This window comes from Streptomyces sp. NPDC018833 (genome assembly GCF_044390825.1).
Taxonomy (GTDB): Bacteria; Actinomycetota; Actinomycetes; order Streptomycetales; family Streptomycetaceae; genus Streptomyces.
Map to the genome: position 1 here is coordinate 228,913 of NZ_JBIRZM010000005.1, position 55,526 is coordinate 284,438.

A 55,526-nucleotide genomic window follows, 5' to 3' on the forward strand; every position below is an offset into this window, starting at 1 on the left:
TGCCGGCTGCTCGGGGTGCCGCGCGAGGACGAGGCGCGCTTCCACACCTGGGCGGACACCATCGCCGCGAGCCTGGATCCCGACCCCGACGCGGATCCCGCCGAACGGGGCAAGGTCTCGCACGACGCCCGTATGCAACTGGGCATGTACCTGGCCGGCCTGATCGAGGAGCGCCGCAAGAAGCCCGGGGACGACATGCTTTCCGAGCTGGCGACGGCCAAGGGCCCGGACGGCACGATGACCACGATGGAACTGCTCAGCACCGCGGCGCTGCTGCTGATCGCGGGGCACGAGACCACCGTCAACCTCGTCACCAACGGAATGCTGACGCTGCTGCGCAACCCCGACGTCCTTGAGCGGCTGCGTGCGGATCCGCGGCTGGCCGTGCCCATCGTCGAGGAGCTGCTGCGCTTCGAGCCGCCGGTGCAACTGGTGCCGCAGCGCACCACCCTCGCCGACATCGAGGTCCGCGGAGTCACCATCCCCAAGGGCGCCTCCCTCTGGCTGGTTCTGGCGTCCGGCAACCGCGACCCCCAGCGCTTCGACGACCCGGACCGCTTCGACCCGGACCGCCGGGACGTCCAGCACCTCGGCCTGGGCAGCGGCATCCACAGTTGCTTCGGCGCACCGCTCGCCCGGTTGGAGGCCCAGCTCGCCCTGTCGGAACTGGCCCGCAGGCTGGAGAACCCACGTCTGCTGGAGGACCCGCCCCCGTACCGGCAGAACGCCGTGCTGCGCGGGCCGCGGCATCTGCCCATCGCCTGCGACGGGATCCGCCCCTGATCGTGGGACGGCGTGGAGAAATGGAGTTCTCCGCGATTCACATGTCTCATGAGACGTTGCCGGTCCTTGGAAACTCCGAGCGGTGGGGGCTCGTCAAGGATCTCGATGGCGTCGCGTACCCGCAGTGGAATGAGACAGGTTGCACTCGGAAGTGCCTGTCGAGCGGTTCACTCCAAAGTGACGTAGGTCGGAGATTGCGGCGGCGCCGACGATCAGGCTCATTCCCGCCGCGTACGCCGTGAACAAGACGACGCCTTCGAGAGCAGAGCCGCTGCGGAAGGCGGAGACCACGATGGCGAGGAAGGGGGCGATGGTGCACCCGAGCGAGGCGACGGCGTAGGCGGAGCCGAACAGGGCCATCGCCGGCACGGATCGCGTCACGGTGGGGGCGCAGCGGAGTTTGGGGAGCATCGCGGGCAGGTCTCGGCCGGCCAGCAGCCAGGCACCCGCGATGGCCAGGAGGAGGCCGAAGACGATGGTGAACCAGGGCAGGTGTTGCTGGACCTGGCCAGCGACGAGTGTGATGGCCAGGCCGAACAGAGCGAACACGGCGGCGAATCCGACGGTCATCGCGGCGGTCGCGGCCAGCGCGCGGATGACGGCGGCGGTGGGGTGGGTGTGGCATCACCGAGTACGAGCAGGGAGAGGTAGGCGGGCAACAGGGCGAACCCGCACGGGTTGACCGCGGCGAGCATGCCCGCGGTCACGGCGAGGGCGAGAGGCAGGTCGGGCACGGCGGTTCAGCCGACAAGCGGGCTGAGCTTGTCGGCCAGCCCCCTTCCGGCGGACAGGTTGCCGGTGAAGACGGTCTTGCCGTCCTTGTCGAGGATGACGTGCGTGCTCTGCTGGGTGATTTCGAACTTCTTCCAGATGTCGCCGACCTCGTCGGACAGATTCGGGAATTCTCCGACCTTCATGGCCTGCTGCTTGTCGAGGCCGGCCACCCCGACGACGTTGGCCTTGCCCTGGAACTGGGCCGCGACCTTGGCGGATTCAGGGCCCTGGGCCTTGCACTTGGGGCACCAGGGTGCCCAGAACCACAGCACGGTGGGCTTGCCCGCCAGTGTCGCCGCGTCGAAGGGTCGTCCCTCGATGGTCGTGCCGGTGAACCGCAGCGCCTCGGGGACCGCCGGAGTCCCGGGTACGGCCGCGGCCGACGCGGTGGAGCCGGCGGCTGTGGGGCTCGCCGCTCCGGCGCCGCTCGAGGGGGCGTCGTCCTGGGCGCCGCAGCCGGCCAGGGTGAGCACGGTGGCGGCCACGAGGCCGGAAAGGAACAGGCGGGCACGCATGAAGAACAGCTACTGATCGTCGGGGTCGGCTCTGGACTGTAGGCCGGGCGGCGGGCTGTGTGAGCGGGATGGGTGCTTACGGTTCGGTGACGTCAGCCCGCGTGGTCGGTGAGCCGTTCGGTGTCGAGGACGGTGATGCGGCCCCGGGCCAGACGGATCAGGTGCTGGTCGGCGAAGTCGCGCAGGACCTTGGTGGTGGTCTCGCGGGACGTGCCGGCCAGGGCGGCGATCTGCTGGTGGGTCAGCGCGATCTGCGGGGTGCGGGCCCCGAGGACCCGGGGCCTGCTCTCGGCGGCGAGGGTCAGCAGGGTGGTGGCGATGCGCTGGGGAACGGACTTGAACACGCTGTCCGACAAGCGCTGTTCGAGGTCGGTCAGGCGGCGGCCGAGGATTTCGGTGATGCGGGCGGAGATCCGGGCGTCGGCCAGCAGGAAGCGATGGACGTCGGCGCGGCTCATCACGCAGACGGTGACGTCGTCGAGGGCTTCGGCGAAGTTGTCGTACATGCACTGCCCGAGCAGCACCATCTCGCCGAAGATGGTGCCGGGGCTGATGATGGCGCAGGTCAGGGCGCGACCGTCGGCGGACACCCGGAAGATGCGAATGCGGCCTTCTTGAGGATGAACAGCACCTCTGAGGGCTGGGCGGGGGAATACAGGAGCTCTCCGGCGCTGTAGGTCTTCATCGGGGCCGCGGCGGCGATTGCGTCCATCTCCGCTTCGCTGAGGTCGCGGAAGATGTCGACCTCGCTGATGCACCAGGTCTTCTCGGCGTCGTCGCCGGTGTGGCTCATGTGGTGTGGTTCCTCGCGTCGTCCCGGTGCCCAGGGCGGGGGCGCGGCTCCCCATGGCGGGTTGGCGAGCGCGCCCGCGCTGCCGGCCAGGGTGCGCAGGCCCGCGGCCGCCAGTATCTCTGCGTACTCGTCAAGGGGCCGGGCGTCGGCGATACAGGCGATGCGGGCGCCGAGGCCGGTGAGTTCGAGCGGCAGGCGGCCCGGGTCGACGGTGACGTCGGTGATGCCGAGCCGCCCGCCGGGCTTCAGGACGCGGGCGAACTCGTCGGCGGCTCGGGCCTTGTCGGGGAACGTGCACAGCGCGCACTCGCACACGACCGCGTCGAAGACGCCGCCCGGGTGGGGAAGCTGCTCGGCGTCGCCTATCGTAAAGCGCGTCCTGTCGGCGAGTCCGGCGGCCTGGGCGGCGCCTCGGGCGAGAGCGGTGTTGCCGGCGGCGTAGTCCACCCCGTCTACGTCAGCACCGTAGAGGTCGGCGATCAGAAGTGCGGTGGTACCGCGGCCGGAGGCGACGTCGAGGACGCGCGCGCCCGGGGTGAGGGTTAGGCCATCGGCGAGGTGGCGGGTCAGCGCGGTGCCGCCGGGGTGGTAGGAGCCACCGAGCAGCAGGGCGACGATGTCGGAGGAGTACGCGGCGGCGCAGCACGCCTTCACCTCATCCCCGGTGGGTGGTTGTGTCATGACGGGGACTCCGCTTCTCCGGTGGCGGTACGGGCGCCGGATCTCCCGGTGCGTGCGTTCGTCGAAGCCGTCGAACTGCAGGTAGACGTTCACCGAGCGGCCCGGTGCCTGATTGCGCTTGCCCAGCTCGGCGACGAAGTTCTTGTCGGTGGCCAGGCGGATGCCGTTGGTGTTCAGGGGGACGTTCCTGATCGGGCGCGTCAGGGCGAGGTCGATGAAGTCTTGTGGATGGTGGGCTCGCCGCCGGAGAACATCACCACCTCCGCCTCGCCCTCGGACTCAACGAAGACGTCCAGCATCCGCTCGCACTGCTCGCGCGTGATCGAGTAACCGTCCGCCTGGTGGCCGGAGTCGGCGAAGCAGATCGGGCAGTCCAGACTGCAGCCCGTGTTGACCTCGATGATGCCGAGACAGGCGTGCTGCTTGTGCTCCGGACACAGCCCGCAGTCCGACGGGCAGCCGTCCTTCACCTCGGTCTGGAAGGTGAGCGGGATCGTGCCGGGCTTGTTGAAGCGGGCCGATGACAGGTACTCCTCCGCGTCCCCGTACACCAGCGCCTCGAACTCGCCGTGGTCGCGGCAGCGCTTGCGCAGGTAGACCTTGTCCTCACGGATGTTGACCTGCGCGTCGACGGGCGTCTTGCACATCGGACAGACGGACTTGGTGAACTCCACGAACACCTCGTCGCGGTCCTGCTTGCGCCGTGGCGCTGGTGCCTGGGTCATCAGATTCCTTTTCCATTGGGGTCGTCTCAACGGGTCAGCGAGCGACGCCGGCCCCGGTCTCTTCCTCGTGGGACGGTCGGGCAGCAGTCCTGCTCCCCAGCCCCACGGCGACGGAGGACCCAGCACCGCAGGACGTAACCGGCCCCAAAGAGGATCACCACCGCTCCGACCGTGATCAGCCACGGGTTACGCAGAGCTCCGCCGACGGCACCGAGGGCCCCGCCGGCCACCAGGAGCGGGCCTGCCAGCACACCACCATGAATGGTCCGGTGCCCACGGCGGCCCAGATGCCGCCCGGGCCGGTGCGCTCACGGGTCCGGCGTATATGGATCACCTCCTCCGTTGGGCGCGGGACGGCGGTCCCGGCATCGCACCGTATGGACGACGGCGACGGCAGCGGCGAACACCATCACTGTGCCGACGGTGATCAGCGGGGGACTGCCGCGCGCGGCGCCGACTGCGACGGTCGCGCCGCCGGCCACGAGCAGCGGGCCCGCGCACGCCAGCACGATCAGCAGCCCGGTACCGACGGCGGCCAGCAGGCCGCGCCGACCGGAGGGTTCACGGGAGGCGGGCTTCGGGACCGGCCTTCTCCCTCGACGGCGGGAACGGGGCCGGATCGCGGTCGGCCACGGTCCGCTCGGCCGACGCGGTGGGCGCCTTGCGGGCCGCACGCAGCAGCAGCCACGCGTAGCACAGCATCAAGGCGTCCTGGGCCAGGACGAACCAGCTCAGCCGCTGGGTGAGATAGACGCCGAAGCAGCCGCAGTTGGCCACGGTGAGGCCGCGTGCGTACGCCTGTACGGCCAGCAGCGACCATGCCACCGACAGCGGGCCAGTCGGCCGCAGACCTCGAGCTGGCTCGGCGCGCGGACTCTCAGGAGGGTTGCCCTCACGAAGTTGCTGCATGTGAAGGTCTCGCACGTGCCGGCAGTGGGTTTGTAGTGCTTGCCCATCAAGGCGAGTGCTTGGGCTTCGGCCCGCTCGGCGCTCACCTTGTCGCCAAGTAGCGCTGCGAGGTGAACTTGGATCAGAGAGTGCTGCCACCGGTTCATGTCGGCCACGTTCTGTTTGAGCCGCCTCCAGCAGTCTGCGCTGTAGCCGATCTGATCCGGGGATGGCGGCGCGCGATCCCCACGACGTGGAGACGATGCCGGTGGGCGCCCTCCGCGGGCAGAGCCTCAGGATCCTTCTTAAGCACGAGGTGGTGCGGGATAGCCGACAGAGCACCTGCTCTTGAGTGGCGCAGAACCTGCAGGCGACCATCCGGGGACACTTGCTGAGACCACCCTGCGGCGAGGGAGTGCCAAGGGCACCGGCCACGGTGGCAGTCGCAGGTCGGCTGACTCGACGAACTCCTTGGACGAGGAAGAGTGAGCGAGAAGAACTCAGTGCTGGACGAACGACGCCGATGTCGTCCAGGAGTTCCCCGAACGTCGCTTTGTCGTCGTCCCCCTCGCAGTCCAGGGCGGCGAGCAGCCCTGCTCATTGCGTCGGCTCGGTACGGCAGTGCGAGAGCAGGATGGGGAGTGCGGTGGTGAGTTCCGAGCAAAGGAGTACCTCTTCCGCGGGCAGTTGCACGCAAGTGCTGCAGCATGCGGTGGCGGGAGGCAAGAACTGCCCGGTGCACGTCGCGGCGAGACCACAGTCCGTCGGATTCTGGCGCGAGCCAGGACTGCAGGATCGATCCGGTGCGCTGTTTCCAGTGGGTGACCGCTTCGGTCACGGCGTTATCCCAAGGGTGCTGCGTGGTGCTTCATCTTGTGTCAGGCCGGAGGAGTAACTGCCCACGGGCCGGCTATGGCGCTGCGCCATTCAGGGCGGGGACACGGCCGACCGGGCGTGTGCGCTCGCGGGTTTGTCCGGGCAAGGCGAAGCATGTGCCGGGTGCCCTGCGGACTCGGCGGACATGGATCGCGACTACGGGGGTACCCCGCCCGCCTGTCCCGTTTCTCATCGAGGAGAAGCCGTCGTGACCTTCAATCCGCTCGAGCAGCGGGGTATCCCGCTGGACCGGCAATTGCGCAGTTGGCGTGAGCTGAACGTGCAGCCGATCGATCCGGACCGCTGTGACCCGTACACCCGCTGCCGGATCATCACGATGAACGGGATCGAGGTGGAGGCGATCCTCTTCAGCCACCAGCTCGCGCGCAACACGGTCGACCCCGAGGTGAAGCGGCAGCTGGCGCGTGTGCGGTACATCGAGGCACAGCAGCAGAAGGTGGTGAACTGGCTGCTGCCCGGGGTGTCGTCGGTGCTGGAGACGACGATCGCCTACGAGCAGGTGGCGGTGGACCTGACGGCGTGGATCGCGCGGATGGAGCCGGATCCGTACCTGAAGCAGGCGTACCAGTTCGGTGTGCTGGAGGACTTCGACCATCTGTACCGGTACGCGAACCTGTACGAGATGATCGAGCACCGCAAGGCGGAGTCGGTCGTGGACGGACTGACCGAGGTCATGCCGGGCCGCCCGACGAAGTTCCACCACCGTGACCCGGTGGACAATGTGCGTGATCCGTACGACAGGAACGCCACCGATCCGCTGTCGAAGCTGCATGCGCTGACCGTCCTGTCGGCGGAGCAGCAGACGATGAACTTCTACATGAACACCGGCCCCACCTACATGGAGCCGATCGCCCGCCAGTTGTACCAGGAGGTCGGGCTGATCGAGGAGGAGCACGTCACCCACTACGAGTCCCTGGTGGACCCGGGGGAGACGTGGTGGGAGCAGCTCGTCAACCACGAGTACAACGAGTGCTACTTGTACCACTCGTTCATGGATCAGGAGAGTGACCCGAAGGTCAGGGCGATCTGGGAGCTGCACCTGAACATGGAGCTCGAGCACCTGCACCGTGCGTGTGACCTGATGCGCCGCCACGACGGACGCGACCCGGAATCGGTGCTCGCTCCAGAGCTGCCGGACGTGCTCACCTTCGAGCCGAACAAGGAGTACGTGCGGGAACTGCTGGACACCCAGATGGACCTCACCACGCTGGGTGCCGGCTATGTACGCGAGGCGCACGAGAGGTTCGAGCAGATGCAGGAGCAGATCCACGGCGGTGAGCAGCCACCCAGCGAGCGGGTCATGGCCGAGCACGATCAGATGTTCGGCCGCGAGTACCGCATCGAGTCCGAGGGCGAGCACCCCGACCACGCCATGCGCGAGAAGTGAGGCACCGGCACATGTCCGAGATGCAGACCCCTCAGGCCCGCGACGACCACGCCCCGGACAACGACGTCGTCGCGCTGCTGGTACGCCAGCACGGCGACATCCGCAACCTCTTCGACGAGGTGGAGGCCGCAACGGGCGAAGCACGCCGCGACGCCTTCCGCCGCCTGGTGCGCCTGCTCGTCGTCCACGAGACCGCGGAGGAGGAGGTCGTCCATCCCTTCGCGCGCCGCATCCCGGGTGGTGAACAAGTCGTCGACGACCGTCTGCTCGAGGAGAGGGCGGCCAAGGAAACCCTGGCGGCGCTCGACGACCTCGACACCGACGACCCGAAGTTCATTCCCCAGCTGATGCAACTGCGCACGGACGTCCAGGAACACGCACGGGCCGAAGAACGCTACGAGTTCACCCACATCCGCCGCAGCACCGACGTCACCCAGCTCACCGCCATGGCCAGGGCGGTCAAGGCGGCCGAGGCCATGGCCCCCACCCGGCCGCACCCGGGGGTGGAGTCCGGAATGGCCAACATCGCGCTGGGACCGGTTGCCGCGCTGATGGACCGTACGAAGGACGCGGTCCGCAATGCCATGGGCAAGGGCTGAATCGAGCGGCAGCCTGGGGTGCTCGGACCGGGCTGCCGGCTTCAGCGCACCGCAGGAAGGGAGTACATGGTGATCGACGACGCTCTGGTCCGCGAACTGCTGGAGGCGACCGAGAACGACGCTGCCCTGATCCTCTTGGAAGGGAGGGCGCAGGTGGTCGGCCGGGCCGACCTTGACAGCGACGCCTTCCGCGGCGCAGCGGTGCTTCTCTCGCGTGCGGAGCTGGTGGAGCGGCTGGGCACCCGTCACCTGCCCAGGAGGACGTGACGCGGCTGGCGGCGTCGCTACGGGACACCGTCGGCAAGCTCGGCGCCTGAGCGGCTGCGTTCCACGGGCGCCGTACGCCGGTGCATGCGCACAGCGCCCGCAGCACAGTCATACGACAGGCGAGTCCGGCTGCCGGACTGCTCCAGACGGTGCCGCTTCCGCGGCGCGACGGCACCGTGCCTGGGCCCGTCCGGTGCTGGTGTATCACGGGATGGCCGGCACGGTGGCAAGGGCGGTCCCGACAAGATCGCCGCCGCCGTCACTCGGAACGCGTCTGTGAAACGTGTCGGCCACCCAGACCCCGTGAACCGATGGGACGGCTGTCGTGGCAACGACGGTGGTGCGGAATGGCGCGATCAGCCTGAATCGCGAAAGGACCTCTTCGCGTCGTCCGCAGGCCCGGGCCGGTTCCTCTCGGTCCTGGACAACCTGGAGCGCCATCCGCGGAACGACCGGGTGATCGACATCGTCCGGCGTGGGATACACACGCTTCCGCTGGGGCGCGGCCGGGACTTCATGCACGGCCGGTGGCTTGGACATCCCCTGCATCCCCTCATGGTGCAGGGGCCGATCGGAAGCTGGCTTTCCGCGGCAGTGCTCGACCTGCTTCCTGGGGAGGCGGGGGGCACGGGCGTTGGTCGGGGTGGGTCTTGCCGCCGCGGCCCCGGCGGCCGTGGCGGGCTGGGTAGACTGGGCCGAGCGCCTGGGGCAGGCCTGCCGCGCGCGCCGCCTGATGCCCCGAACCGGCGGAGTACCTTGAAACGTCCAGCCAAGACCGACGTCAGGCTCGTGATGTACGCCGCCAAGGGCGGCAACGGCGTACCGGGCCCCTAGCGGGGACTAGGCATCAAACCTCTGCCGTGCACTGCGCTGGCCTTCCCCAGCGACCAATGAGCCGGTGGGCCGCCGGCAGATGGCCGGCCGAGGGATGCCGACACGGACTTGGTGGACTCCCGGTGAGTAGTGGGCGATCGGTTCTGCGCGGGGGTCGGCCAGACCCGCTGCCGGGGTGAGCGTCTGGCCGAGTTCCTCGATCGCCGCCGTGTGCAGAGGCCACGGCTCATGCCACACCGGAGTCTCCAGCAGCATTCCCCACTGGCGCGTGTACACGCGCCAGTGGGATGTGAGACACACTTCCAGCGCGGATGGGACGAGCGGGGTGCCGGGGCGGATCCGCAGGCGATACGCCGGCTCGCCGCCGCGTCGGCACCCGGCGTATGCCAGCACCCCACCATGCTCCGTCACGCTCAGGTCTCCCAGGTGGTACGGGGCTCCCGTAGCGGCCCTGGTGATCAGGCTCATGGCGGCGCTTGCCGCCTCGACGGACAGGAACCACAGTCCGTCCCGGCCGCCCGGGCCGCGCACGTAGGTGCGCAGATTGGTCTCGGGAAATGTGCTCAGCCGATTTGTCATCTGCAGGGCCGGCAGGACTGCGGGTCTCACGTCGGCCATGACGAACGGCGTGAGGCTCACCCAAGCCCGCCCTTGGTACTCCTCAGCCACCAGGCCGCTCGGGAGGAGTCTTTGGACCGCGGCAGGGTCGAAGGGCCAGTGCACGAAGGCCTGCCTGGACCAGCCCATTCGCAGGACGGGCGCGCCCACCGTCTCGTCCGGCTCCAACGACGCCATGGCTCCCGTGTACCCGCTCGCCGACGGCCGACTCCGATGATCGGCCTCTTCCCCTCGGCTCGCTGATCCTCGGCCTCAGCATGGCAGCGTCGGCTTCTCCTCCACCACACTCAAGTACTGCTCGCGTCAGCGGCGCGGTCACCGGCGAAGGCATCTCTTCGTCGCAGCACCACCTCGGCCACCGGATCGGCCGCCCGGTGCCCGCGGCCTCGGCGCCGGCGTGTGGGGAACACAGCTGGCTAACGGTCATCGCTGCTCCCTCCGTCAGGCGTGATACGTGGATGGAGGGCATGGACGGGCACCCGCCTCGGCATGATGAAGCGCGCACTGTGGCAGGGAAGGGACGGCAAACCTCCAACCGCCGACGGCTATGAACCTTGATGCTCTTCGCGCTGGCTGTTGATCCCGAGCTCCCCCGGACGTCCTCCGGTCGCAGCCTGCGGCGGCTCAGTGGTGGACGCGGTATGAGGACCCACACTTCATCAGCGCCCGGGCACACGCCCCAGGACGCACAGCTGATCGTTCTGCACGGATGACGCCACGCAGCCGACTCCCCCGTCGAGGCCAAAGAGGCCCATCGCAACGAGCTCGCGTAAGGCCCGCGGGGATGAAGCCGGTCTGCCCCTCCTCCGCGAGCTCCTTCAGGTGCTGCTGGTAGCGCTCGGGGGAGACGACCTTGACGTTGAAGAGCATCCTGGAGTGGTCGACGCCGCAGAGCTCGGCGCACTTGCCCCTGAAGGTGCTCTCCCTGTTGGGAGTCGCCTCGAAGGCGTTGACGTTGTGGCCGGGAAAGACATCCTGAACAGGAAGGGAAGCACCCAGAAGGAGTGGATGACGTCGCGGGAGGAGAGGATGAACCGGACCTTCTCTCCCTTGGGTAGCCATAGGGTCGGGAGCCTTCCCGAGATCTCCGCCCGCGACTCTCGAAGCCGTGATGCTGGTCGGTCGCCAGCCCTGAACACGGGCAGAAGTAGACGTTCGTGGTCGCCAAACCTACTGGCGTTCATGCCGAGAGGGTTCCCAGCGTGCCCTCAGATGCACCGAAGAGGTGAAGCATCTGCTCCGTTCGGGACGATCGCGGTGGTCCCACCGACACCCTGGACGCTGACGCCTCCGGCCCCGCCCCATGGTCCGTGGGCCTGCGTATGCACGCCGCGTGCTCAGTCGATGTGTCCTTCGCCTAGGGCTGATTACTTAGCGCGCTGCTGCCGGTCCGCCGGTGTGCCCTGCTGCAGTAGTCGATGCACGAGTGACATCACCTCATGCGTGTCGTCAGCGGCCTCCATGGCGGGCATGATGTGCTCCATCAGCAGCGCGACGACGTCCCCGGCGCTGACCAGCTTCGGTGACAGATGACCCGCCAGGCCGTGCCGGGCGTCTCCTGCTCTGGCGCGCCGATGACCGCACGGCGTATCTGCGCGCCCCACGTTCGGCGTCCTCGCGCATGACGCTTCCTTGGCCGGCGGTGTCGCATCGCGGCGTCGGCGGTGTCAGAGTTTGCGGGTGTCGCGGGGTTCGACGTAGGGCTCTTCCTCGAGTGGGTGGCCGGTGTCAATGGCGCGTTGGCGTTCGAGTTCGGCGTTGAACTCGAGGCCGAGCAGGATGGCGATGTTGGAGATCCACAGCCAGATCAGGAAGACGATGACTGCCGCCAGGCTGCCGTAGGTCCTGTCGTAGCTGGAGAAGTTCGCCACGTACAGCGCGAACAGGGCGGAGGCGATGAGCCAGATGATCACGGCGAGGATGCTGCCGGGGCTGACCCAGCGGAAGCCGCGCTTGACGTTGGGGGAGGCCCAGTACAGCAGGGCGACGATCAGCATGAACAGCAGGATCATCACGGGCCATTTGGCGATGTTCCACACCGTGACGGCGGTGTCGCCCATCCCGAGGACCTGCCCGGTCTTCTGGGCGAGCGTGCCGGTGAAGACCACTCCGATGGCGATCAGCGCCAGCAGCACCACCACGACGAGGGTGATGACGAGCCGGGTGGGCAGGGTCTTCCACACCGGCCGTCCCTCGCCGATGTCGTAGACGGCGTTGGAGGCCCGCATGAACGCCGCGATGTAGCCCGAGGCCGACCACAGCGCGATCACGATACCGATGATCAGCGCGATGCCGGCCTTGCCCTGGCTGCTCTGCAGCTGGGTCAGCATGCTGGTGAAGATGTCGCGGGCGGCGCCGGGAGCCAGGCTGCCGAAATTGTCGATGAGGGGCTTGATGCTCGCAGAGCCCAGCAGGCCCAGGATCGAGATCAGGGCCAGCAGGGCGGGGAAGATCGCCAACACCCCGTAGTAGGTCAGGGCGGCCGCCCAGTCGGTCAGGTTGTCCTCCTTGAACTCCCTCATGGTGCGCTTGAGCACTCCACCCCACGACCGCTTGGGCAGCTGGCCGGGCTTCTTGGCCGGCTGCCGCTTCTGCCTGCCGTGGCGGGCGGCACCGGTGTTGTCTTCTGGTTCGCGGGCCATGGTCACCCTCCTCCTTCGGTGTCCGCCGCGCAGGCCGGGGAAGGAGGAGCCCGGTCTGCGCAGCAGTCTCTTCCGGCCTTGTCATGCAAGGGGTCAGGCGGGTCCCGAACTCTGCCCGCGTGCTTCACCGGCCACCTGTTGTCCGGACTGGCGGGCCTGATCGGTCACCTGCGCCGCCTGGTCGCCGGCTTCCTCCTTGGTGGTACGGGCGGCGTCCGCGGCGGTGTCCTTGACCTGCCCGGCTGCCTGCTTGGCGGTCTCGGTGGCGTCCTCCTTCAGCTGCTGGGCCGACTCCAGCGCCGCCTGCTTGACCGGCTCGACAGCGTCACTTTCGGACAGCTGGGTGGCTGCCTGCTGCTCGGCCTCGGAGACCGGCAGCAGTGAAGCGGTCAGCAGCCCGGCACCGAAGGCGATCAGCCCGGCGGCGAGCGGATTGCCCTGCGTCTGCCGCATGGCTTGCTCCGGTGCCCTGCCGACCGCCTCACCAGCGCGTCCGGCCGCATCACCGACCTGTCCGGCGGCCTGTCCTGCCGCCTGGCGCACGGTATCCGTGGCCTCGCCCGTGCTCTCCTTCACCGACGCGGTGGCCTGCTGGGCTGCGCCCCGGGACGTCCCCGCGGAATCGGTCACGGTTCCCATGACGCGCTCACGCATCCCCGACACCGCACCGCGCACCCGCTGCTTGCGGCGGCGCACCATCCGTCCGGGGCTGGCACGGTCGGCCAGCCGGTCGACGTCCTGCGACAGCCGTTCCCGGGTGGTGTCGATCTGGGCCCTCATTTGGTCGGGTGACGTGCCCATTGCGCATCCTCTTTCAGCGTCTCTACGGTCTGTTCGGGCTTCGGGGAGACCTCCCGCATCCGCGTGCGGCCCATCGCGTACAGGACGGCCGCGATCGCCGCCCACACGGCAGTGATGATCAAGGCCGCCCAGGCGGCGTCCATCACATTGGAGAGGCCGAAGACCGCTGCGAGCGACAGGAACAGCGCCACCATGTATCCGGCGAACCCCGCCCCGCCGTACATTCCGGCGGCCTTGCCGGCCTTGGTCGCCTCCTCGCGGATCTCCGTCTTGGCCAGCTCCACCTCCTGGCGGAACAGCGTCTGCACGTCCGAGGTCACTGCTGACAACAGCTCCCCGACCGAGCGGTCCCGGCCTGGGCCGTCCGCTCCACCCGCAGGAGGCTGAGGCGAGATCGATGACATCTCACACTCCCGGGTGAGCGGGCAGGCCCGGTGCGGTGCCGGGGGGCAGCGAGCTGCTCTCCTCCGGCAGCGGCCGCACGGCACCGCTGGACAGCGGGCTGCTCTCCTCCCGCAGCGGCTGCGGGGGCTGGGGGGACTGGGCGGCCTTGGTGCCGGCCTTGGCCAGGCGGCCGACCACCAGACCGGCCAGCACTGCCCCGCCCAGGAACGCCCCCGGCCGCCGGCGCCCGAAGTCCTGCAGATCGCCTATCAGGCCCTGCACGCCGTTTTTGTCCAGGTAGTCCGCCGCGCGATGGCCTCCGTCGGCGGCCTGGGCCGCCAGGCTGCGGGCCGGGGAGTCACCCGAGGCGTTCTCCGCCATCCCGGCAAGATCATCGGCCCACTGCCGCACGGTTGTGGCCAGACGCTCCATCTGCCCTTGGCCCTCGTCCACCGCGCGCTGCCGCAGATCACGTATCGCGCTGCCTGCCTGCTGGCGTGCCTCACCGGCCACCACTTTGGCCTGCTCGGCCGCAGTGCCGGCGACCTCACCGACCGCCTGCCCGGTCCGATCGGCCGCGGCCGACGCCTGCTCCTTCGCCGCCTGCCCCGTCTGCTGAACACGACCGGCATCGCTCATAAGTCACTCCTCCTTCGGTGCCCGAAAACGGCCGACGGAGTCGGCTCGTCCGGATTCACGTCAGGAGGGCGAGTACCCCACGTGTCCATGCAAAACAGTCAAATCGTGACCAAAGCGGGCAGCTGCAGCACGCCCGCGACATGTCAAAGGACAGGCAGTCGGCGTAGCAGGAGGTGAGGGGTGTGGTGGACGAGGCAGGCGCCGGCGAGGCCGATGGCGGCTCCGGCGGCGACGTCGGTGGGGTAGTGCGCGCCGGCGTGGATCCGTTCGGTGGCCACCATCGCTGCGGCACGGCGCACAGGGCGCCCATCCATGGCCAGGTGTCGGCCACGGCGGCGGTGAACCCGACGGCGGCGGCGGTGTGGCCGGAGGGGAAGGCGGAAATGAACAGCGAGCAGGCCGGAACTGCGGCCCGATATGCACGTCGTCATCGCCTAACCCTCCAAGATCACATCATTTCGATTGCACCCCCAATGACCTGTCGCAGTGAAGCTTGAGCATGCTCACCGAAGTTTAAGTGGGGAGGCTGGCTGTCAACGTTGAGCTCTCTGCTGGCTGCAGGAACGTGAAGTGGCCACAGGAGTCCGTTTTGGCCCCACTTGTCGATCTTGAGTGATGGCTTAGTAGTCGGCCGCTCCGCCGGACTTGCCCGCGCGCTCGCTCTGTAGATGCGCCGCGAGCAGCGGCGGCCGACGCTGAGGGTATGAGGGCGACGTGGTCCGGCGTGATCCGGTTCGGGCTGGTCGCCCTGCCCGTCGGGCTGTACGCGGCGACCGAGGAGCACTCGCCGGGCTGCGCGAGCGTGAGCTGAGCCGGCTCGCCGGCCTGCAGCGCGGTGCACGCCTGCAGGAGTGACTGGGGTTGCGGGTGACTATCGTCAGCCACAATCCCAGCCACATGGCTCTTTCTGTTGATCAGACACGTCTGAGCTGCCAGTTCACCCGGTCGGCCTTCGGGTCGGCGGAGGAGAGGTTGAAAGCCTTGATGGCGCTGTGGTCTCAGGCTAGTTGGGAGAATTGGGTGTCGACCCATTGACCGTGCCGGTACCAGTCGAAGCGCATCTGCACGCACCTGCCGTCGAAGGCCGCGTCGGCGACCCAGCCTCGGACATGAGCCGGGTTCCAGCAGGAACGCCCCGCCGCAGACCCCCACCAGTGGCTGTAGCTCCAGCTTCCATCGCAATAGGAAGCCGACGGGCTAAGCTGCGCCCCGACGCAGATCGACGGCTACGCCTCGCTGCGCGACTACGCCGTGATCGGCGACGGCAGGACCACGGCCCTGGTGGGTCGCGACGGGTCCGTCGACTGGCTGGGGCTTCCCGACCTGGACTCGCCGACCGTGTTCGCGGCGGCGGTCGACGCCGCGCGCGGCGGACAGTTCCAACTGGAGCCGGAGGTTTCGTACCGGATGGCCCGCCGGTATCTGCCCGGCACGAACGTGCTGGAGACGACGTTCACCACGGACGCCGGGACAGCGCGGGTCACCGACGCACTCACTCTGCACGATGATGCGGCACTGGGACCGATGCGTGAGCTGCAGCGGAGGATCGACGGCCTGGCCGGAACGGTGCCGATGCACTGGAGCGTGCGACCGCGGTTCGGATACGGCACCGGGCCCCACGGCTGCTCCAGCGCGCCGGCATTCCGGTGGCATCGGCGGGCTGGGACGCACTGGCCGTCTGCACCTGGAACGCAGGCGAGCCCGCATGCGCAGACGGATCCATCAGCGGCCGTCTCGAACTACGGTCAAACGCCCGGGCCTTGATCGCGATGCCGTTCGCCCACCCGGAGCCGCTGGTCTTCCCGGCCCGGACCGAGTGCGACCTTCGCATGGACCACACATGTGAAGCCTGGCGCCAGTGGGCGCACCGGCGCACCTACGAAGGGCTATGGCCGGAAGCCGTGATGCGGAGCGTGCTCGCACTCAAGCTGCTGATCTTCGCCCCGTCCGGCGCCGTCGCGGCGGCGGCAACCTGCTCACTGCCAGAGTGGATCGGCGGGGAACGCAACTGGGACTACCGCTTCTCCTGGATCCGGGACTCGGCATTCGCCCTCGAAACCTTCCTCAAGCTCGGTTGCCCCGCCGAGGCACATGCCTATTTCTGGTGGCTGATGCACACCACCCAGCTCACCCACCCCCGTCTGCAGGTCCTCTACCGACTGGACGGAGGAGCACACACCCCCGAGCGGGTTCTCCCGCTGAAGGGCTACCACGGATCCGCGCCGGTACGGATCGGGAACGCGGCGGCCGGCCAGGTACAGCTGGACACCTACGGCGAGCTGCTGCAGACCGCATGGTTGTACGCGGAGTCCGCTGGGCGACTGGACAGGGACGTGGCGCGGCGACTGGCGGAGCTGGCCGACTTCGTGTGCGGCTGCTGGCAGCGGCCGGACTCGGGAATCTGGGAGGTGCGCAGTCCCCCGCGCACTTCACGCAGTCCAAGATGATGTGCTGGGTGGCCCTCGACAGGGCCGTCCGACTCGCGGAGCAGGGGCTGATCCCGCACCGCCACGTCACTGCCTGGCGCTCGGCACAGCAGGCAGTCCGGCAGTTCGTCGAAACCCGCTGCTACTCGGAGCACCGCAACTGCTACGTGCGCACCGCCGATGGAGAGGACCTGGACGCCGCTGTCCTGCTCGGCCTTCTCTACGGCTACAGCGATCCGGAGGGTCCACGCATGACCGCGACGATCAGCGCCCTCGAACGGGAACTGCGGCACGGCCCGTATGTCACCCGGTACTCCGGCCAGGACGGCGTGAGCGGCACCGAAGGAGCGTTCACCGCCTGCTCCGTCTGGCTGGCTGAGTCCCTGGCCAGATGCGGGCGGCTCGACGATGCCATCGAGCTGATGGACCAACTCGTCGCGCCGACCAACGACGTCGGCCTGTACAGCGAGGAAATCGACCCCGCTACCGGCGAGTTCCTCAGGAACCTGCCCCAGGGGCTGAGCCATCTGGCGCTGATCAGCGCCGACTGCGCCATCAGCGAGGAGGCGGGCGCATGAGTGCCTGGGGCGCTCTTGTCGGCGGGTTCATCGGCACGCTCGTGCTGACCACCGCGATGCGCGCCGCCAGCGAGCTGAACCTGACCCGCATGGACGTGCCGTTCCTGCTCGGTACGGCCGTGACGGTGAACCGGGCCCGCGCGAAGGCCATCGGGTACCTGATGCATTTCGCCAACGGACTGCTCTTCGCGCTCGGGTACTACGCCGTGTTCGTCGTCATCGACTACAGCAGCTGGTGGCTGGGCGCCGTTCTCGGCCTGGCCCACGGCCTGTTCGTCGCCACCGCGCTGGTGAACATCATGCTGCCGCTGATCCATCCCCGTATGGGCGGCCCGCACACCAGTGCTCAGGGCGTGGCCTGGCTGGAGCCACCAGGCTTTCTGATGCTCAACTACGGACCAGCTACACCCATCGTCGCGGTCCTCGCCCACGCCGGCTACGGAGCGATCATCGGAGCGTTCGTCTCGCTCACAGGGTGACAGCCCCGCTCCTACCACCGGCCCCGGAGGGTTGCTCCAGACCCCTCACGGCCGCCGGGCAGATCCGCGCACTCTGCGGCTGACGATCAGCAGCGAAGGCGCATGTCCTGGGGACCACGGGCAGTCGACGGATCCCGGGTGCGACGCGGGCGAGGCCGCCGAGATGCGCAGCCGTCAGTTCCGTGCGATGGACGCCTTCCTGGACGGCAAGAACATCCCGGCCACCGAGCAGGTCGTCGTGGCGGGCGACTTCAACGTGGACTCGCGCACTCCCGAGTACGCCTCGATGCTCGCCGCCGACGGCTTCGCTGGGGCGGACGCGCGGACGGGTCACCCGTACTCCTTCGACACCCAGGAGAACTCGATCGCCGCGGAGCGCTATCCCGACGAGCCCCGCGAGGACCTCGACCATGTGCTGCACCGTGCGGGCCACGCGAAGCCCGCGGGCTGGACCAATGAGGTGATCAAGGAGCAGAGTGCGCCCTGGTCGGTCTCCAGCTGGGGCATCACGTACACGTACACCAACCTGTCCGACCACTATCCGGTGATTGTCTCCGGCCAGTAGGCGCAAGCGCGCGGCAACGCCCTTGTGCCGATGTCAGGGTCATGCCAGATTGAGCCCGCACTCCGGACTGGTCCAGTCCATATTGCCGTCCCCGCGGCAATCCCCCCACGGACTCGTAGAAGGAGAAGCCCCGATGAGACGCAGGCTCCGCGCGCACATCTGTCTTCCCGCCCTTCTGGCCCTGACGGCCGTCGGACTCGGCTCCCCCACCGCCGCCGCCGACCCGGGGGCGGCCGGCAGCCCGGCCCCGGGCGTCGCGGCGACTGCCGCGCACTACGCCCAGCACAGCCGGATCGCACGCGACCTCGGCGACCGCACCGCCGGCTCCTACCTCGACGCCGCGAGCGGCGAGCTGGTGATCACGGTGACGGACGCCGAGGCCGCAGAGGGGGTACGGGCAGCCGGTGCCCGCGCAGAGCTCGTCCTCCGCAGCAAGGCACAGCTGCGGTCCGCGATGGACACTCTGCAGGCCAAGGCCCGGATCACCGGTACGTCATGGGGTGTCGACCCCTCGACCAACCAGGTCGCGATCGAGGCCGACTCCTCGGTGTCCGCACGCGACATGGCGCGCCTGCGGAATGTCGCCGCCACGCTCGGCGACAGCGTGCGGATCAAGCGCGTCCCCGGCATCTTCACCGAGGAAGTGCTGGGCGGGGACGCGGTCTACGGCGGCGGCTACCGCTGCTCGGCGGCGTTCAACGTCTCCAAGGGGTCGACCCGTTACTTCCTGACCGCCGGGCACTGCACCAACTCGGCGAGCAGCTGGTCGGCCACCACCGGCGGGCCGTTCATCGGCACCCGTGTGGGCACCAGCTTCCCGACCAACGACTACGGCATCGTCCGGTACACCGACGGCTCGCAACCCGCGGGCGACGTCAACCTCCACAACGGCAGCAATCAGGACATCAGCTCGGCGGCCGACGCGATCGTCGGCCAGTCCGTGAGCAAGTCCGGCTCCACGACCAAGGTGACCAGCGGCACGGTGACCGCGGTGAACGTCACCGTGAACTACGGCGACGGAGCGGTCCACAACCTGGTCCGCACCACGGCCTGTTCCGCGGGCGGTGACAGCGGCGGCGCACACTTCGCGGGCTCCACGGCCCTGGGCATCCACTCGGGCAGCTCCGGCTGCACCGGCACCAATGGCTCGGCCCTGCACCAGCCGGTGCGCGAGGCGCTGAGCGCGTACGGGGTCGCCGTCTACTGACCCGGTCGCCTGAGTCACAGCGGGGCGTGCCCACGATGGTGGGCACGCCCCCTCCGCTTGCTCGGCCCGGTGCGTGGGGTGGAGCTGACTGCGGCAAGTACCGCGGCCGCGGCGGAAAGTGCGCTGAGGGTGAGGAAGAGCGCGGGGTAGCCGTTCAGGGATCCGGCGAGTGCGGCCCCGGCGAAGGGCGCGAGGGCGGCGGCGATGGTGGCGGGGGCCGTGAGGAGACCGGAGAGTCTGCCGTAGTGGGTGGTTCCCCAGCGTTCGGTGACGGCGGTGGCGTGGAGGAGGGTGAGGTTGCCGCGGACCATACCGGCCACGACCGACAGCGCGATCAGCACGGCGTACGGGCCCGGGATCAGCGCGAAACCGGCTGTGGTGACGCCGCCGAGGGCCATCAGGGCCGTGGCGCGGGGAGTTGGGCCGACACGGCGGGCGAGGGCGGCGTACAGGGTGCGCCCGGCGGTCTGTCCGGCGCCGCCGATGCCGAGGATCCAGGCGGCCTGGGTGGTGGTGCAGCCGCGTTCGAGCAGGAGTGGGACGAGGGCGATGACGACGGCGTACATCGCGAAGCCGGAGAGGGTGAAGGCAGTGGCCAGCAGCAGGAACGGTCGGCTGCGGGCCACGGACGCGACGCTTCCCTCCGCGTGCGCGGGTGCGGTGGGGGCCGGAGGCCAGGGTCCGCGCAGGGCGAGGGCATGGGCGGGCACCGTGACGACCGCGAGGATCACGGCGAGCACCAGATAGGTGCTGCGCCAGGACAGGTGCTCGACGAGAACGGCTGTGAGGGGCGCGAAGAGCGTGGAGGCGAGTCCTCCGGCGAGGGTGACGAGAGTGAGGGCGCGGACGTGGCCAGGCGCCCACCAGCGGGTGAGCGCGGAGAAGGCGGGCCGGTAGAAGGTGGCGGCCATGGCGAGCCCGGCGAGGAGCCACCCGGCCGTGAACACGACGGTGTTCGGGGCGGTTGCCACGACGGCCAGGCTCGCCGTGCCGATGAGTGAGCCGACGGTCATGACGGCGCGCGGGCCGCGGTGGTCGAGGATCCGGCCGATGGGGATTCCGGCGAGTGCGGAGACGAGGAGCGCGGCAGAGAACGCGGCCGTCGTCGCGCCGGCCGACCAGCCGGTGTCCGCGGCGATCTGCGGGTTCAGCACGGGGAAGGCGTAGTAGACGGTGCCCCAGCTGGTGATCTGCGTCGCGCACAGGGCAGGCAGGGCGGCGCGGGGCCGCGACCGGTCCCCTGTTCCGGTCGCGGCCTCGCTCACATCGAGGTCTGTCACGAGGTTCAGCAGCCGCCGGAGGAGACAGGGGCTCCGACGCCGATCTGGAGGGTGCTCGGAGTGGCGCAGCACCCGCCGCCGGACTCGGCCTGGGCGGCGTCGGGCTGGTCGAAGAGTCCGGCGCCGCCGCAGACTCCGGTCTCGGGCAGGGTCAGTTCGACGCGGTCGGCCGCTTCGAGGTCGCCGGCGAGGGCGGCGGCGATGGAGCGGACCTGCTCGTAGCCCGTCATGGCGAGGAACGTCGGGGCGCGGCCGTAGGACTTCATGCCCACGAGGTAGACGCCCTGTTCGGGATGGGCCAGTTCGCGGTGGCCGTGGGGGTAGACCGTGCCGCAGGAGTGCTGGTTGGGGTCGATCAGCGGGGCGAGTTCGACGGGGGCCTGGAGGCGTTCGTCGAGTCCGAGGCGCAGTTCGTCGAGGAAGGACAGGTCCGGGCGGAAACCGGTCAGGACGATGACCTCGTCGACGGGGTCGAGGCGCCGGCCGTCCTCGGCTTCGAGCACCAGCTGCCCGCCGGTCCCCTCGACGGCGGTGGTGCGGAAGCCGGTCACCGCGTCGGCGTACCCCTGGTCGACGGCGGCCTTCGCCGCTAGGCCGAGTGCGCCACGGGCGGGCAGCTGGTCCGCCTCGCCGCCACCGAAGGTGCTGCCGCTGATACCCCGGCGCAGGATCCACACCGCGTGCGTGCCGGGCGTGTCCTTGGCCAGGTCCGCCAGGTAGGCGAGGGCGGTGAAGGCGGAGGCGCCAGAGCCGATGACAGCGGTGCGCCTGCCCGCGTAACGGGCGCGTACAGCCGGGTCCTTGAGGTCGGGAACGCGGTAGGAGATGCGGTCGGCCGCGGCACGCTCGCCCAGCGCCGGCAGCCCGTCACCGCCGATGTGGCCGGGGGTGGTCCAGGTGCCGGAGGCGTCGATGACGGCGCGGGCGGTGAGCCGCTCCTCGCGGCCGTCGGCGTACGCGACGTGGACGGTGAAGGGCTGCTGATCGCGGTCGGCGTCCACGACACGGTCCCGCCCGAGGCGCGAGACGCCGGTGACACGGGCACCGGTGCGGACTTTGTCGCCGAGGACGTCGGCCAGCGGCTGGAGGTACTGCTCCGCCCACTCCCCACCGGTGGGGTAGGCGGTGCCCTCGGGTGCGGTCCAGCCGGTGGGGGCGAGGAGCTTCTCGGCCACGGGATCGACGACCTCGGACCAGGGGGAGAACAGCCGGACGTGCGACCAGTCGCGCACGGCGCTTGCCGCGACGGGCCCTGCCTCCAGGACCAGGGGCTCGATGCCGCGCCCGACGAGGTGGGCGGCGGCGGCCAGGCCGGCCGGGCCGGCTCCGATGACGACGACGGGAAGGTCGGAGTGCGAGCTCATGAGGTGGGGCCTCTTTCCGGGCGGGTGAGTCAGGCGTGCTTCTGGGCGGGTGAGGCGCGGGAGCCGGTGGCCTCACAGGGAAGCCAGGGACTCACCGGTGATTCGATATCTGTCGATGTCCTGGACCAAGAATGGCACCTGATTCGACGATCGTCAACATAGACATTCATCGAACCACACTCCCGCCCGGTGCGGCGTCCGAGTGTCCTACCGGGTCAGCCCTGGCGCGGCAGCCACTGGTCGAGGTAGCGGATGAGGCCGGCCAGATCCCCGCCTGCCGCGAGATACCCGATGTAGCCGTCGGGGCGGACCAGGCAGTGAGTGGTGCCGGGCCAGGGCGCGTTCGCTCCGGACGTGTGCACATGGAGGAATGCTTCGCGGCCTTCGAGAGCGCTGCTGATCCGTCCGCGGTCCCAGGCGTTCGCCGGACCGCACAGGAGCAGGTGGTAGCCGGGCCCGGCCACGACTGCCTGGAGGCCGCGCGGGCGGTCGGGCAGCCGGTCGCCCGCCTTGGGACCGCGGCGTGGCACCCGCGACCCTGAGGTGGTGGCCGGGCTCCGCCGGTAGTGGACGGCGAGTTGGCCCAGCCGGCGGAAGACGGCGGCGCGCAGGGGTTCGGCACGCAGGAGGAGCGGCGCGACACGCGGCGCGATGCGGGTGCGTGCCAGCCGGATCAGTGAGTTGCCGCTGGTGGCCACCTTGAACGCGCGGTCGGTGAAGCGCAGGACACTCCGGCCGACCGGGGCCCGTTCGGCCTCATAGGTGTCCAGCAGGGCGTCCGGTGCGGCGCCGCGGCAGACCAGGGCGAGTTTCCAGCCGATGTCGAGGGCGTCCTGGATGCCGGTGTTCATGCCCTGGGCACCGGCGGGGCTGTGGATGTGGGCGGCGTCGCCCGCCAGGAAGATCCGCCCAGACCGGTACCTCACGGCACCGCGGTGGTGGATCCGGAAGTCCGTCATCCACACCGGGTCGTGCAAGCGCAGCGGCAGGCTCACGTAGCGATCGACCAACGACTGCAGCATCGCGAGGCTCACGGTGGTGCCCGTCCCCGGGACATCGGGCGGGCGCATCGCGAGCATCCGCCAGCCGGCGGGCGTCACCAGGGGGAAGAAGAACACCATGCCCGCCTCCGTCAGGCAGGCGTGCGCGGCTCCCGGCTCCAGACCGTCGACCTCCAGGTCGGCGAGCAGGAACGTCTGCGGGTAGGCGTGCCCCTCGAAGCCGATGCCGGCCTGCTTGCGCACGGTGCTGCGCGCCCCGTCGCAGCCGACGACGTACCGGGCGGTCAGCATCTCTTCGGCGCCGTCCCGCTTCCTCAGCCGGCAGGCCACCCCGTCACGTTCACCGGCCAGTTCCACCAGCTCGGTGCCGCGCTCGAGGAGAGTCCCGTTGTCGGTCAGGTGGCGGGCGAGGACGCCTTCCGTCTCCGCCTGCGACAAGAACAGCAGGAACGGGTACGGGGTGTCGGTGACACCCAGGTCGAACAGCGGCAGCCGCACCGTCCGATCGGGGAGATGCAACCGCAACTGCACCGCGGGGTTCCCGCGCCGAACCAGTTCGTCGGAGACGCCGAAGGGGGCGAGAACCTCCAGCGTCCGTGGCTGGACGGCCAGGGCACGTGACTCACGTGCCCTGTCCAGGTGCCGGTCGATGACCCGGAACCGCGCGCCGTACCTCTGCAACTGTGCCGCCAGAGCCAGACCGGTCGGCCCTGCGCCCACCACCAGCACATCGAGCGACGGCACGGCACTCATGGCAGCGGCACTCATGCCAGCAGTGTCCCGCGCCGGCCCCGGTCACCCAAGCACGACCGGCGGAGGCGGCCGGTCGGGTCAGGTCAGGTACGCCGGCTCAGTGCGCCCGCTGACCGTCGGCCGGCTGAAGTCGTTCGTCGCCCGGCGGACCGGGGCTCGTCAGGCGGTCAGTCGCCGTGGTCGTACACCGTCACGTCAATGCCCCGTGCCGTCAGCCGCTCGGCTATCAGCGGCTCGATCCGCGACCACCTGCCGCCCGCCAGCCCGCAGCCGATGCGCGGGAGATGGACGGAGGCGCCCAGCTCCAGCGCCTTGTCTGCGACGGCGGCGAGCGCCGTGCCGATGGCCTCATAGCGCACCGGGACGCCCTTGCTGCCGGTGCGTATGCCCCGCTGGCCCACCATGTTGGCCACCCAGACGTACGGGCCGACCTGGACGAACTGGACGGCGCCCAGCCCGAAGTCGTTCTTCGCGCGGTCCCGGTGCCAGCGGCGGAAAGCCGCCTCGGGCTCCGGCCAGCGGCGGGAGAGGGCGAGCACGAAGCCCTTGCCCCAGCCCCCGAGGTCATTGCACACGTGGGCGATCAGCTTGACGCCTTTGCCGTGCGGCGCGGTGGCGTCCCCCCGGACGTATCTGATCTCGGACATGGCACAACCGTACGATGCACCACTGACAGCCCCCCGGCCTGAGCCGACCGCTTTCAGGCGGCCCAGCGCTTTCACAACAATGGTGAGACAGCAATACTGTTTCACCGGTGCGGTTCAGCAAAGGAGGGTCATGGCGACCGAGACCGAGGAGCCGAGGCTCACCGTCGACGAACTGGCAGCGCGTGCCGGGGTCACCGTGCGGACCATCCGGTTCTACAGCACACGCGGTCTGCTGCCCCCGCCCGTGATCGGCCCCCGCCGCGTCGGGCACTACGGGTCCGGCCATCTGTCCCGGCTCGCCCTCATCGAGGAGTTGCAGCACCAGGGCATGACGCTGGCGGCGATCGAGCGGTATCTGGAGCAGCTGCCTGCGGATCTCAGCGCCCAGGACCTGGCGATCCATCGGGCCCTGGTCGCCTCGTGGGCCCCGGAATCGGCCGAGGCGGTCTCCCGGCAGGAGCTGGAGCGGCGGGCCGGCCGGCCTCTGTCGGAGCAGGACGTGGACCGGCTGGCGGCCATGGGTGTGCTCGACCGCACCGCCGGGGAGGCGTTCCGGCTGGACGGCTCGTTGCTGCGCCTCGGGGTGGAGCTCCTGGACGTGCCCATCGCGCACGAGACAATCCTCGCCTCCCGCACGGTCCTGCTGAACCACGCCCGGGCCGCGGCACAGGACCTGACGCGCCTCTTCCGCGACGAAGTCTGGGGACCCTACCGCGAGCGCGAGTCCGGCACGGACCATGTGGCGGCGATGAAGTCGCTGTCGGCGCACATGCAGCCGATGGTGATCCAGGCTCTGGTGACGGCGTTTCAGCGCTCTCTGCGGGAGGAGCTCCGGGAGGCGTTCGTCACCGGCGGGCAGTCGGGAGAGACGGAGCGGGGCAGCTGAAAGCCCTCTTCGAGGGGGACCGCGACGACCCCGAGCGCGAGACCGACGACGCGCTGCTGACCATGCACGACGGCGAACCGAGCCACCGGATCGCGAAGGACGGCGACTACCGGCGGGCCGGTAGCCGCCTCGTCCTCGAGCGCGGGCGGCGCCGGGTCAGGCGTCGGTGAAGACCTCGCCCCGCTCCGCCTTCTCCAGCAGCAGCGCGGGCGGCTGGAACCGCTCGCCGTACCGCTCCGCCAGTTCACGCGCGCGTGCCACGAAGCCAGGCAGGCCCCCCTCGTAGCCGTTGACGTACTGGAGCACACCGCCCGTCCAGCCGGGGAAGCCGATGCCCATGACGGAGCCGATGTTGGCGTCGGCGACCGAGGTGAGGACGTTCTCCTCCAGGCAGCGGACGGTGTCCAGCGCCTCGGAGAAGAGCATCCGCTCCTTCATGTCCTCGAAGGGGACGTCGGTGCCAGGGCGGGTGAAGTGCTCGCGCAGACCCGGCCAGAGGCCGGCGCGCTTGCCGTCCGCGTCGTAGTCGTAGAAACCGGCGCCGCCGCTGCGGCCGGTGCGGCCGAACTCGTCGACCATCCGGTCGATCACCGCGTCCGAGGGGTGGCCGGCCCAGGTGCCGCCCGCCTCCTCGACCGCGCGCTTCGTCTCGCCCCGGATCTTGCGCGGCAGGGTGAGCGTCAGCTCGTCCATCAGGGAGAGCACCTTGGCCGGGTAGCCGGCCTGGGCCGCGGCCTGTTCCACGGAGGCGGGGTCGACGCCCTCGCCGACCATCGCGACGCCCTCGTTGATGAACTGCCCGATGACGCGCGAGGTGAAGAAGCCACGGGAGTCGTTGACGACGATCGGTGTCTTGTTGATCTGCCGGACCAGGTCGAAGGCGCGGGCCAGCGCCTCCTTCCCGGTGCGCTCCCCCTTGATGATCTCCACGAGCGGCATCTTGTCGACCGGGGAGAAGAAGTGCAGACCGACGAAGTCCGCCGGCCGCGAGACCCCTTCCGCGAGGACGGTGATGGGCAGCGTCGAGGTGTTCGAGCACAGCAGGGCGTCGGGCTCGACGACGTCCTGGATCTCCTGGAACACCTTGTGCTTGAGCGCGGTGTCCTCGAACACCGCCTCGATCACGGCGTCGCAGCCGGCGAGGTCGGCCGCCTCCGCGGTCGGCGTGATGCGCGCGAGCAGCGCTTCCGCCTTCTCCTGGGTGGTGCGCCCCCTGGCCACCGCCTTGGCGCACAGCTTCTCGGAGTACCCCTTGCCCTTCGCGGCGGCCTCGGCCGACACGTCCTTGAGGACCACCTCGATTCCGGCGCGGGCGCAGGAGTACGCGATGCCGGCTCCCATCATCCCGGCGCCGAGGACGGCGACCTTGCGAACGGTGCGCGGCGCGATGCCCGAGGGCCGGTTCGCGCCCGAGTTGACGGCCTGGAGGTCGAAGAAGAACGCCTGCATCATGTTCTTGGCGATCTGCCCGGTGACCAGCTCGGTGAAGTACCGGGCCTCGACGACCTGTGCGGTCTCGAAGTCGACCTGGGAGCCCTCGACGGCGGCCGCGAGGATGTTGCGCGGCGCCGGGTAGGGGGCGCCCCCGGTCTGCTTCTTCAGGTTCGCGGGGAAGGCGGGCAGGTTGGCGGCGAACTTCGGGTTCGACGGGGTACCGCCGGGGATCTTGTAACCCTTGGCGTCCCACGGCTGCGAGGATTCCGGGTTGGCGTCGATGAAGGCACGGGCCTTGGCCAGCATCTCGTCCGGCGACTCGGCGACTTCGTGGACGAGTCCGTTCTCCAGCGCGCGCCGGGGGGTGTACTGGGTGCCCTGGAGCAGCAGTTTGAGCAGCGCGTCGGCGATGCCCATGAGCCGTACGGTGCGGGTGACACCGCCACCCGCGGGCAGCAGGCCGAGGGTGACCTCGGGCAGGCCGATCCTGGAGCCGGGCGCGTCGAGGGCGATCCGGTGGTGACAGGCGAGGGCGATCTCGTAACCGCCGCCGAGCGCCGCGCCGTTGATCGCGGCGACGACGGGCTTGCCGATGGTCTCGATGCGGCGCAGGGCGCGCTTGATGCCCATGCCCGCCTCGAAGACGAACTGCGCGTCGTCCGGACCGGCCTTGATCATCTCCTTGAGGTCACCGCCCGCGAAGAAGGTCTTCTTGGCGGAGGTGACGATGATGCCGCGGATGGACTCCTGCTCGGCCTCCACCCGGTCGGCGATCGCCGCGATGGACGCCTTGAAGGCCTGGTTCATCGTGTTGGCGGACTGGTCGGGGTCGTCGAGGACGAGGGTGACGATGCCGGTCTCGTCCTGTTCCCAGCGGATGGTGGTGGACTCGCTCATTTTTCTGTCTACTTTCGCAGGCAAGGAAGAGGACGGGGGTCAAAGACGCTCGACGACGGTGGCGATGCCCATGCCGCCGCCCACGCACAGGGTGGCGAGGCCGTACCGCTTGTCCTGGCGCTCCAGTTCGTCGATGAGGGTGCCGAGGATCATCGCGCCGGTCGCGCCGAGCGGGTGGCCCATGGCGATCGCGCCGCCGTTGACGTTGACCTTGTCGAGCGAGAGGCCCATGTCCTGGGCGAAGCGCAGGACGACACCGGCGAACGCCTCGTTGATCTCGACCAGGTCGATGTCGTCGATGGTCAGTCCGGCCCGCTTCAGCGCCTTGCGGGTGGCAGGGGCGGGGCCGGTGAGCATGATGGTCGGCTCGGAGCCGGAGACGGCGGCGGAGACGATCCGGGCCCGCGGGGTGAGGCCGTAGCGCTCGCCGACCTCCTTGGTGCCGATGGCGACGAGGGCGGCGCCGTCGACGATGCCCGAGGAGTTGCCCGCGTGGTGGACGTGGTCGATCTTCTCCACCCAGTGGTACTTCTGCAGCGCCACGGCGTCGAAGCCGCCGAGGTCGCCGATGCCGGCGAAGGAGGGCTTGAGCGCGGCGAGGGAGTCGGCGGTGGTGCCGGGGCGCATGTGCTCGTCGTGGTCGAGGACGACGAGGCCGTTGCGGTCGCGGACCGGGACGACGGACCGCTCGAAGCGGCCGTCCTTCCAGGCCGCCGCGGCGCGCTCCTGCGACAGCGCCGCGAACTCGTCGACGTCGCGGCGCGACCAGCCGCCGAGGGTGGCGATCAGGTCGGCGCCGATGCCCTGGGGCACGAAGCCCGTCTCGTGGTTGGTCATCGGGTCGGCGAACCAGGCGCCGCCGTCGGAGGCCATCGGCACGCGCGACATGGACTCGACACCGCCGGCGAGGACGAGGTCCTCCCAGCCGGAACGGACCTTCATCGCGGCCATGTTGACCGCTTCCAGGCCCGAGGCGCAGAAGCGGTTCTCCTGGACGCCCGCGACCGTGTCCGGCAGTCCGGCGGCGATGGCCGCGATGCGGGCGATGTCGGAGCCCTGGTCGCCCACCGGGCCGACGACGCCGAGCACGATGTCGTCGATGGCGGCCGGGTCGAGGCCGGGAAAGCGGCGCTCGACCTCGTGGATCAGCCCGACGACGAGGTCGATCGGCTTGGTGCCGTGCAGGGCGCCATTGGCCTTCCCGCGCCCGCGCGGGGTGCGGATCGCGTCGTACACATACGCTTCGGTGCTCACTGTCTGGAGCCTTTCGATGAGGGTGGGACCGTGCGACGAGGGTGGGACCGTGCGACGAGGGTGAGGCTGCGGAGGGGGACGGTGCGGGATAGCGCGGCGCGGAGGTGGGGCGGTGCGCAGGCGGGGCGGTGTGCCTGTCGTCGTGCGCGTCTCAACTGAGCAGGGAGCGGCCGATGATCTCCTTCATGATCTCGGTCGTCCCGCCGTAGATGGTCTGGATGCGGCCGTCCGTGAACGCCCGTGCGACGCGGTACTCGTTCATGTAGCCGTACCCGCCGTGGAGCTGGAGGCAGCGGTCGGCCGCGCGCTTCTGGAGCTCGGTCGCCCACCACTTGGCCATGGAGGCGTGGACGGCGTCCAGTTCGCCGACCGCGTGGTCGGCGATGCAGCGGTCGAGGAAGGCGCGTGTGACGGCGCACTCGGTGGCCAGCTCGGCGATCTCGAAGCGGATGTGCTGGAGCCTGGCCAGCGGCCGCCCGAACGCCTCGCGCTCCTTCACATACGCGGTCGTGATCTCCAACAGGTGCTCGGCGGCGGCGATCCCGGCGACGGCTATGGCCATCCGCTCCTGCGCCAGGTTGGTCATCAGGTGGACGAAGGCGCCGTTCTCTTCCCCGAGGAGGTTCTCCTTGGGCACGCGCACGTCGTTGAAGAACAGCTCGGCGGTGTCCTGGGACTTCTGGCCGATCTTGTCGAGGTTCCGGCCGCGCTCGAATCCCTCCGTACCGCGCTCGACGACGAGCAGGGACAGGCCGTGCGCGCCGCCCTCCGGGGTGGTCCTGGCGACGACGATCACCAGGTCGGCCAGGATGCCGTTGGAGATGAAGGTCTTGGAGCCGTTCAGCACCCAGTGGTCGCCGCGGTCCTCGGCGCTGGTGCGGATGCCCTGGAGATCGGAGCCCGCGCCCGGTTCCGTCATGGCGATGGCGGTGATGCTCTCACCGCTGCAGAAGCCCGGCAGCCAGCGCCGCTTCTGCTCGTCGGTGGCGAGCGAGGTGAGGTACGGACCGATGATGTCGTTGTGCAGCCCGATGGCCAGGCCGGGGGCCCCGGCGCGGGTGAACTCCTCGTGCAGCACGGCGGCGTAGCGGAAGTCGTCGTTGCCGCCGCCTCCGTACTCCTCGGGCACGGCGAGGCCGAGGAGCCCCTGACGGCCCGCCGCGAGCCAGGCGTCCCGGCTGACGATGCCGTCCTTCTCCCAACTCTCGTAGTGCGGCAGCACCTCCTTGGCGAGGAAGGTGCGGACGGTCTCGCGGAAGGCGTCGTGCTCGGCGGTGAAGATCTGGCGCTTCAACGGTCCTCCAGGGGATCGGGCAACGTCACGCCCCAGTCGCGGGCGACCTCCGCGGTGTCCGCGCCGGGCAGGGCCGGGGGCCGGGTCACGGCGCCGGGCGTGGCGGAGAAGCGCGGCGCGGGCGCGGGCTGGGTGATGCCCGCGTGGTCGACGAAGGTGCCGCGGGCGGCGAGGTGCGGGTGCGCGGGGGCCTCCCGCAGCGTGAGCACGGGTGCGACGCAGGCGTCCGAGCCCTCGAAGACGGCGGTCCACTCGGCGCGTGTACGGGTCCTGAAGCGGGCGGCGACGGCCTCGCGAAGCTCGCCCCAGCGGTTGAAGTCCTTGCGGGCGGGGATCTCGTCCCTGATGCCGAGCAGGTCGACGAACTCGTCGTAGAACCGCTGCTCCAGCGCGCCGACCGCCATGTACCGGCCGTCGGCCGTCTCATAGGCGCCGTAGAAGGGGCAGCCGCCGTCGAGCAGGTTCGCGCCGCGCCTGTCCTGCCAGCCGCCGGCCGCCATCATGCCGTGGATCATCGTGGCGAGGTGGGCGGCGCCGTCGACGATGGCCGCGTCCACGACCTGGCCGCTGCCGCCGTCGCCGCGGGCGTGCTGGAGGGCCGCCAGCACACCGATGACGAGGTAGAGCGAGCCGCCGGCGTAGTCGCCGACGAGGTTGGCGGGGACTACGGGCGGCTCCCCGTCCTTGCCGATCATGGAGAGTGTGCCGGCGAGGGCGATGTATCCGATGTCGTGGCCGGCCCTCGGGGCGAGCGGGCCGTCCTGCCCCCACCCGGTCATCCGCCCGTATACGAGCCGTGGATTGCGGGCCAGGCACACGTCCGGGCCGACGCCGAGGCGCTCGGCGACACCGGGGCGGTAGCCCTCGATCAGCACGTCGGCCCGTTCGACGAGATCGAGGACCCGGCCGGGACCGTCCTCGGACTTGAGATCGATCAGCACCGAGCGCTTGTTGCGGTTGGTGAGGTCGTGGGCCGGATCGATACCGAGCCCCGCGCCGCCGGGGCGGTCGATCCGCACGACGTCCGCCCCGAGGTCGGCCAGGAGCATGGCGGCGAAGGGGCCGGGCCCGATGCCCGCCAGCTCCACCACCCGCACCCCGGCCAGCGGGCCGTTCATTGACGCTGTCATCCAGCCCCCAGCACTGTGACACAAGTGATGTAACACCAATGATGGTAGGAACGCGTTCCACTCCGCACAAGGGCTTGGGCAGAGCAAGCGCTTAGAAGTTACGGAGTGCCAGGTTACCGATGGGAAACGCTTCTTCTGCGAGGCCGCGCGGCGCGCTAGCCTCAGCCACCGACATCGGCGTTCTGGCCTCGTGCCCTGATCCGCCGTACAGCCCCGACCGGCGGAGGAGCCATTGGACAGCCAGAGCGGGACCGGCCGCGCGCAGCGCCCGTACGACATCGTGCTCTTCGGGGCCACCGGGTTCGTCGGGCAGCTCACCGCCGAGTATCTGGCGCGGCACGCGCCGGACGACTGCCGGTGGGCGATCGCCGGCCGCAGCCGGCCCAAGCTGGAACGGCTGCGCGAACGCCTCACCGCGATCGCTCCCTCGTGCGCGGACCTGCCCCTGATCGAGGCGGACGCGGACGATCCGCGCGCCCTGCGGGAACTCGCCGAGTCGGCACGGGTCGTCGCGACGACGGTCGGCCCCTACGTCCTGTACGGCGAGGCCCTGGTGGCCGCGTGCGCGGAGGCGGGGACGGACTACGCGGACCTGACGGGCGAGCCGGAATTCGTGGACGCGATGTTCGTACGCCACGACGCGCGCGCCCGTGAGACCGGCGCGCGCCTCGTCCACGCGTGCGGATTCGACTCGGTCCCGCACGATCTGGGTGTCTGGTTCACGGTGCGACAGCTGCCCGAGGGGGTGCCGCTGAGCGTCGACGGGTTCGTCCGCTCCAACGCCATGTTCTCCGGCGGCACCATGGCCTCGGCACTCACGGCGATGGCGCGCGGCCGCGAAACGCTGCGCGCCGCGCACGAGCGCCGGCTGCACGAGCCGAGACTCGTCGGGCGGCGCGCCCGCGCACCGCTCGGCACGCCGCACTTCAGCCGGGAGACGGGCGCGTGGGCGTTGCCGCTGCCGACGATCGACGGGCAGATCGTCGCACGTTCGGCCCGCGCGCTGGAGCGCTACGGCCCCGACTTCCGCTACCACCACTACGCGGCGGTCCGGTCCCTGCCGATGGCACTCGGCGGCCCGGCGGCGGTCGCCACGGGCTTCGCCCTCGCCCAGATCCCGTCGGCCCGCCGTTGGCTGATGAACCGTTACGCACCGGGCGACGGCCCCAGCGCGCACCGCCGCGCGAAGAGCTGGTTCTCGATCCGCTTCGTGGGCGAGGGCGGTGGCCGCCGGGTGTTCACGGAGGTGTCGGGCGGCGACCCGGGGTACGACGAGACGGCGAAGATGCTGGCGGAATCGGCGCTGTGCCTCGCGTTCGACGATCTGCCGGGCGTCGGGGGCGGCCAGTTGACGACGGCGGTGGCGATGGGGGGAGCGCTGGTGTCACGCCTGGACTCGGCGGGGATCGTCTTCCGCGTGGCCGCGACGCGGTAGGAGGCGTGGTGGCCGCTGCGCGGGGCTGTTTCCGGGGGCTCTGCCCCGGAGCCCCCGGCGCTTCAGCGCCGACGCGGCTCACACACAGTGCGGGCCGGCTACGTGGGCCGGTGGACGCGCATGTCCCGAACGGGTTTCCTTGTCGAGCGTCGAGCACTTCGACATACCCGACGTTGAAACCCAGGCTGAGGAATTGCCCGAAGGGCTGTAAGGGTTCCTGAGGCGAAGCCCCGGCTTCGGGATGGGGGCACCTCCCACGGCCGCCAGGCCGTATGAGGGGGCGGGCAGGAAAAGCGCCCGCCGCGGACGTCACGACCCCGAGGCCTCCAGCAGCGCCTTCCGGCACAGCGCGTCCGCGTGGCGCGTCGTCTCCGGGATGCGGAAGCGCGGCGTCAGGTGCAGTACATGTGCGCACGCCGTCTCCAGCGTCACCCGGTGGCCCGCCGAGACGTAGACCGGCTTCACACCCGACTGGGTGCGCAGGGCCCGGCCGACCTCCTCGCCGTCGTCGGCGCGCAGCGGCGCGAAGTCGCCGCGCCGATCGCCCAGTTCGCCGTGTGTGAAGACGAACGGGTTCTTCGCGACCCCGATCGCGGGCAGGCCCGTGACCACCCCGAGGTGGCTCGCGAGTCCGAAGCGCCGTGGGTGTGCGCGTCCGTAGCCGTCGCAGACCACCAGGCCGGGCGGCACGGGCAGGGCCTCCAGTGCGGCCAGGACCGTCGGCATCTCCCGGAAGGCGAGCAGGCCGGGGACGTACGGGAAGGAGACGCGGCCGATCGCCGTGGACTGCGCCACGACCTCCAGGGTCGCGGCGTCGAGCACGACGGCTGCCGCTGCGACGATGTCGCGCGCGTCGTCGTACGCCACGTCGACACCGGTCACCGGCCCCGTGCCGGGCGGTGGCCCGGGCTCGTCCAGGACGACGCGCTCGCGCAGTTCGTCCTGGACGGCCAGGGCGGCCTCTTCGTTCGCGGGCCAGTCGGCGGGCACTTCGACGATCTTCATGGTGCGCCCAGCCTAGTGCGGTGACCGCATGGGTTCACCGTGCCGTTCGGCGAGCTCGCCCCTCTCGTCGAGCACAGCCCCGTCGCGGCCCGTCAGCTCGCGAGCCGGGCCCGTCGCCGGGTACACAGCTCCGGGGTGGCCCCCGAGGCGGCGCCGGAACGCCGGCGCCAGGTCGTCGAGGCGTTCCTCGCCGCGTCGCGGGGCGGGCCGCGGACTTCGAGGCACTGCTCGCGTTGCTCGATCCGGATGCGGTGGTGCGGGTCGACGGCGCGGCGGCGGATGGATGTATATGGAGGTATGACGTCTGTTCCGACCGCTGGAGGTGCTTCACGGACGCGCCACGAGGCCTGCTCGTCCCCGTGGCAGCTCTGCGCGGACTGACCTCGGTCAGCTGGACAAGCCGACCCCGTAGCCGCGGTCATCCCACGTCGGGCGGTCCCGGTCGCCGTCGAGTCGGCCGCGCCGGACACCCAGGCCACGCATTCCGACGGGCGCAGCGGGACGGTCGTACGCGATCACTCGTCAGCGGGCCAGGCAAGCGCCATGCCGGACATCGCGAGCCGGTGACCTGTCCGGTCACAGCGCTGGCCCCGCCCATCCCGAGGCGGTCCGGTCGCGGGCACGGACGACATCCACCACCGGCTCCACCACCGGCACCGGTTCCGCCACCGGCTCCACCACCGGCTCCGGCTCCACCACCGGCTCCGGCTCCGGCTCCGGAGACCCTGGCGGTAATCTGGCGATCATGTTCGTCATGGAATTGACCTATACCGCTCCCGTCGACCGCGTCGAAGAGCTCCTCGACGCACACGTCGAGTGGCTCGACGCGCTGTACGAGGAGGGCGTGGTCCTCGCATCCGGCCGCAAGAACCCGCGCGACGGCGGCGTGATCCTGGCCGTCGGGGACGACCGCGCGCGGATCGAGCAGATCGCGGCGGCCGACCCCTTCGTCGTCGGCGAGGTGTGCACGTACCGGATCACGGAGTTCATCGCGACGAAGACCGCACCCGAACTCGCCGTGTACCGGCAGAAGTTGCCGTCCTAGCTCCGTCCGAGCAGAACTCCAGGCGCGCGACCCGGCCCTTCTCGCCCGACGCCCAGCACCCGAAGTCCGGTGTGCAGTCGACCGTGTCGAACGATCCGGTGTCCACGGTGCGCCAGGTACGGCCGCCGTCGACCGTCAGGTCCGTGCCCGTAGGGCCCACAGCGAGCGCGGCGGACTTCAGGTGAGGCAGCCAGGTGACGCCCGAGCGGTAGGCGGGCGGCGGTGTCGTCGCCTGGCGCCAGGTGCGCCCGCCGTCGCCCGTGACGGCCCCGGCCCGCGGCGATGCCTCTCCGGAGCGGTAGTCGCCGCCCACGGCGATGCCGTGGGCGCGGTCGCGGAAGGCCAGGGCGAAGACTCCGCGCGCCGGGTCCCCGGCCGGAACGGTCGACTCGGCGACGCTCCAGTTGAGTCCGCGGTCGGCGGAGTGCAGGACGCGGGCCGTGGCCCCTCCCCCGGTGGCCAGCCAGACGTCCTTCGGGCCCGAGCTGACCAGGCACTGGCCGCTCGCGGCGAATCCCGCCTCGCCCGGGAGGGCGGCCAGCATCCCGCCGTTCGGCAGCACCTTCCACGACCGGCCGCCGTCACCCGTCGACAGGATCCGGTACCTGCCGTCGACCGGATCGCTCATGGCAAGGCCGTGCCGGCTGTCGAAGAAGGTGAGGCAGTCTTGAAGTACTCTGCCGGATGACCGGGAGATTCCTGCCTACCTTGCGGTGGCGGGCTTCGGTGTGCGCGTCGCCTGACGACTGCCCTTCCGGCAGCCGGGATGAGCGCGAGGCCCATCCTGTACAGGTGCAAGACGTTCCGGGATGCGTTGTGGTCGGCGTTGCCGGACCAGCCGCAGTCGGGGTTCTTGCACACGAACACGGCCTGACTCTCCCGGCTGCCCGGCGTGGTGAAGCCACACATCGAGCAGCGCCGGGAGGTGCCGGGGGCTGGGACCTTGTGCAGGGTGCCGCCATGACGTGCGGCCTTTTCCGTCAGCATCGTCACGGTCCGGCCCCATGCCTCGCCGCTGATGGAGCGGTTCAGGCCGGACTTTCTGGGTGACGTGCTTCCCTGGCTGTTCGATGGTGCCCTTGGCGCTTTTGATCATGTTCGTGATGGCCAGGTCTTCCACCACGATCACGCTGTACTTCGCGGCGATCCGGTGGTGGTCCGGTGCTGCCAGTCGGCCGCCTTGCGCTTGGCTCTCGCACGAAGGCCTGCGATCTGGTCATAGGTGGCCCGCAGGCGGTTCGAGGTGCGCTCTCCCCGCTTGCGGAACCTCTTGCGGTGCGCGGCCCGCTGCTCCAGCCGCAGCAGCTTCGCGGCTTCCTTCTCGGTCAGCCACTCGCCGTGTGTCCTGGTGTCGCCGTCCGACAGGGCGAGGGGCACCGTGATGCCCATGTCGATGCCGACTTCGGGGCCGGTGTGGGGCTCGGGTCTGGGTTCGAGGGTCTGGACGCGGAAGGCGATGTGCCAGCCCAATGCGTCCTTGACCAGCCGTGGCCCAGTGATCCGATTCTCCTTGTTGGCGTGGCTGCCGACGGGGAGGTCCCTGGTCCAGCGGAACCGGACCCGTCCGACCTTGGGGATGTTGACCATGCCCCAGCGGCGGTGTACGCGGGTGACGTTCAAGTCCCGACCCTGCGGGATGTCCACCGACATCACCGACCGGAAGCGGCGCTTGAAGCCGGGGGCGTCGGCCCGGCCGTCCCAGCAGTTCTTCCAGGCCTGGAAATAGGTCTTCAGTACCGCCTGCGCGGCCTGCGCGGGCAGGACGGCGAGCCAGTCGATTTCCTTGCGGGCCTGGCGTATCGCGGCGGACGCCATGCTGACGCACTGCGAAGAGATCATGCGGGAGGTCTGCCAGGACTTCGAGGCCGAGCTGAAGCAGTTCAACGGCGAAGAGGACCACGTGCACCTCCTGGTGCACTACCCGCCGAAGGTCCAGCTCTCCAAGCTGGTCAACTCCCTCAAGGGCGTCTCCGCCCGACTTCTGCGCAAGGAGCACGACGCGCACGTGCGCCGATATCTGTGGGGCGGGCACTTCTGGTCCGGCTCGTACTTCGCCGGAAGCTGCGGCGGGGCGCCGCTGACCGTCGTACGCCAGTACATCGAGAACCAGCAGCGCCCCGTATCACCCGGCTGAGGACAACAGCAAGTGGTCTCGTCTTCCCCTTGGACGTCATGGCGCTGGAAGCTAGCCCACGGCCACAGTGGCGTCCAGAGTGTGAGAGCGCGCGCGGCACCGGGCAGCGGCGGTGACGCAGCTCACTGAGTTCCCGGATGCACGGATTCCGCTGTTCGGCCGTCTTCCTCGGTGTCCGGGAGTCCCGGGTCCGACGATTCCACCGAGCCGCACACGAAGGAGCGGGCCTTGTCCACCGTCATCGAGCAGGCCGTTCATGCCCGCCTCGTCTCCTCGGCACCTCGTACGAAGTCGGTTCCGGCGACGCTGCACTACGACCGCCGGGACCCCTTCGCCGTGCGCATCGGTTTCCCGGCTCCGGCGACGCTCGAGGGAACCGACACCTCGTGGGCGTTCTCCCGCGAGCTGCTGATGGAGGGCGTCCACGCGGCAGCCGGTGTCGGAGACGTACGGGTGCGGCCGTACGGCTACGACCGTACGGTGCTGGAGTTTCACGCCCCGGAGGGCATCGCGGTGGTGCACCTCCGCACCGGCGAGCTGTGCCGCTTCCTCGCACGGGCCCAGAACCTGGTGCCGGCGGGCAGCGAGCATCTGCATCTGGACCTCGACCACGATCTGGCCGAGCTGCTGCGCGACGCCTGCTGATCCGAGCGGCGGTACGCTACATGCCGCTCCGGCCCTGCCCCATCAGGGTGTTGAGCTCTCCGTAGTCGTAACCGCAGGCCAGCGACCTGTATGTGCCCGTCTGAAGCAGTTCGGCCGCGGCCCGGCGCACAACGGCGTGCGCGGCCTGCGCGATCCCCGATCCGACGCTGACGCGCGCCGCCCCGAGCCGGCCCAGCTCGGCCGCATCGGGCGCGCCGGGGCAGGCCATCACGTTCAGCGGCACGTCGATGCCCTGTGCCAGGGCCCGCACGGTCCCCGGGGCGGTCACCCCGGGCACGAAGATCCCGTCCGCTCCGGCTGCGACGCACGCGGCGGCCCGCTCCAGCGTCTTGGACAACCGGTCCTGCTCCGCGCCGATTCCCGCCAGGTACACATCGATGCGGGCGTTGACGAAGAGGGGGACACCGGCCGCGTCCGCCGCCGCGCGTGCCGCGGCGATCCGGCGGACGTGTTCGTCCGCCGGCCGCGGGCCGTCCTCGATGTTGATGCCCACGGCGCCGGCCGCCAGCACCGCGCGCACCGTCTCGGCCACGCCGTCGGCGTCGGCCGCGTAGCCGCCCTCGACGTCCGCCGTGACGGGCACACCGACGGCTGCGGCGATGCGGGCCAGCTGTGCGAGCGCGGCGGTCCCGTCCAGCCGGTCACCGTCGGCGGCCCCGAGGGCCCAGGCGACCCCCGCGCTGGTGGTGGCGACGGCCGCGGCGCCGGCGTCCGCGATGATGCGGGCGCTCGCGATGTCCCAGGCGTTGGCCAGGAGCAGCGGGCGGCCGGTGGAGTGCAGGGCGTGGAAGCGGTGGGCGAGGTCACGGAGGTTCGTCATGCCCGCACTCAATCAGCGCTCGCCGTGCGGCCGCTGGCAGGTTTCCGACATCAACACCGGGGCCGGCCAGACCGTAATCGCGTTGACAGCCTCGCGTCCCGCTCCCTACCGTGAGGGACGGTTCTGTTGTCGTCGATCGGAGTAGGACGTTGCTCGTCTGAGGTTCTGAGACACCGTGCAGCCCGGCTTCCACCCGCGCGCATGTGTGCGACCTCGACGCCTTGCCGTCCGCTTTCCGCCCGACCGGGACCCCTTTTTGACCCCGTACGGCTCCGTCGCCACATGTCCCGGTGTCTCCACCCGTTGCCCTGCCCCTTCCATGCAACCGGGAGACCCGTATGACCCTCACCCCCACCTTCATCACGCTCTCCTCCCTCGGCTTCGCCTGGCCGGACGGGACGGAGGTCTTCGACGACTTCCAGCTCGCCGTCGGCTCCGGCCGCACGGGCCTGATCGGGCTCAACGGCTCGGGAAAGTCCACCCTGTTGAAGCTGATCGCCGGTGATCTCGCCCCCACGTCGGGCACCGTCCGCGTCGCGGGCGAGGTCGGCTACCTGCCGCAGAACCTGGTCCTCGACACCGGACTGCGGGTCGACGAGGTGCTCGGCATCGCGGCGACCCGCGCCGCGCTGCACGCCATCGAGGGAGGCGATCCGAGCGAGGAGCATTTCACCGCCGTCGGCGACGACTGGGACGTCGAGGAACGCGCCCGCGCCACACTCGACCAGCTCGGGCTCGGGCACATCGGCCTGGACCGCACCATCGGCGAGGTCTCCGGCGGCGAGGGCGTCCTGCTGCGGCTGGCGGCCCTGCTGCTGGCCCGGCCGGACGTGCTGCTGCTCGACGAGCCGACCAACAATCTCGATCTGTACGCGCGCCGGCGGCTCTACGACGCGGTCACCGCCTGGTCCGGGGTCATGGTGATCGTCAGTCACGACCGCGAACTGCTCGGGCTCGTCGACCAGATCGCCGACCTGAGGGACGGCGAGGTGAGCTGGTACGGGGGCGACTTCACGGCGTACGAACAGGCGCTTGCCGTCGAACAGGAGGCGGCGGAGCGGATGATGCGCGTCGCGGAGGCCGATGTACAGCGACAGAAGCGCGAACTGGCGGATGCCCAGGTGAAGTTGGCTCGCCGCAAGCGGTACGGCCAGAAGATGTGGGACACCAAGCGCGAGCCCAAGATCGTGATGGGCGCCCGCAAACGCGCCGCGCAGGAGTCGGCCGGGAAGCACCGCATCATGCACACGGAACGACTCGCGGAGGCGAAGGAGCGTCTGGACGAGGCGGCGGAGGCCGTGCGCGACGACGACGAGATCCGGATCGAACTGCCGCACACCACCGTGCACCCCGGCCGGGGAGTGCTCCGGCTGAACGGGCTGCGCCTGCGGCACGGGACGGAGGTGCCCGGCGAGCTGGAGGTGCGCGGGCCCGAGCGCATCGCGCTGGTCGGCCGCAACGGCGCCGGCAAGACCACGCTGCTGCGCACCGTCGCCGGGGAGCTGGCGCCGGCCGGGGGCGAGGTGACCGCCCAGGTGCCGCTGCGCTTCCTGCCACAGCGCCTCGACCTGCTCGACGACGAACTGAGCGTGGTGGAGAACGTGGCCCGCTTCGCGCCGGGTGCGACGAACAACGCGATCCGGGCCCGGCTGGCGCGGTTCCTGTTCCGCGGGGCCCTCGCCGACCAGCGGGCGGGCACGCTCTCGGGCGGTGAGCGCTTCCGGGCGGCCCTCGCGGCCCTGCTCCTGGCCGAGCCCGCCCCGCAGCTGCTGATGCTGGACGAGCCGACGAACAACCTCGACATGGCGAGCGTGCGCCGCCTGACGGCAGCGCTGGAGGCCTACGAGGGTGCGCTGATCGTCGCAGGCCACGACCTGGCGTTCCTGGAGTCGATCGGCGTCACGCGCCGGCTGCTGCTCGACGGCGAGGGGCTGCGGGACATCTCGGCCGACGAGCTGCGGACGGAGGTGTTCCCGGCGGGCTGACCGGCCGGGCTGGCAGGGCCGCATGGGGAGCGGCCCTGCCACCGGTGTGGTGACGTGCCTCTCCCTCCGCGCCCGCCACCTGCCGCCATAACTGAGCGTAAAGGGACATTACGGATCCCGGCTTGGCCGAGAGCTTATCGCGCCCTTAACCTACGGTCTCGTAACCTACGAAGCCGTAAGTCCTACTCCCGTCCCCCAGGAGCACTCGTGACGATCACCTCTCCCCACCTCGGCAGCTCGGAAGCGTGGACCGACGCCCGGCTGCTGTATGCGCTGGAAGAGGTGGTGGAGAAGGAACTCAACCGCCATCTCAAGGTCGCCAAGGACTGGATGCCGCACGAGTACGTGCCGTTCAGCGACGGCCGGAACTTCCCGGGCATCTTCGAAGACGGCGAGGCCTGGGAGCCGGAGCAGTCCAAGGTCACCGACATCGGCAAGATCGCCCTCGTGGTGAACCTGCTGACCGAGGACAACCTCCCCAGCTACCACCACGAGATCGCCACCCTCTTCGGCCGCGACGGGGCATGGGGCACCTGGGTGCACCGCTGGACCGCGGAGGAGGGCCGGCACGGCATCGTCATGCGCGACTACCTCCTGACGTCACGCGCCGTGGACCCGGACAAGCTTGAGCAGTTCCGCATGGCGCACATGGCCGAGGGCTTCGAGTCGGACAACCGCCACTCGATGCTGCACTCCGTCGCGTACGTCGCCTTCCAGGAACTCGCGACCCGCGTCTCGCACCGCAACACCGGCCACCAGTCGGGCGACCCCGTCTGCGACCGGATGCTGGCGCGCATCGCGACGGACGAGAACCTGCACATGGTCTTCTACCGCAATCTGCTGAGCGCGGCGTTCGAGCTCGCCCCCGACCTGACCATGCAGGCCGTCCGTGACGTCGTGGTCAACTTCCGGATGCCCGGACACGGCATGCCGGGCTTCGAGCGCGCGGCCGCGCAGATGGCGATCGGCGAGATCTACAACATGCGCATCCACCATGACGACGTCCTCCAGCCCGTGCTGCGCTTCCTGAAGATCATGGAGATCGACGGCCTTGGTCCCGACGGCCTCAAGGCGCAGGAAGAGCTCGGCCTGTACATGGGCGGCCTCGACGCGGAGGCGTCGAAGTTCGACGAGAAGCTCGCGGCCCGCAAGGCCCGCATGGCGGCACGCGCCGGGCGCTGACCCCGCGTCTCACCACGCGGCCTCCTGGTAGTCCTTGAGGAACACGCCGGCGACCGGGTCGCCGGCCTCGCCGCGCACTATCGGGTCGTAGATCCGGGCGGCTCCGTCGACGACGTCCAGGGGCGTGCGGGTGCCGAAGGCGGCGATCCGCGCCTTGCGCGGTGCCGGATTCTCGTCCGTGATCCAGCCGGTGTCGACACTGCACATGTGCACGCCCTCGGCGGCGAGCTGCGCCGCGCTGGTGCGCGTGAGCATGTTCAGTGCCGCTTTGGCCATATTGGTGTGCGGGTGGTGTGCCGTCTTGTTGCGTACGGCGAACCGTCCCTCCACCGCGGTCACATTGACGATGTACCGCCGCGGCCGGGGCGAGGCCATCAGCAGCGGCAGCAGGCGGTCGGCGAGGAGAGCCGGTGCGAGGGCGTTGACCAGCTGGGTCTCCAGCAGCTCGGCGGGGTCGAGGCTGCCGAGCCGCGCCGACCACGAGTTCTCCGGCGCCAGGTCGGGCAGCAGGCCCGCCTCGTCGGCCTCCTCCGGCTCCGGCAGTACGAGGGAGAGCGCGCCGTCCGCTGCCCCGACGGCCGCCATGGGCGCGTACCCGGGCGCCATGAGCACACGGGGCCGCGGCACGCCGCTCTCCCCCGCGGCCAGGAGCGCGTAGGCCTCCGGCGGGCGGCGGATGGTCTGGGCCGCGTTGTTGACGAGGACGTCCAACGGCTCGCCGGCGGCACGCAGCCGCTCGCACAGGCCCAGCACCTGCCGGGGGTCGCGCAGATCGACGGCCACGACGGTGACCCGGTCGAGCCACTCGCCGCTGCCGGGCACGGCCCGGAACCGGCGCAGTGTGTCGTCGGGGAACCGGCTGGTGACCAGCAGCTCCGCACCGTCCCGCAGCATCATCAGGGCAAGCTGGAAGCCGATCTTCACTCGGCCGCCGGTGAGCAGGACCCGCCGACCGTGCAGGTCGGTGCTCAGCGAGCGCCTGGCGGTGTTGTCCTCGGCGCAGGGCGGGCAGAGGCGGTGGTAAAAACTGTCGACCTGTCGGTAGAGCGTCTTGCAGACGTAGCAGTGCCGCGGCCGTGCGTAGTGCTCGACGTCCCCGCCCGGCTCGACGGCCTCGAGCGGCGCGTCATCCCGCCGGTCGAGCGCTCCGGTGGCGGTCGCGGCCGCGAGGGCGGCATCGGCCTGTGACCGCGCGTACCGCACGGCCTTGCGGCGCAGATTGCGGCTCTCCCGCGTGAAGGTCGCGGCGATCTCCTCGCCCCGCATCCGCCGCGGATCCCCCAGGGGCAGCGCGCGCAGCCGTTGCACCATGACGCCGAATGCGTCGAGCTCGTCGTTCGTGACCTGGTCGTTCATGCGGCCGTACCACCCCCGTTACTCCGGCGATCCTAACGACAGCACGTCGGCCGGAGCATCCGGATATCCCAACCGCCGTGCCGGGTCCGGCGATTGGCGCGGGATCAGGGGGTGATGTCAGGTTTCGCCGCATCGACGGAGTCGATGCCGGCACAGGTCACCACCGCCGACAGCGGTTCATCGGCCACCGCCTGGGCGGCACCGGCGCGGACCTGCTCCTCGTCGATCAGGTCGACGGCGACGTACTCCACGCCACCATGCATCTGTCCGTCACCCAGCGACACGCCAGCGGTTTCTAGCCGGCGAACGCGCGTCTACCGGCCTCCTGGCTCGATCGACTGGGCCGGGGCGATCGCGAAGACCTGCGCGCCGTGGGACGGTCGCGGCGCCGAGCCCGGCAACACCTCGGCCTCCTCTCGACAGGGCAACCGCCCCTCCGGATCACCGCAGGCCGGCGCGCCCGCCCTCGCGGCTTCAGCGCCACCGGCGGGAGAGCGGGGCCGTGCGGCGGAAGCTAGCGCCCCGCGCGCTCGCGGCCCTGCTTCAGCCGGTGGCGCTCCTTCTCCGAAAGGCCTCCCCATACGCCGAATCGCTCGTCGTGCTCGAGCGCGTACTCCAGGCACGCCACTCGCCCCTCGCACGCTCCGCACAGCTGCTTCGCCTCGCGGGTGGATGATCCGGGGGCCGGGAAGAAGAACTCCGGGCCCGCCTGGGCACACAGCGCTGTCTCCTGCCAGGCCAGTTCCGGGTCGATGATGGTGTTGATCGCCATGCAGGTCACCTTGCCGCGTGGCGATAAACAGCCGATCAATGAAGCGTCAACAAGCCCGGGCGCCGGCCTTCAACTCCGTTGCTCCACACCCCGCATCACCGCGAACCGCGCACCCGCCGGGTCCGCGAGCCGGGCGAAACGGCCCACGCCCTCCATCGTGGTCGGGGGCATCCTGATCTCGCCACCCAGTTCCTGGGCCGTGGCCGTGCTCGCGTCGCAGTCCGTGACCTCGAAGTACGGGAGCCAGAAGGGTCCTTGGGCCTTCTCCCGGGGGTCCGCCGTCAGTGGTACGGCTCCGGCGAACGCCGCCTCGGGATCCGAGCCGCCCGGCCTGATCAGGGTGTAGTCGCCGCTGCCGTCCGGGAGCGGCATCGTGTCCGTCTCCCAGCCGAGGACGGTGCGGTAGAAGGCGAGTGCGGAGTCCGGCTCGGGGGTGTAGAGCTCCAGCCAGCACAGCGTGCCGGGGTCGTTGACGGCGTCGAGTCCCTTGTTCCTGCGCGGCTGCCAGGCGGAGAAGCCCGCCCCCGACGGGTCCGTGAAGACCGCCATACGACCCTGGTCGAAAACGTCCATCGGCTCGTACACCACCGAGCCGCCATGGCCCTCGACCGCTTCGGCAGTCGCGTCGAGGTCCGGTGTCTGGAAGTAGACGCTCCAGCCGGCGGGGGCCCGTTCGGCCGGCACGGTCATGCCGGCGGCGACGGTCCTGCCGTCGAGGCGGAACATGCCGTAGCCACCCGCTTCCGGCCCGGCGGACGCGAATTCCCAGCCGAACAGCCTGCCGTAGAAGAAGGCGGCCGCATCGAGGTCGGGCGTGCCCAGGTCGATCCAGTTCGGGGAGCCGGTGACGTAGTCGGTGCTCAGCATGGTCCCTCCTTCGTGCCCCCCGGACGGCGGTCTCTGCGACCGCGGTCCGTGCCGAGTGTGCTACCGAACGGCGCCGGACGCACGCAGTACCGACTCCACGGCGATTCGCGCCTGGCACAAGTGCGTTGCGGGTGCGTCCGACGCTGGGGCAGGATCGCCGTCATGACGTCCCGAAAGGCCTAGGCTCCTCCGCCCCGTAAAAGGGGTGGCTTGGCTCCTGGACGCCCGGGGGGTTGCTGCGTGTGGCCGTCTCGACTCCAGCGCGGCGACAACGGCGGCTTCGGCCGCATCGCGGACAGCGGCGGCTTCCTCCATGAGTGCCGCAGCCCTCGTCAGTGGCCGCCAGTGCGGGGACTCGACGGATTGTGGGACTCATCCGCGCCTGATCACCGGTCTGCGGCGGGCAGTTCGCCAGGCGGCCGCAACACCTCGGACAGATTGGGATGATAGATGGAAGGCAACCGGGACTGTGTCTTCTCTCTTTGGGAAATGGAGAAGGCGGACAATTGGACTGTCTTTGCCGAAAATTGGTTCCAGGTATCGACTGACAGACTCCTGAAGTCCGCATCTGCCAATCCATCAGGTCTCGTGCATTACGTGGCGAGCGTTACAGAATCCGGAGCCTCCGATACGAAAAGGCTGGACGGCAGAATCCCTGCCGAGGTCCAACGGCTCTGCGGAGACGGCGCCACCTACGTAACTACCGCGGCGCTTCCAGGTCATCTCGGCCCCTCCCCAGCCCGAGCGAGAGCTCTTGCCTCCTCGGGCACCGCCTGTGACCAGCCCTGCGGGTCCACATCGTAGAGAACGCACTCCCCTGCCACCGGGCGAACCCGCCGGTGATGTCATCGAGCGAGTGGTACCACTCGCCCTCACCCGATGTGCCATGCCAGACGACACTGGGACGGCCTGGATCCCGGCAGAGGTCGAAACCGTGCAGGTACTGCAGGGCCGTTTCGACCAAAGGGTCCTCGAAGTCATTGAATGCCCCCTCGCGCTCCACCCGTGGAGTTGCCCACGCATGCACGGCCTCACGGGTCACCTCACCCGCGGCCGGCGCACGCCATTGAGCAGCCACTTCCGCGCGACCGAACGGGAGTAGCGTCGCGTTCGGATCGCTCATGGACCCACCATCCCAGGCCATGCGAGCCAATGGCCACATCAATCCGTCTCGTGATCGGCAGGACAGCCCTAGTGGGCGTGGCCGCCGTCGGAGGCGGGATGGTGCGGCTCGTGGCCCGGGATCGTGCCGTCCTCCTTCGCGACCAGCAGCAGCCCGGCCATCCCCATGTCCGAGTGGCTCTGGACGTGGCAGTGGTACATCCAGGCCCCCGCGCCCGCGTGTTCGCCCGCGATCACCTGGAAGCCGAACGAGTCCGCCGGGCCGGTGATCTTGTTGTCGATGACCTGGCTGACATCCTCGGGACCGGTCAGCAGGCCAGTCCTGTTGTCCGCCCAGCGGTGACCGTGCAGGTGGAAGGTGTGGTAGAACTCGCCGTGCGTGATCATGATGATTTCGACGCGGTCGCCCACGGTGGCAAGGAAGTTGGGCGGATCGGCGGCTGGCCGGTTGTTGATCGTCATGTCGTTGAAGACGATCGTGAACTGCTTGTCCGGGAGGACGTCACCCTTCCTGCGCACCACCAGCGGGCCGTAGAGCCCCTTGCGGATGCCGCCGGTGCCGTGGTCGGTGCCCACGACGTGGTCGTGGTAGTGCCAGTAGCCCGCGCTGCCCGGCCGCCAGGTCCCGTCGGGCCGACGGCCGGGGGCGTGGGTGCGCCAGGTGTAGGTGCGGGTGGCGCCCGGTTCGACATGGCTCCGGCTCATCCTCGTGCCGTCGTTGCGGATGTCGTAGTCGACGCCGTGCGGATGCAGGCTGACCGGCACGTCCATCAGGTTCTCGAACTCGATGTGGAGCGTGTCGCCCTCGTTCAGTTCGATCAGCGGGCCGGGGACGGTCGCCTTGCCCTTCTCCAGGCCGTAGCCCATCGATCCGTTCGCCAGTTTCTCGGCGTACAGCTTGAGGTGGCGTACCAGACCGCCTGCCGGGGCAGTCTTCGGTGACGCTGCCGCGGCGAGGGCGGCGTTGGAGGCCGAGGCGAGGGACAACGATGTCACTCCCGTGGCCGCGACAGCCCCGCCTGCGATCAGGCGCCGGTTGAAGCTGCGTCTGTCCATGCCGAACTCTCCAGTCACTTACGGAGATTGACGGGGTGTGGGGCCCCCGGGGACGGCCATACGGTAGCCGGGCCGCCTGTGTTTATCCACAGTAAGGACAAAGTTCGTTCTTCTCCGGCCATACCTATTGGCGAACCGTCAAAAGAGGTCTAGCTTCAACGGCTGTCGTTGTGACCAAAGAGGGTGGGTGACCACATGCAGGGCGCACCACATCACCGGTCGAGATCGCGAAGCGGGCTTCTGCGGGCGGCACTTGGCGTCGGAGCCCTGACCGTTTCGCTCCTGGGTGGCAACGCCGCCTCGGCCAGACCGTATCCGGACGCACCGCCGACAACGTTGTCCCTCCCCTCGCCGCCGGGCGGCGCGAACGTGCGAGTGCTCGTCTTCCACGCGTCGGCGACCCAGGAGCCGCCGACCGTGAACGCGGGGATCTCCGCGATCGAGACGATCGGACTGACCGGTCCTCCCGAAGGCCGGTTCAGGACCGAGGCCACCGACGACCCGGCCGTGTTCACCGATGCCAAGCGGCTCGGCAGGTTCAACGCGGTCGTGTTCCTGACCGGCGGCGGCGATGTGCTCGACCCGGAGCAGGAGGCCGGGCTCGAGTCGTACCTGGAGGCGGGCGGCGGGTTCGTCGGCGTCCACGACGCCGCGCGCACCGAGCCGTACTCGGACTGGTTCACCGGACTGATCGGCGCCCGGCCGGCAGGGCCCGCGAGCAGCACCCAGCGGGCGGTCGTCGAGGTCGGTGACCGTCAGCATCCGGCCACCCGGTCCCTCCCGCTGAACTGGCGGCGGCCCGACAAGTGGTTCAACTGGGCGCAGAATCCTTCCGGAGCGGTGCACACCGTGGCCCGGCTCAAGGAGAATTCGTACGCCCCCACCGAGAAGCCCAACGGCTGGGACCACCCGGTCTCCTGGTGCCGTGACTACGACGGCGGACGGTCCTTCTACACCGGTATGGGCGGCACGGTCGACAGCTTCGCCGAGACCGACTTCCGCGACCACCTGCGCGGTGCGCTCGCGTGGACGACGCGGCTGTCGCAGGCCGACTGCAAGGCCACGATCGACGCCAACTACACGGCCGAGCGCGTCACCAAGCCCAACCGGCCCGGGCAGAACGACCAGATCGGCGAACCCCACGGCCTGGTCGTGGCACCCGACGGGCGAGTGCTGTACATCGGTCGCGGCGGTGCCGACTCGAGCGTGCCGGTCGTCAGGGACTGGAACAACCCCGACATCGGCAAGGGCAACGGCGAGATCCACGTCTACGACCCGTCCACGGGCAAGGTGACCAAGGCCGGCGCCCTGACCGTCTTCGGCAACAAGGGCGGCGGCGACGAGCTGGTCAAGAACGAGGAAGGGCTGCTCGGCATCGAGCTCGACCCGGACTTCATGACCAACGGCTGGGTGTATCTGCACTACACGCCGCACTCGCGGATCAACCGCGACACGCACATGGCCGAGCGGCGCGTCTCCCGCTTCACGCTCGACCTCGCCACCAACACGCTCGACCCGGCGAGCGAGCAGGTGCTCCTGCACTGGCCGGTGCAGATCCACAGCTGCTGCCACGCGGGCGGCGGCATGGCCTGGGACTCGAAGGGCAACCTCTACATCGCCACGGGTGACAACAACTCCTCCGGCTTCAGCGGCGGTTACTCCGGCAACAACCCGGAGCCGGACTTCCAGGGCGTCTCGTTCGCCGACGCGCGCCGCACCGCGGGCAACACCAACAACCTCAACGGCAAGATCCTGCGGATCCACCCCGAGGACGACGGCACCTACACCCTCCCCGAGGGCAATCTGTTCACGGGCCGGGAGACGGCCGAGGGCGGCGGCAGGACGCGCGGTGAGATCTATGTGATGGGTGTACGGAATCCGGCGCGCGTCTTCGTCGACCAGCAGACGGACATCCTCTACGCGGGCTGGGTCGGCCCCGACGCGGGCTCGCCGTCTACGACGTGGGGCCCGGCCAAGTACGACACGTTCGCGGCGATCACCACGGCGGGCAACCACGGCTGGCCGTACTGCATGGGCAACAAGCAGCCCTACCGCGACCGGAATCTGCCGGACCCGAGCGTGCCGCTCGACTGGTACGACTGCGACGCGCCGAAGAACGAGTCACCGAACAACGACGGTCTGGTGAACCTGCCGCCCGTCACGGCCAACACCATCTGGTACTCGCCGCAGGGCGGTGGCGTGGACTACCCACGCGACGCGAACGGCGTCCCGAGTTACAAGCAGGAGGAGCAGAAGCTGCTCATGCCGTGGCTCAGGGGCGGCGGCCAGGCGACGATGAACGGTCCGGTCTACCGCTTCGACGCGGCGAGCGACTCCCGCGTCAAGTGGCCCTCCTACTGGGACGGCAAGTGGTTCGTCGGTGACTTCTACGACGGAGACCAGCCGCGGCACGCGGTGCTCACCGATCCGCGGACCGTGGGGCAGGGCGGCATCCCGGTGCACGCCGAGTCCCTGAAGAAGATCGTCCCCGTCGGCGCCGGCGGCATCCGCAATCTCATGGACTGGAAGTTCGCCCCGGACGGCTCGCTGTACGTGCTCGACTACGGCCGCGGCTTCTTCACCTCCGACTCCAACTCCGCGCTGTGGCGTGTGACCTACAAGGGCGGCGGGGCGACCCCGGCCGCGGACCAGCTGGCGAGGAAGGCGGCACAGTGAGAACGGGACACAGAACGGCAAGCCTGTGTACGGCCCTGCTGGCCGTTGTGGCCATGGTCCTGGGGCTGACGTCCGCGGTGGCGTACGGCAGGACCGACGACGACCGGGTGACCGCGGCGGCCCAGGTGCTGACCTGGACGGCGGGCGACCCCATCGACCGCTATCTGTCCTTCCCCACCACGGCGGTGGCGGGGCCGGCCACGATCGTCTTCGAGAACAGCACGGCCACCGGCAACACGACCGGTATGCCGCACACCCTGACCTTCGACGTCTCGGACCCCGAGTACAACAACGACGTGCCGCTGAACATCCTGGCGAACCCCAACGACGACATGGGCGGCCGGCACACCGCCGAGGTCACACTGACGCCGGGCCGCTACCTCTTCACGTGCACGATCCCCGGTCACGGCCAGATGCAGGGCATCCTCACGGTGACCGAGGGCGGCGGTGCGGACACCACCGCCCCCGAGACCACGGTGAAGGTCGACGGCGACAGGAACGCCGACGGCGCGTACATCGGCCAGGCCACGCTGACCGTGGGTGCGACCGACGCGGGCTCGGGCGTGGACAGGGTCGAGTACGCCGTGGGCGCGGTCGGGCCCTGGCAGCCGTACACCGCCCCGGTGGTCGTCGACGAGATCGGCACCCACACGGTCCGCTACCGGGCGAGCGACAAGGCGGGCAACACGGCCGCCGAGAAGTCCGTCGACTTCACGGTCGTCGCCCCGCCCACCGGCGACACGACACCCCCGGAGACCTCGGCGACCGTCAGCGGCGACAAGGACGACCAGGGCCGCTACATCGACATGGCCACGGTCACCGTGACCGCGTCCGACGCAGGCTCCGGCGTCAACACCATCGAGTACGCCATGGGCGCCGACGGCGCGTGGCAGCCGTACACCGCCCCGGTGATGGTCCACCAGGCGGGCGCCCACACGGTCCGCTACCGGGCGAGCGACAAGGCGGGCAACACGGCCGCCGAGAAGTCCGTCGACTTCACGGTCGTCGCCCCGCCCACCGACGACACGACACCCCCGGAGACCTCGGCGACCGTCAGCGGCGACAAGAACTCCGACGGTGCGTACATCGGCCGCGCCGCGGTGACGCTGTCGGCGACGGACTCCGGTTCGGGCGTGGACCGCGTCGAGTACTCGCTCGACAGCGGCCCCTACCTCGCGTACACCACGCCGGTGATCGTCGACCGGATCGGCCACCACACGCTGCTGTACCGGGCGACGGACAAGGCGGGCAACACCTCCGCGGCGAAAAGCGTCGCTTTCTCGGTGGTCGAGGGCGGCGGAGTACCGCCGCCCAACTGCCCCGAGTACGACGAGCGGCTGACCGTGATCGTCGGCACCGTGGACAGCGGCGTCCCGAACCGGATGACGGGCGGCCGCTGCACGATCAACGAGCTGATCGAGGACGAGAAGGACTGGTCCTCACACGCCCTGTTCCTCAAGCACGTGGACGGTGTGATCGACAGGCTGCTCGCGGACGGTGTCATCGACGAGCGCGAGCACAGGAAGATCTACCGGGCGGCCAAGGAGTCGGACATCGGCAAGCCCGGCCGGACGGCCGGCTACCGGGACCTCTTCGACGGCACCCAGGAGACCTTCGCCAAGTGGGAGCACGTCGGCGGCGGCAGGTTCGCGCTGAGCGGCGACGGCGCCATGACCAGCAGCACCACGGTGCCGGGCATAGGGATGCTGTGGTTCCCGCGGCGGCAGTACGGCGACTTCTCGCTGAAGCTGCAGTGGCGGGACGACGCCCCGGGGTCGGGCAACGCCAACAGCGGTGTCTTCGTCCGCTTCCCGTACGTCCACGACAACCCGGAGGAGTCACGTCCGGAGTGGGTCGCCATCAAGTACGGCCATGAGGTGCAGATCCTGGACCGGCCGGACGGCGACATGTACAAGTCGGGTTCGATCTACGGATTCGACCGCGTGGGCCTCGGCGGCGCAGGGGTCACCCCGAAGGGCACCTGGAACGACTACGAGATCAGGGTCGAGGGGCAGCACTACTCGGTCTTCCGCAACGGCAAGCTGATCAACGAGTTCGACAACACCGGCGGGCAGGTCTTCGAGCCGCCGCGCTCCGACGACCCGGGCACCGACGGCCGGCGCTACGCCTCCGGCTACATCGGCCTCCAGGTCCACGGCACGACGGATGTGATCTCCTACCGCAACATCAGGGTCAAGGAGCTGTAGTCCTCCCTGAGCAGTGAGCCGCGGCCCTCCTTCCGGACACCGGGAGAAGGGCCGCGGTCGCCGGTGCGGCGGCGCGGGTCAGTCGGCAGGCTTCTTCGCCCTGCTGGGCTGCACCCGCTTCGGCTCGCCCGGCATCTTCGGGTACTCCGGCGGATAGGGCAGGTCACCGAGCCCGTGGTCCGCCTCGTCCTTGCGGGCGATCTCCAGGAGGCTCTCCAGGCTGAAACGGTGGTCGTCCATGTCCGCGTGGACGTCACCGACCTCGGCGTAGCGCCCGGGCATCGTCTTGATGTCGAAGTCCTCGGGGCGTGCGATGTCGAGCTCGTCCCAGCGCAGCGGGGCCGAGACGGGGGCGTGGGGGCGGGGCCGTACGGAGTAGGCGGAGGCGATGGTGCGATCGCGGGCCGTCTGGTTGTAGTCGACGAAGATGCGCCGGCCACGTTCCTCCTTCCACCACTTGATCGTCACCCGATCCGGCATCCGGCGCTCCAGCTGCCGCCCGCAGGCGATGGCGGCGCGCCGGACCTGGGTGAAGGTCCAGCGGGGCTCGATCGGCACGAAGACGTGCACGCCGCGTCCGCCGGAGGTCTTGGGCCAGCCCCGCAGTCCGGCCTCGTCGAGGACGGCGCGCAGCTCATGGGCGGCCCGCACGGCGTCGTCGTAGTCCGTGCCGGGCTGCGGGTCGAGGTCGATGCGCAGCTCGTCGGGGTGGTCGGTGTCGTCGCGGCGGACGGGCCACGGGTGGAAGGTGACGGTGCCGAGGTTGGCGGCCCAGATGACGGCAGCGGGTTCGTCGGGGCACATCTCGTCGGCGGAACGGCCGGAGGGGAAGGTGATGTGCGCGGTGGGGATCCAGTCCGGGAGATATGTGGGGACGCGCTTCTGGAAGAACGATTCGCCGGTCACTCCCTCGGGGTAGCGCTCCAGCGTCGTGGGGCGGCCGCGCAGGGCCCGGGTGATGCCCTCGCCGACGGCCAGGTAGTAGGTGACCATGTCCAGCTTGGTCCAGCCGCGCTCGGGGAAGTACACCTTGTCGGGATTGGACACCCGGACGGTGCGCTCCCCCACTTGCAGTTCCACCGCTCCAGCCATGCCCGCCAGCGTAGGCCGTGCCGAGTGGGGCCGCATGCCGGAGAATCGGGCCGTGACTCCTCCCCCCGCGTGAACGCGGGGACGCCAGACGACGAACCCGCACCCCGCCACAGGCCCAGCGCTTACTCGACACGCTCGACCATCGCGAACGACGTGCACACACGCCGGAAGCCCTGATGTCTCGTCCGGCCCGTGTGCCCCATGCACTCGATGTCCACGGCTGCACCGTCCGTCGAGGGCGTCGCCGTCCAGTCGCACTTCAGGCACTCGGCCTCGAACGTGACGTCGGTGCCGCGGTGCTTCGTAATCCGGTGCTGCACGTACCGCAGGATGGAGCGGGTCACCGTCGTCGCCCCTCACGCCCTGCACTGGAGATGCCGGCTCACAACCACGGGCGCACCAGACTGGCGTTCCAGGACGCCGCGCCGGACTTGCTCAAGGGTCTCGATCGGCTGCATGCAGGCCGGGCACGTTTCGCCCTTCGGTGCGTAGGTCGTGTACTCGAACTTCGACGCGTCTGTGTCTGCTACTGGCATTGGATGCTCCCCGACTCGTGACACCGGTTACGACGGTAGAGAGCTGTGAACGGACCGGTCCACGAAGTTGCACACGGTTGCACGAGCCGTCCGGCGACCGTGACGCGCTGGTCACGGCATCGTGAGGCTCTGCTGGTGCAACCGAAAGCAACCGGCTCGACATCGGGAGGGGCAATGCAACTACGGTTCGTCGGGAAAGATCCGGAGTCTGGAGATCACGGCTGCCCGGCCTTGTGGGTGGACGAGGACACGCACGATCTCGTCATCCAGGGCACGAAGGGCGATGCCGATACCGTCGCCCGGACCGTCGAGGACAGCCCGCTCCCGGACCATGAGGGCGCGTGATCCGGCTACCGCAGCGCATGATCCCGCTGCTGAGGGAGGCCATTGATGGCGCAGAGCCTCGGTAGCTTTGCCGACCTGATCCGGTCCGTGGAGCACAGCGCCGTCCACCTTGAGATGCGGGACGTCTACGCGATCTCCGACGAGGACGAGGGATTCGCGGCGTGGAGGCGGGGACACAGGCTGGACCCGGACGACCGCGAGTCGTGGTGGCGTCCCTGGCTCAACCTCGTCCAGGAGGTCACCGCCAAGAGTGTCGTGATGCGCCGTGCGCGGATCATCGGCGAGCCGCCGAGCGAGTACATCCGCTACGAGCACTCGTTCACGTTCACCAACGTCGCTGCAGGCGAGGAGGTCCGCTGGCTGCCGAGGCGGCAGGCGTCCGATCTAGCCCTTCCGGGGAACGACTTCTGGCTCTTCGACGACCCTATCGTCCAGTTCAACGTTTTTGACAGAGCTCACGGACTTCCAGGGCACGCCTGACGACGTGACGGACGCCGTACAGGCCCGGTTGAACCGCTCCCGCGTCGTCCAGGAGGGTGACCATCGTTTCGCCCTGCTGCTCGAAGAGACGGTGCTCTACTACCGGGTCTGCGACAGCGACGCGATGTCCGGGCAGCTCCAGTACCTGCTGGAGATCATGTCGCGCCCGAACGTATCCCTCGGGATCATCCCCTTCACCGCCCGCCGCACTGTCTGGCCGCTGGAAGCCTTCTACACCTCGACGATGCTCAGGTGGCCGTAGAGACGCTGACGGCGGAGGTCAACGTCACGGCCCCCGGCGAGATCCGCACGTACATGAGGGCCTTTGCCGAGCGCCGGCTACTGGCGGATCGTCGAGCGGGCGCACGCGGCGGGCGTCTGCGTGGTCGGGGCGACGGTCATGCCGTACGAGGGCTGGCGCGACTGGACGGCGGGCGGCGAGGCCCTACGGCCGGAGGTGAACGCGTTCATCAGGGACGGCGGCCTGTTCGACGAGGTGGTCGACTTCGACGCGGCGATCAGTGACCCGGCCCACCCGTCCCGGATGCTGCCCGCGTACGACGGTGGCGACCATCTGCACCCGAACGACGCGGGGATGCGCGTGACGGCCGAGACGGTGGCCACGACCCAACTGCGCTGCCCACGCAGGTGAGAGCCGCCTCCGGCGAACCGTAGGGTCCGGTTAGCCACCGTCACCCCGTGTGTTCGGTGCTGGCCGCGATCGGGCCCGAGAGGTGTGCGGCAGTGGCGATAGGCTCTGGACGCACTGCCGCACACCTGGATTCCTGGAGCGTACGAGTCCGTGAATGAGCCGATTGATCCCGCGAACCCGGTCGTCGAGCACTTCGGTGTCGACGGACTGCGCCGCTACTCGACCGCTGCTCTGGCCGGTGTCGTCCTCCCCGACGAGGACACACGGGCCGAGCTCGCATCGACTGGTGTGCCGGTGGTTGTCGGACCGTACTTCCGCGTAGCGTCCCGCGACGAGCCCGTGGGGCTCGGCGCGTACGCCGCACGTCACGGGCACCCTGCGCCACCCCGGCAGATGGAGCACTGGCTGCGCCTCGGTGACGACCGGGGCGCGGAGCTGTGTGTACGGCCCGACGGCGCCGTTCAGGCGGTCTTGCTGTCGGAGGTGATTCCCGACATGTATGTGAGCTCCTCCGTCGCTCTGTTGAACCGTTCCCTCCTCGCGCTCGACCAAGCCCTTCCCCGCATCGCGGCCGCCGACGGCATGGAGCAGGCCGCAGCCGTCTTCGCCGAACTCCATGCGGAACTCAGGGCGCTCGACCCGGCGGCTTTCGTGGAGCGAGAGAACTGGTG

General features: G+C 69.9%; 52 protein-coding genes and 7 pseudogenes (2 of these 59 only partly in view). 23 read left to right on the top strand and 36 right to left on the bottom strand.

Annotation, left to right across the window (positions count from 1 at the left end; all coding sequences use genetic code 11):
* Positions 1 to 783 carry the 3' portion of a cytochrome P450 gene (locus tag ACH5AF_RS13035; protein WP_398901673.1) on the top strand. 456 nt of this gene lie to the left of the window's left edge, so the window shows 783 of its 1,239 coding nt (coding positions 457–1,239); its start codon lies beyond the left edge, outside the window; it ends in the stop codon at positions 781 to 783.
* 93 nt (positions 784 to 876) lie between these two features.
* On the opposite strand, the gene ACH5AF_RS13040 is transcribed toward ACH5AF_RS13035, so the two are convergent.
* From ACH5AF_RS13040 to ACH5AF_RS13070, 7 genes are all read right to left on the bottom strand, one after another.
* A complete protein-coding gene (locus ACH5AF_RS13040) occupies positions 877 to 1,353 on the bottom strand; it encodes a cytochrome c biogenesis CcdA family protein (protein ID WP_398901674.1) in 477 nt (158 codons plus the stop codon).
* Positions 1,350 to 1,517, bottom strand: coding sequence for a hypothetical protein (locus ACH5AF_RS13045; RefSeq protein ID WP_398901675.1), 168 nt, complete (start codon positions 1,515 to 1,517; stop codon positions 1,350 to 1,352). Before ACH5AF_RS13045 ends, ACH5AF_RS13040 begins: the two co-directional genes overlap by 4 nt.
* A gap of 6 nt (positions 1,518 to 1,523) precedes the next feature.
* A complete protein-coding gene (locus tag ACH5AF_RS13050; protein ID WP_398901676.1) occupies positions 1,524 to 2,072 on the bottom strand; it encodes a redoxin domain-containing protein in 549 nt (182 codons plus the stop codon).
* Between the two features lie 92 nt (positions 2,073 to 2,164).
* Positions 2,165 to 2,662 carry a Crp/Fnr family transcriptional regulator gene (locus ACH5AF_RS13055; protein WP_398901677.1) on the bottom strand — a complete coding sequence of 166 codons (498 nt, stop codon included), beginning with the start codon at positions 2,660 to 2,662 and terminating at the stop codon, positions 2,165 to 2,167.
* Positions 2,638 to 3,546, bottom strand: a complete 909-nt coding sequence (locus ACH5AF_RS13060; protein ID WP_398901678.1) for a class I SAM-dependent methyltransferase — start codon at positions 3,544 to 3,546, stop codon at positions 2,638 to 2,640. The genes ACH5AF_RS13055 and ACH5AF_RS13060 overlap by 25 nt, the downstream gene beginning before the upstream one ends.
* Positions 3,547 to 3,746: 200 nt before the next feature.
* Positions 3,747 to 4,271 (bottom strand): radical SAM protein, encoded by a 525-nt coding sequence (locus ACH5AF_RS13065; protein WP_398901679.1) that lies wholly within the window; start codon positions 4,269 to 4,271, stop codon positions 3,747 to 3,749.
* Between the two features lie 561 nt (positions 4,272 to 4,832).
* On the bottom strand, positions 4,833 to 5,096 hold the full coding sequence (locus ACH5AF_RS13070; protein ID WP_398901680.1) for a hypothetical protein: 264 nt from the start codon (positions 5,094 to 5,096) through the stop codon (positions 4,833 to 4,835).
* A 1,147-nt stretch (positions 5,097 to 6,243) separates the two neighbouring features.
* Between ACH5AF_RS13070 and ACH5AF_RS13075 the strand changes: the two genes are divergently transcribed.
* The 4 genes and pseudogenes from ACH5AF_RS13075 to ACH5AF_RS13090 all read left to right on the top strand — a co-directional run.
* Positions 6,244 to 7,443, top strand: coding sequence for a hypothetical protein (locus tag ACH5AF_RS13075; protein ID WP_398901681.1), 1,200 nt, complete (start codon positions 6,244 to 6,246; stop codon positions 7,441 to 7,443).
* A gap of 11 nt (positions 7,444 to 7,454) precedes the next feature.
* Positions 7,455 to 8,042 (top strand): hemerythrin domain-containing protein, encoded by a 588-nt coding sequence (locus ACH5AF_RS13080; RefSeq protein WP_398901682.1) that lies wholly within the window; start codon positions 7,455 to 7,457, stop codon positions 8,040 to 8,042.
* Positions 8,043 to 8,108: 66 nt separating this feature from the next.
* The gene (locus tag ACH5AF_RS13085) at positions 8,109 to 8,309 is read left to right on the top strand and encodes a hypothetical protein (protein ID WP_398901683.1); all 201 of its coding nucleotides are present in this window, start codon (positions 8,109 to 8,111) and stop codon (positions 8,307 to 8,309) included.
* A gap of 420 nt (positions 8,310 to 8,729) precedes the next feature.
* Positions 8,730 to 9,009 (top strand): annotated as a pseudogene (locus tag ACH5AF_RS13090) ((2Fe-2S)-binding protein); the annotation flags it as partial.
* A 140-nt stretch (positions 9,010 to 9,149) separates the two neighbouring features.
* Here the strand turns inward: ACH5AF_RS13090 and ACH5AF_RS13095 are convergent.
* The 8 genes and pseudogenes from ACH5AF_RS13095 to ACH5AF_RS13130 form a co-directional block, all read right to left on the bottom strand.
* On the bottom strand, positions 9,150 to 9,938 hold the full coding sequence (locus ACH5AF_RS13095) for a YqjF family protein (RefSeq protein ID WP_398901684.1): 789 nt from the start codon (positions 9,936 to 9,938) through the stop codon (positions 9,150 to 9,152).
* A gap of 594 nt (positions 9,939 to 10,532) precedes the next feature.
* Positions 10,533 to 10,831: pseudogene (locus ACH5AF_RS13100) on the bottom strand (cytochrome c oxidase subunit II); the annotation flags it as partial.
* Positions 10,832 to 11,128: 297 nt separating this feature from the next.
* Positions 11,129 to 11,365, bottom strand: a complete 237-nt coding sequence (locus ACH5AF_RS13105; RefSeq protein ID WP_398901685.1) for a hypothetical protein — start codon at positions 11,363 to 11,365, stop codon at positions 11,129 to 11,131.
* 63 nt (positions 11,366 to 11,428) lie between these two features.
* Positions 11,429 to 12,403, bottom strand: a complete 975-nt coding sequence (locus ACH5AF_RS13110; RefSeq protein ID WP_398901686.1) for a YihY/virulence factor BrkB family protein — start codon at positions 12,401 to 12,403, stop codon at positions 11,429 to 11,431.
* A gap of 93 nt (positions 12,404 to 12,496) precedes the next feature.
* Positions 12,497 to 13,204: a DUF3618 domain-containing protein gene (locus ACH5AF_RS13115; RefSeq protein WP_398901687.1), complete on the bottom strand. Its 708-nt coding sequence runs from the start codon at positions 13,202 to 13,204 to the stop codon at positions 12,497 to 12,499.
* Positions 13,180 to 13,524 carry a phage holin family protein gene (locus tag ACH5AF_RS13120; RefSeq protein ID WP_398901688.1) on the bottom strand — a complete coding sequence of 115 codons (345 nt, stop codon included), beginning with the start codon at positions 13,522 to 13,524 and terminating at the stop codon, positions 13,180 to 13,182. The genes ACH5AF_RS13115 and ACH5AF_RS13120 overlap by 25 nt, the downstream gene beginning before the upstream one ends.
* 85 nt (positions 13,525 to 13,609) lie before the next feature.
* A complete protein-coding gene (locus ACH5AF_RS13125; protein ID WP_398901689.1) occupies positions 13,610 to 14,227 on the bottom strand; it encodes a hypothetical protein in 618 nt (205 codons plus the stop codon).
* 143 nt (positions 14,228 to 14,370) lie between these two features.
* Positions 14,371 to 14,526 (bottom strand): phosphatase PAP2 family protein, encoded by a 156-nt coding sequence (locus ACH5AF_RS13130; RefSeq protein WP_398901690.1) that lies wholly within the window; start codon positions 14,524 to 14,526, stop codon positions 14,371 to 14,373.
* A 982-nt stretch (positions 14,527 to 15,508) separates the two neighbouring features.
* Between ACH5AF_RS13130 and ACH5AF_RS13135 the strand changes: the two genes are divergently transcribed.
* The 5 genes and pseudogenes from ACH5AF_RS13135 to ACH5AF_RS13155 all read left to right on the top strand — a co-directional run bounded on the left by ACH5AF_RS13135 (position 15,509) and on the right by ACH5AF_RS13155 (position 19,482).
* A complete protein-coding gene (locus tag ACH5AF_RS13135; RefSeq protein ID WP_398901691.1) occupies positions 15,509 to 15,991 on the top strand; it encodes a trehalase-like domain-containing protein in 483 nt (160 codons plus the stop codon).
* A 140-nt stretch (positions 15,992 to 16,131) separates the two neighbouring features.
* Positions 16,132 to 17,231: pseudogene (locus tag ACH5AF_RS13140) on the top strand (glycoside hydrolase family 15 protein).
* Positions 17,228 to 17,710: a hypothetical protein gene (locus tag ACH5AF_RS13145; RefSeq protein ID WP_398901692.1), complete on the top strand. Its 483-nt coding sequence runs from the start codon at positions 17,228 to 17,230 to the stop codon at positions 17,708 to 17,710. Before ACH5AF_RS13140 ends, ACH5AF_RS13145 begins: the two are co-directional and overlap by 4 nt.
* Before the next feature lie 109 nt (positions 17,711 to 17,819).
* A pseudogene (locus ACH5AF_RS13150) lies at positions 17,820 to 18,275 on the top strand (endonuclease/exonuclease/phosphatase family protein); the annotation flags it as partial.
* A gap of 133 nt (positions 18,276 to 18,408) precedes the next feature.
* Positions 18,409 to 19,482, top strand: coding sequence for a S1 family peptidase (locus ACH5AF_RS13155; RefSeq protein ID WP_398901693.1), 1,074 nt, complete (start codon positions 18,409 to 18,411; stop codon positions 19,480 to 19,482).
* A 14-nt stretch (positions 19,483 to 19,496) separates the two neighbouring features.
* Here the strand turns inward: ACH5AF_RS13155 and ACH5AF_RS13160 are convergent, their stop codons facing one another.
* The 4 genes from ACH5AF_RS13160 to ACH5AF_RS13175 form a co-directional block, all read right to left on the bottom strand.
* A complete protein-coding gene (locus ACH5AF_RS13160; protein ID WP_398901694.1) occupies positions 19,497 to 20,762 on the bottom strand; it encodes an MFS transporter in 1,266 nt (421 codons plus the stop codon).
* 5 nt (positions 20,763 to 20,767) lie between these two features.
* Positions 20,768 to 22,126, bottom strand: coding sequence for an NAD(P)-binding domain-containing protein (locus ACH5AF_RS13165; protein ID WP_398901695.1), 1,359 nt, complete (start codon positions 22,124 to 22,126; stop codon positions 20,768 to 20,770).
* A gap of 215 nt (positions 22,127 to 22,341) precedes the next feature.
* The gene (locus tag ACH5AF_RS13170) at positions 22,342 to 23,895 is read right to left on the bottom strand and encodes an FAD-dependent monooxygenase (RefSeq protein WP_398901696.1); all 1,554 of its coding nucleotides are present in this window, start codon (positions 23,893 to 23,895) and stop codon (positions 22,342 to 22,344) included.
* Between the two features lie 152 nt (positions 23,896 to 24,047).
* Positions 24,048 to 24,527, bottom strand: coding sequence for a macro domain-containing protein (locus ACH5AF_RS13175; protein WP_398901697.1), 480 nt, complete (start codon positions 24,525 to 24,527; stop codon positions 24,048 to 24,050).
* A 130-nt stretch (positions 24,528 to 24,657) separates the two neighbouring features.
* Here ACH5AF_RS13175 and ACH5AF_RS13180 point away from each other — a divergent pair, with 130 nt between their 5' ends.
* Positions 24,658 to 25,413 (top strand): MerR family transcriptional regulator, encoded by a 756-nt coding sequence (locus ACH5AF_RS13180; protein ID WP_398901698.1) that lies wholly within the window; start codon positions 24,658 to 24,660, stop codon positions 25,411 to 25,413.
* A 156-nt stretch (positions 25,414 to 25,569) separates the two neighbouring features.
* Here the strand turns inward: ACH5AF_RS13180 and ACH5AF_RS13185 are convergent, their stop codons facing one another.
* From ACH5AF_RS13185 to ACH5AF_RS13200, 4 genes are all read right to left on the bottom strand, one after another.
* Positions 25,570 to 27,744 (bottom strand): 3-hydroxyacyl-CoA dehydrogenase NAD-binding domain-containing protein, encoded by a 2,175-nt coding sequence (locus ACH5AF_RS13185; RefSeq protein WP_398901699.1) that lies wholly within the window; start codon positions 27,742 to 27,744, stop codon positions 25,570 to 25,572.
* Positions 27,745 to 27,783: 39 nt separating this feature from the next.
* Positions 27,784 to 28,998, bottom strand: coding sequence for an acetyl-CoA C-acetyltransferase (locus ACH5AF_RS13190; protein WP_398901700.1), 1,215 nt, complete (start codon positions 28,996 to 28,998; stop codon positions 27,784 to 27,786).
* 151 nt (positions 28,999 to 29,149) lie between these two features.
* Positions 29,150 to 30,292, bottom strand: a complete 1,143-nt coding sequence (locus ACH5AF_RS13195; RefSeq protein WP_398901701.1) for an acyl-CoA dehydrogenase family protein — start codon at positions 30,290 to 30,292, stop codon at positions 29,150 to 29,152.
* Positions 30,289 to 31,422: a CaiB/BaiF CoA transferase family protein gene (locus tag ACH5AF_RS13200; protein ID WP_398901702.1), complete on the bottom strand. Its 1,134-nt coding sequence runs from the start codon at positions 31,420 to 31,422 to the stop codon at positions 30,289 to 30,291. The genes ACH5AF_RS13195 and ACH5AF_RS13200 overlap by 4 nt, the downstream gene beginning before the upstream one ends.
* A 232-nt stretch (positions 31,423 to 31,654) precedes the next feature.
* Between ACH5AF_RS13200 and ACH5AF_RS13205 the strand changes: the two genes are divergently transcribed.
* The gene (locus tag ACH5AF_RS13205) at positions 31,655 to 32,857 is read left to right on the top strand and encodes a saccharopine dehydrogenase family protein (RefSeq protein ID WP_398901703.1); all 1,203 of its coding nucleotides are present in this window, start codon (positions 31,655 to 31,657) and stop codon (positions 32,855 to 32,857) included.
* Between the two features lie 309 nt (positions 32,858 to 33,166).
* Here the strand turns inward: ACH5AF_RS13205 and ACH5AF_RS13210 are convergent, their stop codons facing one another.
* Both ACH5AF_RS13210 and ACH5AF_RS13215 read right to left on the bottom strand, forming a co-directional pair.
* Positions 33,167 to 33,862, bottom strand: a complete 696-nt coding sequence (locus ACH5AF_RS13210) for an endonuclease V (RefSeq protein WP_398901704.1) — start codon at positions 33,860 to 33,862, stop codon at positions 33,167 to 33,169.
* 576 nt (positions 33,863 to 34,438) lie between these two features.
* Positions 34,439 to 34,618: a hypothetical protein gene (locus ACH5AF_RS13215; RefSeq protein WP_398901924.1), complete on the bottom strand. Its 180-nt coding sequence runs from the start codon at positions 34,616 to 34,618 to the stop codon at positions 34,439 to 34,441.
* Here ACH5AF_RS13215 and ACH5AF_RS13220 point away from each other — a divergent pair.
* Complete coding sequence (locus tag ACH5AF_RS13220) at positions 34,608 to 34,907, top strand: YciI family protein (protein WP_398901705.1); 300 nt, start codon at positions 34,608 to 34,610, stop codon at positions 34,905 to 34,907. The two genes, ACH5AF_RS13215 and ACH5AF_RS13220, sit on opposite strands and share 11 nt — an antisense overlap.
* Here ACH5AF_RS13220 and ACH5AF_RS13225 read toward each other — a convergent pair.
* The 3 genes and pseudogenes from ACH5AF_RS13225 to ACH5AF_RS13235 form a co-directional block, all read right to left on the bottom strand.
* Positions 34,849 to 35,580, bottom strand: a pseudogene (locus tag ACH5AF_RS13225) (WD40/YVTN/BNR-like repeat-containing protein); the annotation flags it as partial. The gene ACH5AF_RS13220 and the pseudogene ACH5AF_RS13225 sit on opposite strands and share 59 nt — an antisense overlap.
* The gene (locus tag ACH5AF_RS13230; RefSeq protein WP_398901906.1) at positions 35,532 to 35,894 is read right to left on the bottom strand and encodes a zinc ribbon domain-containing protein; all 363 of its coding nucleotides are present in this window, start codon (positions 35,892 to 35,894) and stop codon (positions 35,532 to 35,534) included. The pseudogene ACH5AF_RS13225 and the gene ACH5AF_RS13230, both read right to left, overlap by 49 nt.
* Before the next feature lie 138 nt (positions 35,895 to 36,032).
* Complete coding sequence (locus ACH5AF_RS13235; protein WP_398901706.1) at positions 36,033 to 36,746, bottom strand: RNA-guided endonuclease InsQ/TnpB family protein; 714 nt, start codon at positions 36,744 to 36,746, stop codon at positions 36,033 to 36,035.
* On the opposite strand from ACH5AF_RS13235, the pseudogene tnpA reads away from it, so the two are divergent.
* Both tnpA and ACH5AF_RS13245 read left to right on the top strand, forming a co-directional pair.
* Positions 36,742 to 37,041, top strand: a pseudogene (tnpA, locus tag ACH5AF_RS13240) (IS200/IS605 family transposase); the annotation flags it as partial. The gene ACH5AF_RS13235 and the pseudogene tnpA sit on opposite strands and share 5 nt — an antisense overlap.
* A gap of 228 nt (positions 37,042 to 37,269) precedes the next feature.
* Entirely contained in the window at positions 37,270 to 37,686 is a 417-nt protein-coding gene (locus ACH5AF_RS13245) for an SsgA family sporulation/cell division regulator (RefSeq protein WP_398901707.1), read from the top strand.
* A 16-nt stretch (positions 37,687 to 37,702) separates the two neighbouring features.
* Here ACH5AF_RS13245 and ACH5AF_RS13250 read toward each other — a convergent pair whose 3' ends face one another.
* Positions 37,703 to 38,527, bottom strand: coding sequence for an isocitrate lyase/phosphoenolpyruvate mutase family protein (locus ACH5AF_RS13250; protein WP_398901708.1), 825 nt, complete (start codon positions 38,525 to 38,527; stop codon positions 37,703 to 37,705).
* Between the two features lie 338 nt (positions 38,528 to 38,865).
* Here ACH5AF_RS13250 and ACH5AF_RS13255 point away from each other — a divergent pair, with 338 nt between their 5' ends.
* Together ACH5AF_RS13255 and ACH5AF_RS13260 are read left to right on the top strand one after the other, a co-directional pair.
* Positions 38,866 to 40,512, top strand: coding sequence for an ABC-F family ATP-binding cassette domain-containing protein (locus tag ACH5AF_RS13255; RefSeq protein ID WP_398901709.1), 1,647 nt, complete (start codon positions 38,866 to 38,868; stop codon positions 40,510 to 40,512).
* A 207-nt stretch (positions 40,513 to 40,719) separates the two neighbouring features.
* Positions 40,720 to 41,694: an acyl-ACP desaturase gene (locus tag ACH5AF_RS13260; RefSeq protein ID WP_398901711.1), complete on the top strand. Its 975-nt coding sequence runs from the start codon at positions 40,720 to 40,722 to the stop codon at positions 41,692 to 41,694.
* Between the two features lie 9 nt (positions 41,695 to 41,703).
* Here the strand turns inward: ACH5AF_RS13260 and ACH5AF_RS13265 are convergent, their stop codons facing one another.
* From ACH5AF_RS13265 to ACH5AF_RS13285, 5 genes are all read right to left on the bottom strand, one after another.
* Positions 41,704 to 43,050 (bottom strand): SDR family oxidoreductase, encoded by a 1,347-nt coding sequence (locus ACH5AF_RS13265; RefSeq protein ID WP_398901712.1) that lies wholly within the window; start codon positions 43,048 to 43,050, stop codon positions 41,704 to 41,706.
* 104 nt (positions 43,051 to 43,154) lie between these two features.
* The gene (locus ACH5AF_RS13270; RefSeq protein WP_398901713.1) at positions 43,155 to 43,334 is read right to left on the bottom strand and encodes a hypothetical protein; all 180 of its coding nucleotides are present in this window, start codon (positions 43,332 to 43,334) and stop codon (positions 43,155 to 43,157) included.
* Positions 43,335 to 43,564: 230 nt separating this feature from the next.
* A complete protein-coding gene (locus ACH5AF_RS13275; protein ID WP_398901715.1) occupies positions 43,565 to 43,822 on the bottom strand; it encodes a WhiB family transcriptional regulator in 258 nt (85 codons plus the stop codon).
* A gap of 69 nt (positions 43,823 to 43,891) precedes the next feature.
* A complete protein-coding gene (locus ACH5AF_RS13280; protein ID WP_398901716.1) occupies positions 43,892 to 44,689 on the bottom strand; it encodes a VOC family protein in 798 nt (265 codons plus the stop codon).
* 1,191 nt (positions 44,690 to 45,880) lie between these two features.
* Positions 45,881 to 46,867, bottom strand: a complete 987-nt coding sequence (locus tag ACH5AF_RS13285; RefSeq protein ID WP_398901717.1) for a multicopper oxidase domain-containing protein — start codon at positions 46,865 to 46,867, stop codon at positions 45,881 to 45,883.
* 195 nt (positions 46,868 to 47,062) lie between these two features.
* On the opposite strand from ACH5AF_RS13285, the gene ACH5AF_RS13290 reads away from it, so the two are divergent.
* Positions 47,063 to 49,543: a ThuA domain-containing protein gene (locus ACH5AF_RS13290; RefSeq protein ID WP_398901718.1), complete on the top strand. Its 2,481-nt coding sequence runs from the start codon at positions 47,063 to 47,065 to the stop codon at positions 49,541 to 49,543.
* 53 nt (positions 49,544 to 49,596) lie between these two features.
* On the top strand, positions 49,597 to 51,750 hold the full coding sequence (locus ACH5AF_RS13295) for an OmpL47-type beta-barrel domain-containing protein (RefSeq protein ID WP_398901907.1): 2,154 nt from the start codon (positions 49,597 to 49,599) through the stop codon (positions 51,748 to 51,750).
* 78 nt (positions 51,751 to 51,828) lie between these two features.
* Here ACH5AF_RS13295 and ligD read toward each other — a convergent pair whose 3' ends face one another.
* Positions 51,829 to 52,842 (bottom strand): non-homologous end-joining DNA ligase, encoded by a 1,014-nt coding sequence (gene ligD / locus ACH5AF_RS13300; RefSeq protein WP_398901719.1) that lies wholly within the window; start codon positions 52,840 to 52,842, stop codon positions 51,829 to 51,831.
* A 122-nt stretch (positions 52,843 to 52,964) separates the two neighbouring features.
* Entirely contained in the window at positions 52,965 to 53,186 is a 222-nt protein-coding gene (locus tag ACH5AF_RS13305; protein ID WP_398901720.1) for a hypothetical protein, read from the bottom strand.
* 582 nt (positions 53,187 to 53,768) lie between these two features.
* Between ACH5AF_RS13305 and ACH5AF_RS13310 the strand changes: the two are divergent.
* From ACH5AF_RS13310 to ACH5AF_RS13325, 4 genes and pseudogenes are all read left to right on the top strand, one after another.
* Positions 53,769 to 54,173: pseudogene (locus ACH5AF_RS13310) on the top strand (DUF6879 family protein); the annotation flags it as partial.
* Between the two features lie 34 nt (positions 54,174 to 54,207).
* On the top strand, positions 54,208 to 54,465 hold the full coding sequence (locus tag ACH5AF_RS13315; protein WP_398901721.1) for a Scr1 family TA system antitoxin-like transcriptional regulator: 258 nt from the start codon (positions 54,208 to 54,210) through the stop codon (positions 54,463 to 54,465).
* A gap of 63 nt (positions 54,466 to 54,528) precedes the next feature.
* Positions 54,529 to 54,855 carry a hypothetical protein gene (locus tag ACH5AF_RS13320; RefSeq protein ID WP_398901722.1) on the top strand — a complete coding sequence of 109 codons (327 nt, stop codon included), beginning with the start codon at positions 54,529 to 54,531 and terminating at the stop codon, positions 54,853 to 54,855.
* A gap of 150 nt (positions 54,856 to 55,005) precedes the next feature.
* On the top strand, positions 55,006 to 55,526 hold the 5' portion of the coding sequence (locus ACH5AF_RS13325; protein WP_398901723.1) for a nucleic acid/nucleotide deaminase domain-containing protein. It continues 370 nt past the right edge of the window; 521 of the gene's 891 nt are visible here — the first part of the coding sequence; it begins with the start codon at positions 55,006 to 55,008; the stop codon falls past the right edge of the window.

Excerpts from the sequence above, each read along its gene's own strand:
- ACH5AF_RS13200 (WP_398901702.1), bottom strand. The coding sequence starts at position 31,422 with ATGACAGCGTCAATGAACGGCCCGCTGGCCGGGGTGCGGGTGGTGGAG.
- ACH5AF_RS13165 (WP_398901695.1), bottom strand. The coding sequence starts at position 22,126 with ATGAGCTCGCACTCCGACCTTCCCGTCGTCGTCATCGGAGCCGGCCCG.
- ACH5AF_RS13185 (WP_398901699.1), bottom strand. The coding sequence starts at position 27,744 with ATGAGCGAGTCCACCACCATCCGCTGGGAACAGGACGAGACCGGCATC.
- ACH5AF_RS13170 (WP_398901696.1), bottom strand. The coding sequence starts at position 23,895 with ATGAGTGCCGCTGCCATGAGTGCCGTGCCGTCGCTCGATGTGCTGGTG.
- ACH5AF_RS13115 (WP_398901687.1), bottom strand. The coding sequence starts at position 13,204 with ATGGGCACGTCACCCGACCAAATGAGGGCCCAGATCGACACCACCCGG.
- ACH5AF_RS13265 (WP_398901712.1), bottom strand. The coding sequence starts at position 43,050 with ATGAACGACCAGGTCACGAACGACGAGCTCGACGCATTCGGCGTCATG.
- ACH5AF_RS13145 (WP_398901692.1), top strand. The coding sequence starts at position 17,228 with ATGAGTGCCTGGGGCGCTCTTGTCGGCGGGTTCATCGGCACGCTCGTG.
- ACH5AF_RS13155 (WP_398901693.1), top strand. The coding sequence starts at position 18,409 with ATGAGACGCAGGCTCCGCGCGCACATCTGTCTTCCCGCCCTTCTGGCC.
- ACH5AF_RS13280 (WP_398901716.1), bottom strand. The coding sequence starts at position 44,689 with ATGCTGAGCACCGACTACGTCACCGGCTCCCCGAACTGGATCGACCTG.
- ACH5AF_RS13180 (WP_398901698.1), top strand. The coding sequence starts at position 24,658 with ATGGCGACCGAGACCGAGGAGCCGAGGCTCACCGTCGACGAACTGGCA.
- ACH5AF_RS13095 (WP_398901684.1), bottom strand. The coding sequence starts at position 9,938 with ATGGCGTCGTTGGAGCCGGACGAGACGGTGGGCGCGCCCGTCCTGCGA.
- ACH5AF_RS13275 (WP_398901715.1), bottom strand. The coding sequence starts at position 43,822 with ATGGCGATCAACACCATCATCGACCCGGAACTGGCCTGGCAGGAGACA.
- ACH5AF_RS13210 (WP_398901704.1), bottom strand. The coding sequence starts at position 33,862 with ATGAAGATCGTCGAAGTGCCCGCCGACTGGCCCGCGAACGAAGAGGCC.
- ACH5AF_RS13065 (WP_398901679.1), bottom strand. The coding sequence starts at position 4,271 with ATGACCCAGGCACCAGCGCCACGGCGCAAGCAGGACCGCGACGAGGTG.
- ACH5AF_RS13175 (WP_398901697.1), bottom strand. The coding sequence starts at position 24,527 with ATGTCCGAGATCAGATACGTCCGGGGGGACGCCACCGCGCCGCACGGC.
- ACH5AF_RS13060 (WP_398901678.1), bottom strand. The coding sequence starts at position 3,546 with ATGACACAACCACCCACCGGGGATGAGGTGAAGGCGTGCTGCGCCGCC.
- ACH5AF_RS13285 (WP_398901717.1), bottom strand. The coding sequence starts at position 46,867 with ATGGACAGACGCAGCTTCAACCGGCGCCTGATCGCAGGCGGGGCTGTC.
- ACH5AF_RS13235 (WP_398901706.1), bottom strand. The coding sequence starts at position 36,746 with ATGATCTCTTCGCAGTGCGTCAGCATGGCGTCCGCCGCGATACGCCAG.
- ACH5AF_RS13085 (WP_398901683.1), top strand. The coding sequence starts at position 8,109 with ATGGTGATCGACGACGCTCTGGTCCGCGAACTGCTGGAGGCGACCGAG.
- ACH5AF_RS13290 (WP_398901718.1), top strand. The coding sequence starts at position 47,063 with ATGCAGGGCGCACCACATCACCGGTCGAGATCGCGAAGCGGGCTTCTG.
- ACH5AF_RS13050 (WP_398901676.1), bottom strand. The coding sequence starts at position 2,072 with ATGCGTGCCCGCCTGTTCCTTTCCGGCCTCGTGGCCGCCACCGTGCTC.
- ACH5AF_RS13080 (WP_398901682.1), top strand. The coding sequence starts at position 7,455 with ATGTCCGAGATGCAGACCCCTCAGGCCCGCGACGACCACGCCCCGGAC.
- ACH5AF_RS13220 (WP_398901705.1), top strand. The coding sequence starts at position 34,608 with ATGTTCGTCATGGAATTGACCTATACCGCTCCCGTCGACCGCGTCGAA.
- ACH5AF_RS13215 (WP_398901924.1), bottom strand. The coding sequence starts at position 34,618 with ATGACGAACATGATCGCCAGATTACCGCCAGGGTCTCCGGAGCCGGAG.
- ACH5AF_RS13295 (WP_398901907.1), top strand. The coding sequence starts at position 49,597 with ATGGTCCTGGGGCTGACGTCCGCGGTGGCGTACGGCAGGACCGACGAC.
- ACH5AF_RS13250 (WP_398901708.1), bottom strand. The coding sequence starts at position 38,527 with ATGACGAACCTCCGTGACCTCGCCCACCGCTTCCACGCCCTGCACTCC.
- ACH5AF_RS13110 (WP_398901686.1), bottom strand. The coding sequence starts at position 12,403 with ATGGCCCGCGAACCAGAAGACAACACCGGTGCCGCCCGCCACGGCAGG.
- ACH5AF_RS13230 (WP_398901906.1), bottom strand. The coding sequence starts at position 35,894 with ATGCTGACGGAAAAGGCCGCACGTCATGGCGGCACCCTGCACAAGGTC.
- ACH5AF_RS13125 (WP_398901689.1), bottom strand. The coding sequence starts at position 14,227 with ATGAGCGATGCCGGTCGTGTTCAGCAGACGGGGCAGGCGGCGAAGGAG.
- ligD (WP_398901719.1), bottom strand. The coding sequence starts at position 52,842 with ATGGCTGGAGCGGTGGAACTGCAAGTGGGGGAGCGCACCGTCCGGGTG.
- ACH5AF_RS13040 (WP_398901674.1), bottom strand. The coding sequence starts at position 1,353 with ATGACCGTCGGATTCGCCGCCGTGTTCGCTCTGTTCGGCCTGGCCATC.
- ACH5AF_RS13255 (WP_398901709.1), top strand. The coding sequence starts at position 38,866 with ATGACCCTCACCCCCACCTTCATCACGCTCTCCTCCCTCGGCTTCGCC.